Here is a 56,299-nt window from a genome sequence, read left to right on the forward strand (position 1 = left end):
GGCGGGCTGGCGGGGGTATTTGATCGGGGTGGGGTGGGGGGGGGGAATAGCGCTCCGACAACGACAGTTCAGGGCATGGGAGAGAAGGCGGGCGCCTACCCCTCCTCCTCCCGATAGCCCGGCAATCCCAACCCGCGCCAGATCGCCATGGCGCGCAGCCCAAAGCCCAGCGTCGCGGCGATCATCCCCGCGACCGGCACCTCCAGTCCGATCCAGCGCAGCGCCACGAACAGGCCCGAAGCAAAGGCCGCCACGGTCACATAGAGTTCGGGCCGCAACAGGATGGATGGTTCCCCCGCCAGCAGATCGCGCATGATGCCGCCCACGCATCCGGTGACGACGCCCATGATCGCGGCGGAAAAGGGCGGCACGCCGAAACTCATCGCCTTGGCCGCGCCGAACACGGCAAAGGACGCCAGCGCAAAGGCGTCCAGCCATGCCAGCGCCCGGTCGCTCCACCAGCGGCGCGGCGTGATCCACACCAGCACCGCCCCGCTGATGCAGGCGATGGCCGGGGTCGCATCCACCACCCAGAATACCGGCGCGCCGATCAGCAGGTCACGCACCGTCCCCCCGCCCACACCCGTCACCAGCGCAAAGAAACTGAAGGTCACGATCGTCTGCTGCAACCGCGCCGCCGCCAGCGCGCCCGATGCCGCCGCAAGGAAAGTCGCCGCGATGGCGAGGCTTTCCAGCACCGGGCCGATGGACGTCGCGAATGTGGGCGTGGGTGGCAGCATCATTCACCCATAACCGTTCGGGCTGAGCCTGTCGAAGCCCTGAACTGATCGAAACGAACGCTTTTCGCTTCGATCAGCCTGAACAGGCGCAGGGTGACCCGAGGACGGTTGCGTCCCCCCGTTCGCACCTATTTCCGTCCCTTTTCGCCTGCCAGACGGCTCATCAAGATGGCCGCGCGCTTGGCCTGACGCTTCATGGTGGACAGGTCCGCTTTTTCCGCCGGGCTGTGATCGCCGCTGGACGCGAGGCCAAGGCCCACATAGCCGTCCGTATCCGCCGCGACAAAGGCGATGTCGCCTGCCCCGCGCTTCAGCGGATCGAGCGCAGGCATTTCGGGCAGGCCCAGATCCCTGTTGATGATGTTCAGCCTGTCCAGCAGCGCCCTGTTGCCCGGCGTCGGCGCCATCGACGGGTAGCCAAGGTCGAAATCGATTTTCGCCGACGTGCCGTTCAGATGGCCGTTGTCCACGATCTGCTGCATCTTCCCCTGCACGCGCCTGGTCTGGTCCTCGCTCAGCGTGCGGAAATCGCCCTTCGCCACCGCGATCGGCGCGATGATGTTGGTCTTGCCGGTGGACGCGATGCGCACGCCGTCCTTGTCCACATCCGCGCTCTGCCCGCCGCCGATCAGCCCGACGTTGAAGGTCAGATTGGGTTCGGGCAATTCCTTGCGGAACGCGGTGATGATCCGCGCCAGTTCGTAAATGGCGCCATCGCCGGCCGCCGCGGAAAATATGCCCGAACTATGCCCCGACTTGCCCGTCGCCGTCAGCGTCCAGCTGTTGGAGGATCGCCGCGCTATCGACCCCATATCCCTGCCATTTTCCTGCGACAGGCCCTCGAAATCCAGCGCCACATCGGCCCGCTTGCCCGCCTGGATGAGGTCGGCGCGCGCTACGGACACCGGGTCGCCCGCATCCTCCTCGTCCCCCGTCAGCACGACTTCGATATTCGCGCCCTTCAGCGTACCCGCAGCCTGCATGGCCTTCAATGCCAGCAGCATCGTAGCCACCCCGCCCTTGTCGTCCGACACGCCGGGGCCGCTGGCCCAGTCGCCATCCCGCCTGAAGGTCTGAAACGGCGAATCGGGTTCGAACACGGTGTCGAGATGACCGATCAGCAGCATCTTCGTGGCTCCGGCCTTGCCCTTATGCACCGCGATCAGGTGCCCGGCGCGCTTGGCGGCAACCATCGGCTTCCATGTCACGGTAAAGCCCAGCGCCTCGAACTGCGGGCGCAGCATGTCGGCCACCGCCTTCACGCCCGCGAAATTCATCGACCCGCTATTCTGGTTCACCAGTTTTTCCAGCAGCGCGACGGACGGTTCATATCCCGCCTCCACCGTCGCTCCGATCGTCTTTTCCGCCGGGCTGAGCGCCGCATGGGCGATGGGCGACATGCCCGTCATCAGGGCGGCAGCGATGAAGACGCGCCCGATCATAGCGTCAGGCCCGTTCCGGCCGCACCGGCCATATGCTGAATACCGGCCATATGCTGAATGAAGCGCATGTCTCTTTCCCCTTGCTTTATGGCATGACCCGATTGGACTGAATCGGATGATCCCACAAATGTCTTTTGTTTACCGGATTTTGCGATCCGTCGTCCGTCCCTGATGGCGTCAGGATGCTTCCCGTCACTTGGGACCAGACCCTGACATCAAATCGCCGCGCCGAACAGATGCCCTGCGCCCGCCGTCACCGCCATGGCGAGCGCCCCCCAGAACAGCGTGCGGATGACCGACTTCCACGGCCGCGCCCCGCCCAGCACCGCTCCGGCCCCGCCCAGCAGGGCCAGACACAACAGGCTGATGCCGACGATGACCGTCATCGCATGGTCGGGCGGCACCATCGCCGCCGCCAGCACCGGCGGCGCCGCCCCCACGGCAAAGCTGGCGGCGGACGCCAATCCTGCCTGCACCGGGCGCGCGGTGGCCACATCCGATATGCCCAATTCATCGCGGGCATGGGCGCCCAACGGATCGGTCGCCATCAACTGATCGGCCACCTGCCCTGCCAGATCCAGCGTCAATCCGCGTTCGACATAGATGTCGCGCAATTCGATCCATTCGGCATGGGGCTGGGTCAACAGCGCCTTTTCTTCCTTGGCCAGATCCGCGCGCTCGGTGTCGGACTGGGCGCTGACGGACACATATTCGCCCGCCGCCATCGACATCGCGCCCGCCACCAGCGCCGCGACGCCCGACAGCAGGATCGATTCCGCACCCGCCCCCGATGCGGCAATGCCGGTCATCAGGCTGGCGGTGGACACGATCCCGTCATTGGCCCCCAGCACCGCCGCGCGCAGCCATCCGATGCGGTTGACATAATGGACCGCATGGTGGGGTTGGGGCGTTGCCGGCATGTCCATCCTGTTTCCTTCTGTCGCGCCGCATCCTGCCGTCCGCTCCGGGCGAAGCCTGTCCTCAACCGGCCTGACGGGGGCTGGAAAGGATGTAAGGAACGGCCTTCAACATACTCAACCCAAACGAAGGTAGAAGCCTATCCCCCCAATCCTTCCGCCTTTTCCGCCAGCTCCAGCCAGCGTTCTTCGGCGGCATCCTTTTCGGCCCGCGCCTTTTCGATCGCGCCCGTCAGCGCGGCGAACTTTTTGGGATCGCGGGTGTAAAGCGCCGGGTCGGCCAGCGCCTCCTCATCCTTCGCGATCGCCGCTTCCAGTTCTTCGATCCGCTTGGGCAGCAGGTCCAGATCGCGCTGGTCCTTATATGTCAACTTCGCTGATACGGGCTTGGGCGGCGGCGGCGCGGCGGCCGCCTTCTTTTCGGCCCTGGGCGCTTTTCGGGGATCGCGCTTCTCGATCCAGTCGGCATAGCCGCCCACGATCACATCGACCGTCCCGGTGCCGTCCAGCCCCAGCGTCACCGTCACCGTGCGGTCCAGAAAATCGCGATCATGGCTGACGATCAGCACCGTGCCGTCATAATCGGCGATCACTTCCTGCAACAGGTCCAGCGTTTCGAGGTCGAGGTCGTTGGTCGGTTCGTCCAGCACCAGCAGGTTCGATTCGCGGGCGAACTCCCGCGCGAACAACAGCCGCGAACGTTCGCCACCCGACAATGTGCCCACCTTCGCCTCCGCCAGCGACGGGTCGAACAGAAAGTCCTTCAGATAACCATGGACATGCTTGCGCACGCCGCGCACGTCGATCCAGTCGCCCCCTTCGGCCAGCACGTCGCGGACCGACTTGTCGCCCTGCATCAGGCTGCGCTGCTGGTCGATGAAGATCATGTCCAGCGTCTTGGCTTGGCTGACCTCCCCGCTGTCGGGCGCCAGTTCGCCGGTCAGCAGCTTCAGCAGCGTCGATTTGCCCGCGCCATTGCCGCCGACGATGCCGATCCGGTCGCCACGCTGCACGCGCAGGGAAAAATCGTTGATGATCGTGCGGTCCCCGAACATCTTGGTGACATGCTCGGCCTTGATGACGCTCTTGGTCTTGCTGTCGTCGGCCGCCACCGCGATCTTCGCGGTCCCCTGCGGTCCCTGCATCGCCGCACGTTGCGCCCGCATGTCCCACAACTTGGCCAGCCGTCCCTGATTGCGCTTGCGCCGCGCGGTGACGCCGCGTTCCAGCCAGTGCGCCTCGATCTTCAGCTTCGCGTCCAGCTTCTCGGCAGCCCGCGCCTCCTCGGCATAGACCGCTTCCATCCATTGTTCGAAACCGCCAAAGCCGATTTCATTGCGGCGCATCTGCCCCCGGTCCAGCCACAAAGTCTGACGGGTCAGCCGGGTCAGGAACGCGCGGTCGTGGCTGATCACGATGAAGGCGCCATTATAGCGCGCCATCCAGCTTTCGATCCAGTCGATAGCGGCAATGTCCAGATGGTTGGTCGGTTCGTCCAGCAGCAGCAGGTCAGGCTCGCTCGCCAGCGCGCGGGCGATGGCGGCGCGGCGGCGCTCGCCCCCGCTGGCGGTCTTGGCTTCACGGGACCGGTCGCTGCCCAGCTGGTCGGCGATCGCCTCCACCTCATGCGCGGGCGGCGCAAATTCGCCCGCCAGCGCGAAATCATGCAGCGTTTTGAACGGCGTCACGTCGGGGTCTTGCTCCAGCGTGATGACCCGCGCGCCCGGCTGCACCGAACGAATGCCCTCATCCGGTTCGATCTGCCCGCCGATCAGTTTCAGAAGAGTGGTCTTGCCCGCGCCGTTGCGCCCGATCAGCGCCAGCCGGTCGCGCTGCCCCACATGAATGTCGATGCCGCGAAACAGCCAGTTCGCCCCCTGTGAGAGGCCCAGATTTTCGAACGAGAGAATAGGTGCTGCCATGGCCGTGCAGCTAAGGCCTATGGCGCATTGTAGCAAGAGCGGAACCCCCAAAGCTGTCGGGCGGCTTTCAACGCATGTCAGCGTCCATTCATCGCACCCCGGCCAAATGGGGGGCAGGACTTACAGAGGAGACATGTCCATGAAATCCGCTCTCGCCCTGATGGCGCTTGGCGCCGCCGCGCTGCCGGTCGCGGCCGTTGCCCAGACCAGCGTCACCATCGCCGAGACTGCGCCGGTGGTTACGCTCAACGTCACCGAAAGCGTGGAAGCCGCACCCGATGTCGCAACCGTCGGCACCGGCGTCCAGACCCGTGCCCAGACGGCGCAGGCCGCCATGCAGGACAATGCCGCACAGACGCAAAAACTGATCGCCGCGCTTACAAAGGCAGGCATTGCCAGGAAAGACATCCAGACCAGCGGCATCAACCTGTCCGCCCAATATGATTACAGCAACCGCGATGGTCAGCCTGGCGGCCCGCGCTTCATCGGTTATGAAGCGTCGAACCAGCTGACCGTGAAGCTGCGCGACATCAAGCGGGTCGGCGCGTTGCTCGACGCCATGGTCGCGGCGGGCGCGACCAACATCAACGGCCCGACCTTCAGCATCGACGATCCCTCGCCACTGATCGTTCAGGCCCGCGGCGCCGCACTCAAGAGTGCAAAGGCGCAGGCGGATTATTATGCACAGGCGGCGGGCTATCGTGCCGCGCGCCTCGTATCGATCAGCGAAAGCAACAGCGGGGGCCAGCCCCCGATGCCGATGATGGCCCGCGCCAGTTTCAAGGCCGACGCCGCGCCCGTAACCCCCGTGGAACCGGGTCAGGTCAGCGCATCAATCACCCTGACCGTGCAATATGCGCTGGATAAATAAGCCGCACTTTGCCTGATCGGAAGGGCAACGATGCCTCGCCATCGTTGCCCTTTTTGTTCATCTTTGCGCCATTCACCACCTGTTCAATGCCTTTCGCCTATGCCATGCCGATGAATATGAAGTGGAACAGCCTGCCGACTGCCCTTTGTGCGATCATCGCTCTGGCGGTGACGATGCCGACCGCCGATGCGGGCGGCCGACGCGATGAGCAGGATGCCGCGCGCCGGGCGATGCTCGATGGGCAGGTCATGCCCTTTTCCATGATCAAGCGCCGGGTCGATGCCGCCATGGGCGGCGCATCCTATGTCGGCAGCGAATTCAACCCTTCGGCCAACCGCTATCGCCTGAAATATGTGAAGGACGGCAAGGTCATGTGGGTTGATGCGGACGGCCGGACCGGCGATATTATCGGCATGGCGCGCTGATCCGCGCCCGGCTACAGATTTTCCCATAACAGAAACGGATTGATTCCCATGCGCCTGCTGATCGTCGAGGATGAACCTAGTCTGGGCCAGCAGCTCAGGAACACGCTGGAAGGCGCGGGCTATGCCGTGGACCTCGCCACCGATGGGGAGGACGGTCATTTCCTCGGCTCCACCGAAAGCTATGACGCGGTGGTGCTCGACCTTGGCCTGCCGACGATCGACGGGCTGACCGTGCTCGACCGCTGGCGCAAGGAGGGGAAAAGCTTCCCCGTGCTCGTCCTCACCGCGCGCGACAGCTGGTCGGACAAGGTGGCCGGCCTCGATGCGGGCGCCGACGATTATCTGGCGAAGCCCTTCCAGAGCGAGGAACTGATCGCCCGGCTGCGCGCGCTCATCCGCCGCGCATCGGGCAATGCGTCGAGCGAACTGATCGCGGGCGACGTGCGACTCGACACCCGTTCGGGCAAGGTCACGCTGAAGGGCGATCCGGTCAAACTCACCGCGCAGGAATATAAGCTGCTGTCCTATCTGCTCCATCACAAGGGCAAGGTGGTCAGCCGCACCGAATTGATCGAACATATTTACGATCAGGATTTCGACCGCGATTCCAATACGATCGAAGTGTTCGTGACGCGCATCCGCAAAAAACTGGGCGCCGACGTCATCACCACCATCCGCGGCCTTGGCTACAGCCTGGACGAACCGGGGCGGTAAGGACCATACACCGTTCGTGCTGAGTAGGGATTGAGCGAAGTCGAAATCCCGTATCGAAGCATCTCGCACGAACCCTTCGATACGCCACTTCGACTTCGCTCAGTGGCTACTCAGGGCGAACGGCCTTTTAGTGACTGACGCAGTAAGCCCTCCCCCCGTCCGCTCCACCGGCTCCATCAGCCGGCGGATGATCGGCATCGCGGCGTTGTGGATCAGCCTGTTGCTGATCGGCGGCGGCGTGGCGCTGGATCGGGTGCTGGCGGATGCGATCACGCGCAATTTCGACGACGGCATGAATTATGTGCTGACCGCGATGATCGCGGCGTCGGAAATCGGGCCGGACGGCGAAGTCCTCTTCAACCGCGAACTGGCCGATCAGCGTTTTCTGGAACCCAATAGCGGCCTTTATTACCAGATCAGCGCAAAAGGGCGCGAAGACTGGCGCTCGCGCTCGCTATGGGATCGCGCGCTGAAAGTGCCGCCCGAACATCATGACCGCCATTTCCATACCTATGACAGCAAGCAGTTCCCCGACGAAGACCTGCGTATCATGGAACGCGCCGTCATCCTGCCCGGATCGAACACGCACTGGATATTCATGGTGGCGCAGGCGCGCGAGGGGCTGGATGGGCAGATCAGGACGCTGCGCTCCACCCTGTTCAAAAGCTTCGCGCTGCTCGCGCTCGGCCTCTTCGTGCTGGTGACGCTCCAGACGCTCTATGGCCTGCGCCCGCTGCGCAAGGTCCGGCTGGAAATCGTGCGGATGCGCGGGGGCGAAAAGAACCGCGTGACCGAACCCATGCCCGCCGAAGTGCTGCCCATGGTCGAGGAACTGAACGCCCTGCTCGCCCATAATGAGCGGCAGGCCGAAGAAGCGCGCACCCATGCGGGCAACCTTGCCCATGCGCTCAAGACGCCGCTGACCGTGATCATGAACGCCGCCACCGCGCAGGCGCCCGACCTTGGCGAAAGCGTGATCCGCGAAGCCACCACCATGCGGCGGCAGGTCGACCATCATCTCGCCCGCGCCCGTGCCGTCGGTCGGCGCGGCGCGGCGCAAAGCCGGGCGGAGGTCTGGGCCAGCCTGACCGCCGTCGAACGCGCCGTGCAGCGCCTCTATCCCGACGCCCGCGTCGACATGGACGGCGACAAGGAAGCCGCCGTCCGCGTCGAGCGGCAGGATCTCGATGAAATGCTCGGAAACCTCGTCGAAAACGCAGCCAAATATGGCGGCGGCAGCGTTTTCGCCACGGTCGGCCGGGCGGCGGGCATGATCGAAATATTGGTCGAGGATGACGGAATGGGCATCCCGGAAACCGAGCGCGTGCGCATTTTCGACCGGGGCGTGCGCCTTGATTCGGGAAAGCCCGGCACCGGCCTTGGCCTCGCCATCGTGCGCGACGTCGCGGAAATCTATGGCGGATCGGTCGCGCTGGAAGAAAGCGAGGATCTGGGCGGGCTTTTGGTCAGGTTGCGACTGCCCGCCGCGTAGAAGGACAGATTCCGCATCATCGACATCCGTTCGCAGCCCGAACGGTTATACATTCATTCTTATCTGCAGAGACGTCCCATGCGCGCCATCCATCACATCGCCCTCATCTGTTCCGATTATGACCGGTCACGGGCCTTCTACCGCGACATTTTGGGCCTGCCCGTCATCCGCGAAGTCTATCGTGAAGAACGCCAGTCATGGAAATGCGATCTCGACGCGGGCAATGCGCAGATCGAACTCTTCTCCTTTCCCGCGCCCCCGCCGCGCCCCTCCCGCCCGGAGGCATGCGGCCTGCGCCACCTCGCCTTCATCGTCGACGACATCGATGCCGAAGTGGCACGCCTCGCCGCCGCAGGGGTGACGTGCGAGCCCGTCCGCGTGGACGAATATACGGTTCAGCGCTTCACCTTCTTCGCCGACCCGGACGGCCTGCCGCTCGAACTGTACGAACAGCCGGTTACTTCACGAAACGCTTGAAGAAGCTGTCGCCATTCCACACCGGCCGCGCGGGCGCATTGGCGACGCGCAGCGTGACTGCGGTGACATAGGCGTTCAGCTTCGCGCTTTCGGCCGGCATCACCGGCTGGTTCAGATCGTCGAAGGGCGAATGATAGATATTGGCCCGCCACGCCTTTTCCGTCGCGGCTTCGGGCGTCCCGGCCTTGAACCCATATTTGAAGAACAGCGCGGGAATGCCTTCGCGGATGAAGCTATACTGGTCCGACCGGATGAACACGTTGCGATCCGGGAAGGGATCGGGCGTGATCGGCAGCTTCATCTGCGCGCTCACCGCTTCGACATCCTTGCCCAGAGAGCTTTGGTCATAGCCGATCGGCGTCACGCTGGTCAGCGGAAAGATCGGCAGCGCCATGTCGAAATTCAGGTCCGCGACGATGCTCGCCTGCGGCACCGTGGGCCGCCGCGCGAAATAGCGTGACCCCAGCAGCCCCTTTTCCTCCGCCGTGACGATGGTGAACAGGATCGACCGCTTCGGCTTCACTTTGCTGTTCTTGATCGCCTTGGCAATTTCCAGCAGGCTGGCAACGCCCGACGCATTGTCGAACGCGCCATTATAGATGGCGTCGCCCTTGATCGCGGTGCCGATGCCATATCCGTCCAGATGCGCCGACAGCACGACATGCTGCGCCTTCAATTTGGGGTCCGTGCCCGGCATCACCGCGACCAGATTGGGCGACGACAGGTCGCGCCGCTTCGCCACCACCTTCGCCTTCAGGCGCAGCGCCAGCGGAAAACTGGCCACCGGTGCGGATGCATCCGCTGCCTTTGCAATGGCGTCGAAATCCTTGCCGGTACCCGCAAAGAACATCGCCGATTTGGCCGGGTCGAACTGCGCCCCCAGGAACGGCGTCTGCGTGTCGCGCATCGCCGTGTCGGCATAATAAAGCGCGGGCGCGCTCGCCAATGCCACGCGCCGCACCCATGGGATTTCCACCTGCCCCGGCGTCACCAGCGTGATCATGCCCAGCGCGCCCTGCTGCGCCAGCCAGTGCGCCCGTTCCGATCGCGCATGCGATTTGAGCGCGCCCGAAATATTCGCAGGCCCGCCAGACAGCACGACGACGATCTTGCCCTTCAGGTCCAGCCCCGCAAAATCGTCATGCCCCGCTTCGGGCAGGTGCAGGCCATAGCCCGCAAACACCATCGGCGCGTCGATGCTGTCGGGCACCGGCCCGCCGCCACCCGAAAAGATCAGATCGCCCGGCACCGCCAGCGCCTTTTCCCCGTCCGGCCCGATCAGCGCCGCGCTGCTCTGGTCCGACTGGATCACCTGTTCGACAAAGGCGACCGGCTGTTTGTACCCATCCACGCCTGCCGGTTTCAGCCCCAGCGCCCTGAACTGGGCGATGACATAGTCGGCGGCGCGATCATAGCCAGGCGTGCCCGTGCCGCGCCCTTCCATCCCGTCATTGGCGATGGCCTGCACATGCGCCCACCATGCGGCCCCCGCATCCTGCGCGGGCGCGGCCTGTGCGCTGGCCTGTGCGCTGGTCTGCGCGCTGGCGGCGATCATGGACAATAAGGGCAGCGCGATCAGGGAAAGACGCATCGATATGGGACTCCGTATTTTCAATGGGCTATCATGCCTTACCCTGCCCGACGAACAAGGGGCTTGGAACCGCCACCCGCATGTGTATTATAAACACAACACACATTCAGGAGATAGCGATGTCCCGTCCCCTTCCCTTCGTCGCGCTGATGCTGGCCGGCATGGCGCTGTCGACCACGGCCTGTTCCCGCACGAAAGAAACCCCCGCCGCAGACGAAATCGCGCAACAGGTTCAGGATTGGAACAAGACCGGGCAGTTCGACGCGATCGAATCCACCGGTCCCGACAATGTGGTCGTGACCATCGGCGACCGGATCAGCATCAAGGCGGATGGCGATCCAAAGGCGGTGGCGGACCTCGACATCCGGACGAAAGGCCAAACGCTGATCATCAGCCGCAAGTCGAGCAGCGGCAGCTGGATCGATCATGACAAGGGCGCAACCGTCCGCATCACCATGCCCGCCATCAGGTCGGCGCAGCTGACCGGCGCGGGCGATTTCGACCTCGACCGGGCGGAAGGCGACAGCCTGACTCTGTCGCTGACGGGCGCTGGCGATTTCCGCATCGGCATGGTGAAAGTGAAATCGCTCACCACCGACATTACCGGCGCGGGATCGATGAAGATTGCGGGCGCGGCGGACAGCGCCAAATTCTCCATCACCGGCGCGGGCGACATCGATGCGGGAGCGCTCAAGGTCGGCGGGGCGGACGTATCCGTGCTGGGCGCGGGCGACATCGCCTTTGCCTCCGACGGGAAGGTCGCTATCAGCATCATGGGGCCAGGTGATGTGACGGTGAAAGGCAAGGCGCAATGCACGACCAGCGGAATGGGACCGGGCGAAGCGCGCTGCGCACCCTGATCGCGACCGGCGGCGCGGCGCTGCTGCTGGGTGCGGCGCCCGCCGGGGCCGCCACGCGCGGCTATACGATCACCAGTTTCGACGCGATCCGGGTGGACGCGCCGGTGACGGTCATCCTGACCACCGGCACGGGCGCGTCCGCGCGGGCGGATGGCGACATCGCCCTGCTCGACCGGCTGAAACTCGACGTATCGGGCCGGGTCATGACCATATCGATGGACGCACCGCGCAACGGCGAAAAAAGCCGGGGCGCGGCCACGCTGCGCCTGTCCACCGGCACGATCGAACGGGTGATCCTCAGCGGCGGCGGTTCGATCGCCATCGACCGGATCAAGGGATTGCAGGGGCAGATGGTGCTGGGCGGCAATGGCGACATCAGCGTCGCCAATATCGACCTGGATCAGATGGACCTGATGCTGGCAGGCGGCGGGCGGATGACGCTGGCGGGGCGGACGGGCATCGCCAACATCCGGGTAACCGGTGCGGGCACCCTCGCCGCCGAACCGCTCCGCGCGCGTCAGGCGACCGTCAGCAACGAAGGACCGGGCAGCATCAGCCTGACGGCGGACGTCACCGCCGACATTCGCGCATCGGGATCGGGCACCGTCACGCTGACGGGCAAGGCCGTCTGCACCGTCGACAATCGCGGCACCGGTCAGATCAGCTGCGGCGGCGAAACATATTGACCGAAACAGGTGGCACGGCGGTTCTGTTTTCGTCAGCTGGGCACCGACCGGTCGGAACGCTCCCCGCACCAGTCGCTATCCCGCGCCTTCCACATCGTCGGTCCAGCAGGACGCCAGTTGCTTCAGCGCCCCGTCCACCCGTTTGGCCAGCGGCGATCCCACATTCGATGTGATCGTGATGTCACCCATCGGCCAGTTGGTCGGGCTTTTCAGATGATAGCTTGCACTGTCCACGACCATCACCCGTGATGCATCCGGGCTCCCCGACGGCTCAGGAAAGGGCATGGTCACATTAAGCATGTCATGAACCACCGTCTGAACCGCCGGACACCAGCTGGAATCGGCCCATTTCATACCGACAACCTCGTTCCCGTCCTTGATGGTCAGCCGCAACCGATAGTGAAATGCCGTCCCCCGGCGCTTGCCGCCGGTGGCGATCTCCACCAGTTCGCTTTGGCGGCTCAGCGCGCCGGACCGGCCAAATTCTCCCCATATGTGCGGCATGTGGGGCTGCGCCGTTGCAGCCGCCGCCAGAGCCATCAGGATGATAGCCCATCCCTCTCCAGCGCATTGTGACATCATCCGTCCCAGATGACGGCTCGCAAACTGCTATCACCAAAGGACGATCGAACCATGATCCGATTTCATCCCATCGGATCATGGCCCGATCATGCACCGGGCGCGTGGATGCCATGGCCTCTATACCGCAACAAGCAGCCTCTCCCGTCGACAGCGCCTTCTCCAAACAGAAAAAGGCCCCCGCGATACGGAGGCCCCTTCCTTTGTCTTCGCACGCCTGAACAGGCGGGAAGCGAACCGATCACATATGGATCGGCTTGCCGGTGACGGCCATCGCCGCTTCCTTGATCGCTTCGCTATGCGTCGGGTGCGCGTGGCAGGTATAGGCGATGTCTTCGCTCGACGCGCCGAATTCCATGGCCTGCGCCGCCTGCGCGATCATCGTGCCGGCAACGGTGGCGATGATCCACACGCCCAGCACCTTGTCGGTTTCCGCGTCGGCAATGATCTTCACAAAACCGTCCGGCTCGTGATTGGTCTTCGCGCGGCTGTTCGCCATCATCGGGAACTTGCCGACCTTGATCGCGCCCTTTTCCCCACCTGCCTTCTCAATCGCCGCTTCTTCGGTCAGGCCAACGCCCGCGATTTCCGGCTTGGTATAGACGACCGACGGGATCACGTCATGGTTCACGATGCCGGTCAGGCCCGCGATGTTCTCAGCAACCGCAATGCCTTCGTCTTCGGCCTTGTGCGCCAGCATCGGGCCGGGGATGACGTCGCCGATCGCCCAGACGCCCGGAACCTTGGTCGCGAAGTCATGATCGGTTTCGATCTGACTGCGCGCGTTCAATTCCAGACCGATCTTGTCGAGGCCCAGACCTTCCGTATTGGGACGGCGGCCGATCGACACGAGGACGACATCGGCCTCGATCTTTTCAGCGTCGCCACCGGCGGCCGGTTCGACGGTCAGGGTCACGCCCTTCTTGCCGACTTCGGCGCCCGTCACCTTGGTGCCGAGCTTATATTCAAAGCCCTGCTTCTTGAAGATCTTGTTGGCTTCCTTGCGGACTTCGCCGTCCATGCCCGGCAGGATCTGGTCGAGATATTCGACCACGGTGACCTTGGCGCCCAGACGCTTCCACACGCTGCCCAGTTCCAGACCGATGACGCCGCCGCCAACGACGACCAGATGCCCCGGAACCTTGTCCAGTTCCAGCGCGCCGGTGGAATCCACGATCTTGCCGCCAGCATTATCGACCGCCACGCCCGGAAGCGGCGCGACCGAAGAGCCGGTGGCGATGACGATATTCTTCGCCGTCACCTTTTCACCGTTCACTTCGACGGTGTTGGCGCCGGTGAAGGTCGCCAGCCCCTTAAGCCAGGTCACCTTGTTCTTCTTGAACAGATATTCGATGCCGCCGGTCAGGCCCTTGATCGCCTCGACGCGCTGGCCCTGCATGGTGGGCAGGTCGAGCGACATCTTGTCGATCTTGACGCCCAGCTTGGCGAGCGCCCCGTTGGCGGCTTCGTCATAAAGTTCGGACGCGTGCAGCAGCGCCTTGGACGGGATGCAGCCCACATTGAGGCAGGTGCCGCCCAGCGTTTCGCGGCTTTCGGCGCAGGCTGTCTTGAGGCCAAGCTGCGCCGCGCGGATCGCGGCGACATAGCCACCGGGGCCAGCGCCGATTACCAGGACGTCATAATCGAAATCGGACATGGGGTTTTCCCTTCTCCAGTCATGCCAGCGGAAACTGGCACCTCCCTGCCCTTTTTCCAAGAGGCGGGGACGCCCCGGCGCGTGGCCGGGGCGATATTCATGCGGTGATGCTTACAGGTCGATCAACAGGCGGGTCGGATCTTCGATCGCGTTCTTGACCGCGACGAGGAAGGTGACCGCTTCGCGACCGTCGATCAGGCGGTGATCGTAGCTGAGCGCCAGATACATCATCGGACGGATCACGATTTCGCCGTTGCGCACGACCGGGCGTTCCTCGATGCGGTGCAGTCCGAGAACCGCCGACTGGGGCGGGTTGATGATCGGGCTGGACAGCAGCGATCCGAACACGCCGCCGTTGGAGATGGTGAAGGTGCCGCCCTTCATATCTTCCATCGTCAGCTTGCCTTCCTTGGCCTTCTTGCCAAAGCCGCCGATGGTCTTTTCGATGTCGGCGACGCTCAGGCTTTCCGCGTTGCGGATGACCGGAACGACGAGGCCCGTCGGGGCCGAAACGGCGACCGAGATGTCGGCGAAGTCGTTATAGACGATTTCGTCGCCTTCGATCTGCGCATTGACGCCCGGAATGTCGCGCAGCGCCATGCAGACGGCCTTCGTGAAGAAGCCCATGAAGCCCAGACGGACGCCATGCTTCTTCTCGAACAGATCCTTATACTTGGCGCGCGCCTCGATGACGTTGGTCATGTCGACGTCGTTATAGGTCGTGAGCAGCGCGGCGTTGTTCTGCGCTTCCTTCAGACGCTTGGCGACGGTCTGGCGCAGGCGGGTCATCTTGACCCGCTCCTGCTTGCGGCTGGGACCAGCGGCCGGGGCATCGGCGGCGGGCGCAGCGGCGGCAGCGCCACCGGCCGCAGCCTTGGCCGTGCCAGCGGCGGCGGCGGCGGTGACGTCGTCCTTGGTCAGGCGGCCATCCTTGCCGGTGCCCTTGATCTTGCTGGGGTCAAGGCCATGTTCCAGCACCAGGCGGCGCACGGCGGGCGACAGGGTCAGGTTGCCGCCTTCTTCGTCGTCCGAAGCGGCCGGGGCCGATGCGGCAGGCGCCGGGGCAGCGGCTTCCGCCTTGGCGGCGGGGGCAGCAGCAGCGGCGGGCGCTGCAGCAGCGGGCGCAGGCGACGACGCGGCAGCGCCGCCTTCGGTCACATAGGCCAGCAGCGCGCCGACTTCGACCGTGTCGCCTTCCTTGGCGACCAGATCGCCCATGACACCGGCGACGGGCGACGGCACGTCGACCGCGACCTTGTCGGTTTCCAGGCTGACGATGGGCTCGTCGGCCTTGACGGCTTCGCCGGGCTTCTTGAGCCACTGGCCCACGGTTGCTTCGGTAACGGATTCGCCCAGCGTGGGGACTTTGACTTCGGTTGCCATGAGCTGTCTCAGCCTTTCTTCTGGCGGCGGATTTCTTCACGAACGCTGTGACCCAGCGCATCGGCGACGAGGGCACCCTGTTCGGACACATGGCGCGACGCCAGACCCGTAGCGGGCGAGGCGGACGCCTTGCGACCGGCATAGCGGGCGCGCATCGGCGCCTTGCCAGCCTTTGCGAGGGCTTCTTCGATATAGGGTTCGACGAAGAACCATGCACCATTGTTGCGCGGTTCTTCCTGACACCAGACGACTTCGTCCAGATTTGTCATGCGCTCGATGCGCTTGGCCAGCGCGTCGGTCGCGAAAGGATAGATCTGTTCCATGCGGACGATCTGGACATCCTTGTCGCCAGCGGCATCGCGGGCGTCGGACAGATCATAGAAGACCTTGCCCGAACACAGGACCAGACGCTTGGTATCCTTGTCGGCCGATCCATTGGGGTCGGACAGGATGCGCTTGAACTGGGTGTCGCCCTGGAAATCCTCGGCCTTGCTGACCGCACCCTTGTGACGCAGCAGCGACTTGGGCGCCATGATGATCAGCGGCTTGCGGAACGGCCGCAGCATCTGACGACGCAGCGCATGGAAATAATTGGCCGGGGTCGTGATGTTCGCGACCTGGATATTTCCTTCGGCGCACAGCTGGAGATAACGCTCCAGACGGGCCGAGCTATGTTCCGGCCCCTGCCCTTCATAGCCGTGCGGCAACAGGCAGACGAGGCCGTTGGAACGCAGCCACTTGGTTTCCGACGACGCGATATACTGGTCGAAGATGATCTGCGCGCCGTTGGCGAAATCGCCGAACTGCGCTTCCCAGATCACCAGCGCCTTGGGATCAGCCAGAGCATAGCCATATTCGAAGCCCAGCACGCCATATTCGGACAGCGGGCTGTCCAGCACTTCGAACCGGCCATGCGGCACGGTCGACAGCGGGATATATTTCGCTTCGCTGTCCTGATCGGTCCAGACCGCGTGCCGCTGGCTGAATGTGCCGCGACCCGAATCCTGACCCGACAGACGCACGCCATAGCCTTCCGACAACAGCGAACCAAAGGCCAGCGCCTCACCCGTCGCCCAGTCGAAATTCTCGCCCGACTTGAACATTTCGGCCTTGGCATCCAGCACGCGCTTCAGCGTCTTGTGGACATTATGGCCTTCGGGAACGGTGGTCAGCGTCTTGCCCAGACTGTCGAACAGCTTGGGCGTGATCGCCGATTCCACGCTCTGCCGCGCGGTTTCCGCGTCGGCGGGCTTGTGCAGGCCCGACCAGCGACCGGCAAACCAGTCCGCCTTGTTCGACTTGTAGCTCTTGGCCGCTTCGAACTCGTCTTCCAGATGGTTGACGAATTCGTCGGTAGCCCCGGCGACGAACGCATCGTCCACCACGCCTTCCGACTTCAGGCGCGCGGCATAAATGTCGCTGACCGGCGGATGCTGGCGGATTTCCTTGTACATCAGCGGCTGGGTGAAGCCCGGCTCGTCGCCTTCATTGTGGCCGAAGCGGCGATAGCACCACATGTCGATCACGATGTCGCGGTGGAAGGTCTGACGATATTCCATCGCCAGCTTGCACACGAAGGTCACGGCTTCGGGATCGTCACCGTTGACGTGCAGGATCGGCGCCTGAACCCCCTTCGCCACGTCCGACGGATAGGGCGACCCGCGCGAGAATTGCGGGCTGGTGGTGAAGCCGATCTGGTTGTTGATGATGAAGTGGACGCAGCCGCCGGTGTTGTAACCCGACACGCCGGAAAAGCCGAGGCATTCCCACACGATGCCCTGACCCGCAAAGGCGGCGTCGCCATGGATCAGCACGGGCAGAACCTGATCATGCTTGCCCAGATCGTCGCGGAAGGTCTGCTGCGCACGGACCTTGCCCAGCACTACCGGGTCGACGGTTTCCAGGTGCGACGGGTTGGGGACCAGCGACATGTGAACCTTGACGCCGTCGAACTCGCGGTCGGTCGAGGTGCCAAGGTGGTATTTCACGTCGCCCGAACCGCCGACATCTTCGGGATTGGCGGTGCCGCCCGAAAATTCGTGGAAAATGACGCGGAAGCCCTTGCCCATGACATTGGCCAGTACGTTCAGACGGCCACGGTGGGCCATGCCGAACACGATTTCACGCACGCCCGACTGGCCGCCATATTTGATGACGGCTTCGAGCGCGGGGATCATGGATTCGCCGCCGTCGAGGCCAAAGCGCTTGGTGCCGACATATTTGCGGCCCAGGAACTTTTCATACTGTTCGCCCTGGATGACCTTGGCCAGGATCGCCTTCTTGCCTTCCGGCGTGAAGATGATTTCCTTGTCCTTGCCTTCCAGACGTTCCTGAAGGAAGCGGCGTTCCTCCACATCGGCGATGTGCATATATTCAAGGCCGACGCTGCCGCAGTAATTGGCACGCAGGATCGCGACGATTTCCGCCACGGTCGCATATTGCAGACCCAGCGAACCGCCCAGATAGACCTTCTTATTCAGGTCCGTCAGGCCGTGATATTCGGGGGTGAGGTCAGCCGGCAGGTCACGCTTGGCCAGGCCCAGCGGATCGAGATTGGCGGCAAGGTGACCACGCACGCGATAGGTGCGGATCAGCATCTGCGCGCGGATGGCGTCGTCGGCGGCGGCCACGGCGTCGGTGTCCGACACGGGCTTGCCAGCGGCCTTGGCGGCGGCCTTCACGGCAACCTGCATCTGCGTGGGGTCCATCGCCCCGGTCAGATCGTCGGTGTCGCTCAGCGGCCAGTTATCGCGTTGCCAGCTTGGCCCGCGTTCAATCTCCCCAGCCGCGTCAAAAACTTCCTGGTTCTCGTAACCCATCACTCTGTCCCATCCCAGCCGCGTGCAGTCGCGAAGCGGGAAAATAGCGGCCGGGGTGCAGCCCGGCCGCCGATTATATAGTGGCTGTTTAGCCCTTCAGTACCTCTACCAAGGTCGAGCCGAGTTCAGACGGGCTGGCGGCAACCTTGATACCGGCTGCTTCCATGGCCGCGATCTTGCTTTCAGCATCGCCCTTGCCGCCCGACACGATCGCGCCGGCGTGGCCCATGCGGCGGCCCGGAGGCGCCGTACGACCTGCGATGAAGCCGGCCATCGGCTTCTTGCGGCCGCGCTTGGCTTCGTCGATCAGGAACTGTGCGGCCTGTTCTTCCGCGTCGCCGCCGATTTCACCGATCATGATGATCGATTCGGTGGCGTCGTCGGCCAGGAACAGTTCCAGCACGTCGATGAAGTTGGTGCCGTTGACCGGATCGCCGCCGATGCCGACTGCGGTGGTCTGGCCCAGGCCCGCGTTGGTGGTCTGGAACACGGCTTCATAGGTCAGCGTGCCCGAACGCGACACGACGCCGACGCTGCCCTTGGAGAAGATGGAGCCGGGCATGATGCCGATCTTGCACTCGTTCGGCGTCAGGACGCCGGGGCAGTTCGGGCCGATCAGGCGCGACTTGGAACCCGACAGCGCGCGCTTCACGCGGACCATGTCGAGCACGGGGATGCCTTCGGTGATGCAGACGATCAGCGGGATTTCCGCGTCGATCGCTTCCAGGATCGAATCGGCTGCGAATGGCGGCGGCACATAGATGACCGACGCATCGGCACCGGTCTTGGACTTGGCTTCCGCAACGGTGTCGAAAATGGGCAGGCCGATGTGGCTGGTGCCACCCTTGCCCGGCGTCACGCCACCAACCATCTGGGTGCCGTAGGCCAGCGCCTGTTCCGTGTGGAAGGTGCCGGTGGCACCGGTCATGCCTTGCGTGATGACCTTGGTGTTCTTGTTCACCAGAATGGACATATGTGTCCCTTTTTTTCTGTTGGAAGTGGCACTTGGGTCTGAAGCGCCCCGCCCCCGGCTGCGCACTTACCTGGGGCGGGACGATGGAGACTGGGTAGGATCAGGCCAGCGAGGGATCGATGCCCTTGCAGGCTTCCAGCAGTTCCTTGACGGCATCGACCGAAACCTGAAGATTCGCCTTGGCTTCGTCGTTCAGTTCGATTTCGATGATCTGTTCGACGCCGCCCGCGCCGATGATCACCGGAACGCCGACATACAGATTGTCAACGCCATACTGGCCGGTCAGGTTCGCGGCGCAGGGCAGCAGGCGCTTCTTGTCGCCCAGATAGGCTTCAGCCATGGCGATCGCGCTGGTGGCGGGCGCATAGAAGGCCGATCCGGTCTTGAGCAGGGCGACGATTTCGCCGCCGCCCGAACGGGTGCGCTTCACGATGGCGTCGATGCGTTCCTGCGTCGAACGACCCTGCTTGATGAGGTCGGGGACAGGGATGCCCGCAACGGTCGAATATTCGATGACCGGAACCATCGTGTCGCCGTGGCCGCCCAGAACGAAGCTGGTGACGTCCTTGGCCGACACGTTGAATTCTTCGGCCAGGAAGTGGTTGAAGCGCGAGCTGTCCAGAACGCCGGCCATGCCGACGACCTTGTTCGCGGGCAGGCCCGAAAATTCGCGCAGCGCCCACACCATCGCGTCGAGCGGGTTGGTGATGCAGATGACGAAAGCGTCAGGTGCGTTGGCGGCGATGCCTTCGCCCACGGCCTTCATGACCTTGAGGTTGATGCCGAGCAGGTCGTCGCGGCTCATGCCGGGCTTGCGTGCGACACCGGCGGTGACGATGATGACGTCCGCGCCTGCGATGTCGGCATAATCGTTGGACCCGGTGATCTTCGCGTCGAAGCCTTCAACCGAGCCGCACTGCGACAGGTCGAGAGCCTTGCCCTGCGGCACACCTTCAACCACGTCGAACAGGACGATGTCGCCCAGTTCCTTGAGCGCAGCCAAATGCGCCAACGTGCCGCCGATATTGCCAGCGCCGATCAGCGCGATCTTCTTACGGGCCATGTGCAATCATCCTCCAAGTCTTGACTACTGGAATTGCTGGTCCGCCTACGCCCTTCCAACAGGGGTTTCAACCGCCGAAATCCTTGAAGTGCAAATTATCTTTGCAATTCATTCGCAATTGCATTAGAAGGAATTCACACCCTGTCGCTCCGGGCTTCTACCCTGGTCCGCGAGCCTTCCCTGCAGAGGTATCCTGTCGGGTGTCGCCATAAACGACGACACCCGACCTGTTTCCCCTTGAAAGATTTCGTCTTCATGAACGACGCGCACGACATCGGGCGGGCCGATTCCTGTCGGCGATGAATCGTTTGATGCGTGGAATTCCGGCGGCGGCAGGCCCGCCGGGATCATTTCGGGCCGTGACCCAGTGCCAGATAATCGTCCGACTGCATTTCCATCAGCCGCGACACGGTGCGCTCGAATTCGAAGGCCCCGTCCCCTTCAGGATAGAGTCGCATGGGTTCGGCATCGGCGGACGCCAGCAGTTTCACCTTATATTCGTACAGCGAGTCGATCAGCGTCACGAAGCGCGCCGCCTCATTGCGCTTTTCCGGCCCCAGTACCGGAATGCCGACGATGATGACGGTATGATATTTGCGCGCGATCGCCAGATAATCCGGCGCGCCCCGCGCTTCGACGCACAGGCGCTTGAAGGAAAAGACCGCCACGCCCTTCAGGCTTTTGGGCACATGCATGGTGCGCCCGCCCTGCACCACGATGTCTTCCGACGGCACCTTGGCCCGGTCCTCGACCGAAAAGTCGGTCAGGCGGAAAAAGGCGTCGGACAAGGCCCTGGTCGCCTCCGGACCATTGGGCACATGCCACAGTTTCGAGTCGCCCAGCCGGTCCCGGCGATAATCGACCGGCCCGTTCAGCGTCATGACGTCCAGCTTCGCCTTGATCAGGTCGATGAAGGGCAGGAACAGCTGGCGGTTGAGGCCATTTTTGTACAGCTCGTCCGGTTCGCGGTTCGACGTGGTGACGATCGTCACCCGCTTTTCCAGCAGGCCGGTAAACAGGCGCGACATGATCGCGGCGTCGGCCATATTGTTCACGACCATCTCGTCGAAACAGAGCAGCCGCGCTTCGTCGGCGAGCGACTCGACCACGGGCGGGATGGGGTCGCCGCTTTCCGACTTGCGCGCCTCGGCCAGCCGGGCATGCACATCCAGCATGAATTCATGGAAATGCGCGCGCTTCTTGCGCTGGACATGCACCGTGTCGAAAAACAGGTCCATCAGCATGGATTTGCCGCGCCCTACCCCGCCCCACATATAGAGGCCACGGGGCGGCTCCGGCGCCTTGCGCAGCAATTTCCACAGTGTCGATCCGCGCGCAGGCGCGGCCTCCAGCTCCTGCTGCAATCGATCGAGTCGTTCCGCCGCCGCACGCTGATCCGGGTCGGGTCGCAATTCGCCCGCCTGCACCAGCGCGTCGTAACGGGCGATGACGCTGGTCATCTGGCCGCTGGCGCCTTGCGCACGGTGGCCGATGATGCCGCGACCGGCTCCCCTTCCTGCGTGATCAACATGCGCAGGAACATCAGGCGCCCGGTTTCGCGCAGCAGCTCGACCTCGGCCAGCAGGTCGGGACCAACCCGGCCGACGCCCAGATATTGCATGTTCAGGTCGATGGTGACGCCGCCGATCTGCGCCTTGTGCCCCATGGCCCACAGCGCGCCGAAATAGGCATGGTCGGCAAAGGCGGCCAGAAACCCGCCATGCAGCGTATCGAGTCGGTTGCGGTGACTGGGCCGGGTTTCCAGCGCGACCTGCGCGCTCGTGGGGCCAACGCCGCGCATATAGCCCCGGCCGATCGCCTGCAGGAATGTGTCGGGATGCGGGTCGGACCATCCGGCCCAGCCCGCCCATTTCCCATCGGTCAGCGGTTCCCCGCCGGCAACGCCGTCGCTGTTCAACTTACAGCTGCCGTTCGACCATCATCTTCTTGGTTTCGGCGATCGCCTTTGCGGGGCTAAGGCCCTTGGGGCAAACATTCGCGCAGTTCATGATGGTGTGGCAACGGTAGAGAGTGAACGGATCTTCCAGTTCGTCCAGACGCTCGCCGGTATGTTCGTCACGACTATCCGCCAGCCAGCGATAGGCCTGAAGCAGGATCGCCGGGCCAAGGAACTTGTCGCTGTTCCACCAATAGCTGGGGCAGCTGGTCGAACAGCAGGCGCAAAGGATGCATTCGTACAGGCCGTCCAGCTTCTCGCGGTCGGCGGGCGACTGGAGTCGTTCCTTGCCGCTGGGCGCGGGGCTGACGGTTTGCAGCCAGGGCTTGATGCTGTTGTACTGCGCATAGAAATGCGTGAAGTCGGGCACCAGATCCTTGATGACGTCCATGTGCGGCAACGGCGTGATGCGCACTTCCTTGCCCGCGCATTCGTCGATGGCGGTGGTGCAGGCCAGACCATTGCGGCCGTTCATGTTCATCGAACAGGAACCGCAGATCCCTTCGCGACACGACCGGCGGAACGTCAGCGTCGGATCATATTCATTCTTGATCTTCAGCAACGCGTCCAGAACCATCGGCCCGCAATTGTCGAGGTCGATTTCATAGGTGTCGTAACGCGGATTTTCGCCCGAGTCCGGATCGTAGCGATATACCTTGAAATTGCGGACGTTCGTCGCGCCTGCGGGTGCGGGGTGGGTTACACCCTTGCCGTTGATCTTGCTGTTCTTGGGCAAAGCAAATTCGGCCATCGCTGATCCAGCCTTTTCGTCGATGTCTGTCTGTTGGGGGTCCGCATAGCGAAAATTACGCAAAGGTCCAGCACCTAGACCTAGGTTTATGCCCTTAAGCCCTTGTTGCAAATCGATTGCAAAAACCGGGACGGATCGACGCACCCGGCTTGCTTGCGCCGCCAGCATCGTTAGAGCATCGGAATCTGTGGGGAATATGGATTTGCCGGTCGACATCGCCTTTCTTGCCATTGCCGAAGCGCAGCAGCTCTATCACTGGCTGCCCGCCGCGCTGGAACTGTCGCGGCGTCCCGATGTGCGGGTCAGCATATTGTCGCCGTCGGACCAGATACTGGCGCTGGTGCGCAGCTACGATCCCGACGCGCGGCTGAACTTCGTTCGCCTGCGCTGCGCCCTGCCCATGCCCGACTCGCTGTTCCGGCAACCCTCGCGGCTGGTGACGCTGTTGCTGAACCACCGGACCATCGCCGAATTTCCGATATTGGTGACCACTGAAATCAGCAGCGCCTGGCTGCGCCGCCTGCCCGGTTTCCGGTCGCGCCTGATCCTGATCAAACATGGCGCGGGCGACCGGGAGGGCGGGTACAAGAAACGCCATGCCGATTTCGACCTGACGTTGGTGGCGGGGGAAAAGGACCGGTGCCGCATGATCACGCGCGGCCTGTGCGCGCCCGATGCCGTCGCCATCGGCGGCTATGCCAAATTCGAACTCAGGGCCGATCGTCAGCGCTTCTTTGCCGACGACAAGCCGGTGCTGCTCTATAACCCGCATTTCGATCCGGCCCTGTCGTCATGGATCAATCATGGCCCGGCGGTGATGGCCGCGCTGGAATCGCTGACCGGCTGGAACGTCATCGTCGCGCCGCATACGAAGCTGGCGCGCAAGGTGCCGCCGATCACCAGCGCCGCTCCCCATATCCGAATCGACATGGGCAGCCGCCATTCGATCGATATGAGCTACACCGTCAGCGCCGACGCCTATCTGGGCGACGTGTCGAGCCAGGTCTATGAATTTCTGATCGAACAGCGCCCCTGCATCTTCCTGAACCTCGACCATGTGGACGGGACCGGCGACGCATTCGCGCACTGGCGATTGGGTCAGGTCATCGACCGGGCCGACGCCCTGCCCGCCGCACTTGCGCAGGCGAACGACTTGCAACCATCCTATGTTGCTGCGCAAAAGGCGGCGATGCAGCAATCCATCGACCTGTCCCCGATCCCCGCGTCCCGGCGTCAGGCCGACCTTATCCTGAATTTTGCGAAGGCCCACCGATGAGCCAGACGATTTCCACCACCCTTGGCCCTGTCCGCATGATCGGCGACAACGCAACGCCGATCTGGGGCATGTCCAACGCCGAACGCAATCGCCGCATGGCGGAAAGCGCGGCCAAAAATGGCAGCACGCTGGCGGACGGGCATGAACTGGTCTTCAACCTCCTTTACGCATTCGACCCGCTGCTGCTGCGGCTGGCGCTGGAAACGCCGGGCACGCTGTTCAGCTGGGGCGAGACGCCGATCGTGGGTCAGGTGGCGCAGGGCATCGACCCGATGCGCGCGCCCCATGTGATCGATCTGTCGGACGGGCGCAGGCTCTACAACCGGCAATTGCGCAAGCTGGAACAGCCCATGGTCCGCGTGCTGGAACCTTCGTCTAGGCGCGAGATCGAACGGCGCAGCTATTTCGGCGCCTATAAGGGCGTGACCGACATCCTGACCAAATATCTGTGGCCGCAATTGGCGCTGGTCCTTACCCGCATCGCCGCGCAGCTGAAGATGACGCCCAACATGGTGTCGGTCATCGGCGTCACCCTGTGCCTGATCGCGACATGGATGTTCGCGCAGGGCATGTTCTGGACCGGATTCCTGTGCGGCTTCATCTTCATGGTGCTGGACACGGTCGACGGGAAACTGGCCCGCTGCACCATCACATCGTCCAAATGGGGCAATGTGATCGACCATGGCGTCGATCTGGTCCACCCGCCCTTCTGGTGGTATTTCTGGGGCACCGGCCTTGTCTATTGGGGCCTGCCGCTGTCGGGCGCCACCTTCACCTTCATCATGACGGCCGTCATCGCGGGCTATATCGTTCAGCGCCTGATCGAAGGGATGTTCCTGAAAGACTTCAAGATGGACATCCATGTCTGGCGCCCCTTCGACAGCCAGTTCCGCCTCATCACCGCGCGGCGCAATCCCAACATGGTGATCCTGCTGGTCGCGCTGATCGCCGGGCGGCCCGACATCGGCCTCATCGCGCTGGCATGGTGGACGATCATCTCGCTCGTCGTCCATGCCGTGCGACTGGCTCAGGCCTATGCCGTCAGCCGTTCGGGCCGCCCCATCGTCAGCTGGATGGATGAGGCGGAGGCCGGGGCGCAGGTTCAGGGCGCATGAACGCCACCATCGAAAAATTCGGCTGGCCCGCAACGCTGATCGCGACGTTCGATCATTGGGTCGTGCTGCTGCGCCCGGCCCAGCCGACGCTGGGATCGCTGGTGCTCGCGGCGAAAAGCGATGCGACCGCCTTTGGCGACCTGCCGGGCGAGGCGCATGCCGAACTCAAGATCGTGACCGCAACCATGGAAGCTGCGCTTCGCAAGGCGGTGAACTATGCGAAGATCAACTATCTGATGCTGATGATGGTCGACCCGCATGTGCATTTCCACGTCATCCCCCGCTATGACGGGGAACGCAGCGCCACGGGCCTGACGATCGCGGATACAGGCTGGCCGGGGCAACCCGACCTCGGTTCGGCCATCAAGCTGAACAGCGAAGTGGACAGTTTGCGGGATTGGCTCAAGAGCCATTTCCCGGCCTGAGCCATCCCTCCTCTGCCGTAGCCTTGGGGCACAGGCCGGGGCCTCAGGCCATGACGCGCCAGACGACCCGGATACTGCCTATTCCCAACAGGCAGGACGGATGAGAGCAGCCTCTCTCCTACACCCCGCCCATCTGCTATACTGGCCACCGCCGCGCAACAATAAATCCCGAACCGGACATTTCATGTCCGATTCAGCGGGAAATGTGCGAAGTTAGAGCGATTTCCAAGCGATCGGGATTGATCGCTGATTAAGAAATCGCGGCAAACAAAGAACTTGGAGCGGCGATCTGATCCAATCAGATCGAAAGCCGCTCTCAACCCGCGACATCCTATCGGGCGTAGCGGCCTTCTTCGGTCCATTTCGCGGTCAGCGCCTTGGCCGCTTCCACGTCCTGCGGAAAATCGACTTCCTGCCATTCCAGCCCCTCGATGGACACGGTGCCCACGCGATTGCCCTTGGCGATGATGTCGATGGCCCGCAGGTACCAGCGCTCTACCCCTTCGGGCGTCCGCATCATCTGGTCGATCTGGTTGCGGAAAATCGCCGGACCTTCTCCGGTGAAGGCCAGCATGCCGATCGATTCGGCATTGGTGTCGGGCGGCAACAGGCGCTTGCCGATGGCATGCAGGCGGCCGGTCGCATCCCGGTTCACCTTCATGTCATCATCGTCATATTCGCCGTCCGGCTTGACGTCGACGGTCACGGTGATCGCGTCCTGCGCCCCGTTCACAAGGCGACCGACGATCTCGTCCGACACGATGGTGTCGCCGTTCAGGATGATGAAGTCGCGGTCCATTTCCTCCCGCACGATCCAGCATGTGCCAAGATTGTCGGCAACCTGGAAAAAGGGGTTGAACACGGTGCGGATGCGCGCGCCGGTGTCGCGATAAAGTTGCAGCGCATGGTCCTCCACCCGTTCGGTGCGGAAACCGGTGACGACGACGATGTCGGTCACGCCATTGGCGACCAGCGCCGCGATCTGCCAGCTGATGAGCGTGCGCCCGTTGAAATCGATCATGCATTTGGGCACGTCGCGGGTCAGCGGCAAAAGGCGCGAGCCTTGCCCGGCGGATAGGATGATGGCTTTGCTGATCGTCATGGCCGTCCCTGTAAAACGCAAATTGGCCGAAAAAAAGGCGACTTCAAACAAGCGGTCACAATGCCTAGATAGGCCCGCGCCGAAGGACCGGCTTTGTTTGTGGAAAGGCCAACAGGGGACGTGATGCTGAAGCGCGGATCAGGCGCGGCGGGGGATGGATTCGCGCGAATCCTGGCCAATACCGGCTGGCTGCTGGGCGGAAAGGGCGTGGGCGCGATATTGAGCCTGGCCTATCTGGCCATCGTCACGCGCACGCTGGGGGTCGAAGATTTCGGCCGTTTCGCGCTGGTGCTGAGCGCGGCCAACGTCATCAAGGCGCTGGTCAGTTTCGACAGCTGGCAGATCGTCGTGCGTTACGGCCAGCCGCATCTGGCGCGGGATGACAAGGCGGCGGGCGGCGACGCGCTGAACCGCGTCCTGCGCTTCTGCATCCTGATCGACCTTGGCTCCGCCGTTGCGGGCGGGCTGATCGCCGCGGCGATCATCCTGCTGATGGGCGACATGCTGGGCATCGGGCCGGGCATGGGATGGCAGGTGTGGCTGTTCTGCATGGTGATGATGATCACCATCCGGTCCAGCCCCACGGGCATATTGCGCCTGTTCGACCGGTTCGATTCGGCCGCCGTCGCCGAAACCATGATCCCCGTCGGCCGCATGATCGGCGCGGGGCTGGTGCTGGCGATACGGCCCGACATGACCGGCTTCCTGATCGCATGGGCCTTTGCCGAACTGCTGTGCGCCGCCAGCTACTGGTGGCTGGCGTTCAGGGTCGGGCGCGGACGCATCGGCAGCTGGCGCGCGGGGCGCGCGCTGGACGCGCGACGGGAAAATCCCGGCATCGTCGGCTTCCTGACCGCCACCAACCTGCAAACCAGCCTGTCCTCCATCGGGCAGCAGGTCGCGGTGCTGATCGTGGGCGCCTTTGTCGGGCCGACCGGCGCGGGTCTCTATCGCCTCGCCAATCAGCTCGCCAATTCGCTGACCAAGATTTCCAGCCTGCTGTCGCGCAGCATCTTCGTCGAACTGTCGCGCACCAGCAGCCACGGCCGGGACGCGCTGGGCGCCCTGTTCCAGCGCACCAACAGGCTGGCGCTGGCTGCGGGCGGGGTCATCATCGTGCTGATCGTCACCATCGGCCATCCGCTGCTGGGGCTGATCGCCGGGCGGGAATTCCTGCCCGCCTATCCGTTGCTGCTGATGCTGGGCGTGGCGGCATGCATCGACCTGATCGGCGTCAGCTACCGCCCGCTGCTGATGGCGACCGACCGGGCCGGGCTGTCGCTGCGCATCACCTTCGTGACGACGCTGCTGCTGCTGGGCCTGCAATCGGCGCTATTGCCGCTGTACAGTACGAAGGGCGCGGCCATGGCCAATATCGCCGCATCGCTCGCTGGCTTTGCCATGATGGGGCTGGCCAGCCGCCGCGCCATGCGCGCCTGAAACGCCAGTCTTGATCGTCGGTTCAGCGGAACCGCGCCGGGGAATAGACAGCCGTGTCGATGCCAGCAACGGCGGCGGGCGGCGCTTCGCCCCGGATCAGCGCCGCGGCCAGCAGGGCGGCGGCCGGTGCGGTCTGGATGCCAAAACCGCCCTGCCCCGCATACCAGAAAAATCCCGGCATCCCCGGTTCGAACCCGTAAACCGGCGCGCGGTCAGGCGCGAAACTGCGCAGCCCCGCCCATTTGCGTTCGACCGCTTCGATCGGCCAGTCCACCGTTTCCTGAAACCGGGCGATCGCCTGCGCCACCGCCATTTCTTCCGGCGCGGCATCGCAGGGGGGCGACGGCTCCTCATCATGCGGGGTCAGCCACAGCCGCCCCTGCCCCTCCGGCTTGAAATAGAAACGTCCCGAAAGGTCCATTACCAATGGCAGATCGGGCGATGGCATGGACGGCACCCGCAACTGGACAACGGTGCGGCGCAATGGCGCGATCCCCACCGGCGCGACGCCGCACCGGCGCGCAACATCGTCCGCCCACGCCCCGGCGGCGTTGATCATCAGGCCGCAATGCACCGCGCCATGGCTGGTTTCGATGCGCCAGCCATCCCCATCCGGACGCGCGGCGATCAATGCCGTCGCCAACAGCACCTCGCCCCCCCTTTGGCGGAACTGGCGCAGACAGGCCTGATGCAGCGCGCCGACATCGATGTCGCGGCAGCTATCCTCCAATATGCCCAGCGTCCATTCGGGGCGCAGCCCCGGCACCAACGTCGCGGGATCGACGGGGCGCAGCTCCACCTTGCCCGCAAATTGCGCCAGCAACGCGTCGCGGCGCGCCTCATCCCCCGCCCGGCCGATATGCAGCGTGCGGCGCGGGGACAGGAAACTGCCGTCGTGAAAATCGGGGTCGGGATCGGCCAGCATCGGGCCGGATGCGGTGGTCAGCGGCTGGACGACAGGGCCGCCATAGGTTTCTTCCCAAAAGGCGACCGACCGGCCGGTGGCATGGTATCCCGGCTGATCCTCCATCTCCAATATCAGGATGCGAGCCTGCCCCGCCAGTTGCGCGCCCAGACTGGCGCCCGCCATGCCGCCGCCCACGATAACGATGTCAGCATGGGTCAACGGGCATTCTCATCCAGAAAAGCGTCGATCCGCGCCAGTGCGTCGATCCGGACCGGGTCCAGCTCCCGCAAGATTTCATGCGCGGCTTCCCGCCCATAGACATGCAGGCGCGCGCCTGCAATGCGCGCCGCGATCGCCCGGATCGCGGGTGTGGACACCAGCTTGTCGGTGCTGGCCGCCAGTATCAGCATCGGCACGGCGATCCGGGTGACGGCGTCCCCCTGCGCCATCGCCCGCGTCGATTGCAGCGCCTGCACCACCCAGTTCCAGCTGGGCGGCCCCAGCGCAATGTCCCGGCTATGGTCGCGCCACCAGATTTCGTCGGCATAGCGATCCGGATCATGCGTCAGCCGTTTCTGCCGCATCCTGCACTGCCGTTCCGACCCTTCCTTTTGGGTCCAGGCCATCTGTTCGCCGCGCCCGCTCCACAGCATATAGCGGGCGATGGCGACCGCCAGCCAGCGCGGGAACGGCGCGCTGTGCACGCCCAGCATCGGCGCGGTCATCGCGACCGCATCGGGCGGCGGCATCCCTTCGGCCAGCGCGCGCACCAGCATATGGCCGCCCATGCTGTGCGCCACCATCGCGGTCGGGCCGTCGCCATCCGCGCGCCAGTCCGCCGCCAGCGCATTCAGGTCCGCGATCCAGTCCGCAAAATCGCCGATATGGCCACATAGCGGATCGGCGGTCAGGCGGCCCGAACCACCCTGCCCCCGCCAGTCGAAACTGGTGACGGCCCATCCGCGCATCGCCCAGTGGTGGATGACCTCCAGATATTTTTCGATCATGTCGCCCCGGCCGCCCAGCACCAGCATGCGACCACGGGCGCCCGACCCCAGACGATAGCGGCGGATCGGCCAGCCATCGGGCGCATGCCAGTAATCCAGCCGCCCGCCCATGGGCCAGGCGCGCCGGTCAAAGGCGGCAACAGGGAAGTCGGGTGAATCCATCTGACCCATGGTAAAGCATTTGGTAAGCCATATGGTCTAGGGCCTAAGCCCCATGACGGGGGAATTTTTCCGACTGGTGCTGATGGGCCTTCTGTGCGCGCTGCTGATTGTGGCGACGATCACGGATTTGCGGTCGCGCATCATTTCCAACCGGCTGAACCTGACGGTCGCGGGACTGGCGCCACTATGGTGGATCGCCAGCGGCGTGGAGCTGTGGCCCGGCGTCGCGGTGCAGCTGCTGGTGGGCGCGGTCGTCTTTGCGCTGTTCGCCGGTCTGTTCGCGATCGGCATGATGGGCGGCGGCGACGTCAAACTGCTGGGCGCGCTGGCGCTGTGGTTCCCGTGGCAGGTCATGCTGGCGCTGCTGGTGCTGATGGCGATCCTGGGCGGCGTGGTCACCATCGCCACCGTTATCCACCATCGGATGACCAGAAAAGCGGGGCAACCCGAAGTCCCCTATGGGGTCGCCATTTCACTCGCGGCCCTTTGGCTGCTTGGCGAACGATATTTTAACCATTTTGCGTGATGAGTGGGGCGCTGGGTGCGGTGTGCCCATTTGAGGGAGGCGAATTTCGTCATGGATGCTAAGAAGATCGTGCTGCTGGTGGGGGCGCTAATCATAGCGGTCACTACAGCCTTGCTTGCGCGCAGCATGTTGAGTTCGTCCGGATCGCCGCAGGTCAACGCCGCCAACATGCCGGTCGAAGCCGATCAGCCCCATGTGCTGGTCGCGACGAAGGCCCTGCCGGTCGGCACCATCCTGGATGCGGAAAGCTTCCGTTTTCAGCCCTGGCCCAAGGATCTGATCGAACAGGCCTATTATCTGCGCGGTCAATATGATCCCGCAAAGCTGGCGGGCAGCGTCGTGCGCACCGCCATCACCGCGGGTCAGCCCGTGACGCAGGGCGCCGTCGTCAAGCCCGGCGATCGCGGCTTCCTGGCCGCCGCCCTTGGCCCCGGCATGCGCGCCGTGACCGTTCCGGTATCGGCACAAAGCTCCGTCGCGGGCTTCGTCTTTCCCGGCGACCGCATCGACCTCGTCCTGACGCAGAGCGTTGCGGGCGGCGGCGACGGCGATCCGCTCAAGGTATCCGAAACCATCCTGCGCAACCTGCGCGTGCTGGCCACCGATCAGCGCATGGACGCCATGGGCGCCGATGGTAAGCCCGAAGTACGCACCTTTTCCAACGTGACGCTGGAAGTGACGCCCAAGATCGCCGAAAAGATCGCCGTGTCGCAGACCATCGGATCGCTTTCCATGTCGCTGCGATCCATCGCCGACAATGCGTCCGATCTGGACGCCGCGATTGCGGGCACCGACGTCGACCTGCCCGGCAACGCCAATCCGAACGCTGAAAAAGCGATCATCGCCAAACTGGCCGCCCGCCCGGTCGACCGTGGCTCCACCTATTCGACCGGTGCGGACGTGTCGCGTTACCAGCGCAGTTCCGTGCCTGCAAAGGCGGATATGGTGTCGCCGGCGATGGCGCCGAATGGCGCGCCGGTGGGCACCGTCGCGTTCAAGGGACCGACGATCCGCGTGGCCCGCGGCACCGAAGTGACCGAAGTTCCGGTCGGGGGGAAGTAAGATGAAGACGCTGCATAACCGCACCAGGCGCCTTGCCGCTCCGGCGGTTGCGCTGGGGCTGGCCGTCGCGGCTATCGCGGCACCGGCCACGGCGCTCAACGCTGCCCCATCCGATATGCAGGACAATGCGATCCTGATGTCGGCAGGCGGCAGCCGGGTGGTCAATCTGGGCGCCAAGATGTCCGACGTCGTCATCGGCAATCCCGAAATCGTCGACGTCCATGTCCGCTCGCAGAATCAGCTGTACCTGATCGCCAAGAAGCCCGGCGAAACCACCGTGTTCGCCACCGCGGCGAACGGCAAGGTGCTGTTTTCCGGCACGGTGCGGGTGGGCAACAACCTGACCAGCATCGATGACATGCTGCGTCTGGCGATGCCCGACGCGCAGATCGCGGTGAACAAGATGAACGGCATGGTCCTGCTGACCGGCACGATCAAGGCGCCCGAAGACGCGGCGGAAGCCGAACGGCTGACGCAGGCTTTCGTGGGCAAGGAAACGACCGTGGTCAGCCGCCTGCGCATGGCGACCCCGCTTCAGGTGATGTTGCAGGTCAAGTTCGCCGAAGTCAGCAAGGATCTGGGCCACAAGATCGGCACCAATTTTTCGAGCGTCGACCGCAGCGGTGGCAAAGTCCTCGGCAGCGTCGGCGGTGGAACCCGCAATTTCGTGGATTATGACCGTGAAAACGGCTGGTGGTCCTTCACCAATCCGACCGATGGCAGCTACAGCATCGGCGGCGTCGCCCGTTTGCTGGGCATGGACGTCGCAGGCGTGCTGGACCTCGCCGAATCGAGCGGCCTGTCCACCACGCTGGCGCAGCCCAACCTGACGGCGCTGTCGGGCGAAACCGCCAGCTTCCTGGCGGGCGGCGAATATCCCTATACCGTCAATAACGGTCCGGCGTCGGGCAACAGCATCCAGTTCAAGCAATATGGCGTGCAGCTGGCCTTCACGCCCACGGTCCTGTCCGACGGTCGCATTTCGCTGCGCGTCCGCCCGACCGTGTCCAGCCTCGACTTCACGGTCAATTCCGATGTGCCTGCGCTGCGCAGCCGGACGGCGGAAACCACGGTCGAACTGGGTTCGGGACAGGCGTTCATGATCGCGGGCCTGCTGAACAACGACACGAGCAATACGGTCAACAAGGTGCCGGGCCTTGGCGACATTCCCATCCTTGGCAGCCTGTTCAAATCGCGCCAGTTCCAGCGCGCGGAAACCGAACTGGTGATCGTCGTGACGCCATATCTGGTGCGTCCGATGAACGCGTCGGACGTGCGCCTGCCCACGGATGGCTTCCGCAACGCGACCGAAGCACAGGGCCTGTTGCTGCAACAGGGCACCGATGGCGTCAGCGGCAAACAGGGGCACAAGCCCCAGCGCGCGCCCGGATCGACCCCGGTCGTCCCCAGCCCGCAGGCGTCGGCCGCATCGCCGCGCCGGTCGGATAAATCCAGCGCCGTCGCCCCCGGCTTCAGCTTCTGACGGAAGGACCAAGATATGCCCACCCCTCTGTCGATCAAGACCATCGCACTCATCGCCGCCATCGCCATGCCGATGGCCGCCCATGCCCTGCCAAAGGCCAATCGCAGCGTCGATTCGGTCCATCAGCCCGTCGTCAGCCAGACGTCCTACATATTCGATGTGCAGGCCGGATCGGGCGGTGGCCTGACGCCCAACGAAGCCATTCGCCTGAACGACTGGTTCGTCACCATCGGCCTTGGCTATGGCGACAATATTGCGGTCGTGACCAATAATGGCTATTACAGCCCCGCGCTGCGCGACGATGTCGCCGACGTGGTGGCGCGCCATGGCCTGCTGGTATCCGAAGACAGTTCGGCGCAGGCCGGGGATGCACCCGCAGGCACCATGCGCCTGATCGTGCGCCGATCGGTCGCCAGCGTGCCGGGCTGCCCCAACTGGACCGCCAATCAGGAAACCGGCGGAAACCTCGCCGCTTCGTCCAATTTCGGTTGCGGCGTGAACAGCAATCTGGCCGCCATGGTCGCCAATCCCGAAGACCTCGTCCGTGGTCAGGGTGATGACAGCGACCTGCGCACCGCAACGTCGAACCGCGCCATTTCCACCTATCGCGAAAAGCCGCTGACCGGGGCTGGCGATCTGAAGGAAATCACCGCAGGTGGGGGGAACCGATAAGATGAACGCACCCTGGAAACCGGGCATGGGCGGCCACCGCGATCCGTTCCACGCCTTCGTCTGCGACGATCACAGTTTCGACATGCTGCGCGCCGTGGCCGCCGAACTGGGCTGGGCGCCGGAAAAGGTGAACAAGGGCGGCATGCGCAATGCGGTGCAGAGCCTGTCGATCACCGCATCCCCGCAAATCCTGTTCGTCGACATGTCCGAAAGCGGCGATCCGCTGAACGACATCAACAGTCTGGCCGAAGTGTGCGAACCCGGCACGGTGGTGATCGCCGCAGGTCAGGTCAACGACGTGCGCCTGTATCGCGATCTGATTGCCAGCGGTATTCAGGATTATCTGCTGAAACCCTTTGGCGCGGATCAGCTGCGCGACGCACTGGCGCAGGCGCAGGCCGTGTTCATGGCCCCGCGCGACGCTGCACCCGAACGGCCGCACAGCACCATGGCCGTCATCGGCACGCGCGGCGGCGTGGGTGCTTCCAGCATCGCGACATCGCTTGCCTGGCTCCTGTCGGACAAGAAGAAGCGCCCCACGGCGCTGCTCGACCTCGACGTCCATTTCGGCACCAATGCGCTGGCGATGGATCTTGAACCGGGCCGCGGCCTGACCGACGCGATCGAAAATCCCAGCCGCATCGACGGCCTGTTCATCGAACGCGCCATGGTGCGAGCCAGCGACACGCTGGCCATCCTGTCGGCCGAAGCGCCGATCAGCCAGCCCATGATGACCGATGGCGGCGCCTTCTATCAGTTGCTGGAAGAATTCCGGCTGGCCTTCGAATGCAGCATCATCGACCTGCCGCGCAACATGCTGATCCAGCATCCCCATCTGATGGGCGATGTGAACGTCGTGCTGGTGGTGACGGAACTGACGCTGGCGTCCGCGCGCGACAGCATCCGCATCCTTTCCTGGATCAAGAGCAATGCGCCGCAGGCCCGCGTGATCGTGATCGGCAACCGGGTTCATCCCGGCGCGCCGGAAATCAGCCGCAAGGATTTCGAACAGTCGATCGAACGCAAGGTCGACGTGGTCATCCCGTTCGACCTGCGCATCGCGTCGCAGGCGGCAAAACTCGGCAAGACGCTGGCCGAAACGGCCAAGGGCAGCAAGGTCGGCGCAGCCTGCACCGAAATGCTGGATCAGGTGCTGGGCGCGGTGGACGCGGACGGTTTTGCAGCGTCCAAGCCTGCGCCCAAGAAGGGCGATTCCCTGCTGGGCAAGATCGGTGACCTCAAATCGATGCTTCCTTCCCGGCGCAAGGACAAGGCGACGCTGGACAATTGATCGCGTCGCCGCCCGACAGGGGCGGCGATGTCTTTCCACGATACGGGCGACAAGATGGACGGCAATTTCATCCTGATTACGGTGCTGATCGCGACCATGCTGGGGCTGGTCGTCATCGCCTTTGCCGGTCCATCCCCGGACAAGGCGCGCAATCGCCGCGTCGCGATGATCCGTGGCCGTCACAGCGAATCCGCCGAAGCATTGCTGGAAGCGCGGATGCGTCGCGCCATTTCCAATCGGACGCCCGGCACCGAAGCCAAGATGCTGGTGTCGCTGATCCCCAATCCGGAAAACCTGACCAAAAGGTTGCGGATGACCGGCAGGAAGTGGACGCTCAATCAATATATGACGACCTGCGCCATCATGTTCCTGGTGATCGCCGCGCTGTTGATGCTGCGCGGATTTCCGTTCCTGTTCGCGCTGATGTTCGGCCTCGCCGCCGGGCTGGGCCTGCCCCACTGGTGGGTGGGGCGCCTGATCGGCAAGCGTGTCGCGCAATTCACCGCGAAATTCCCCGATGCGCTGGAACTGCTGACCCGCGGTCTGCGATCGGGCCTGCCCATCACCGAAACGCTGGGCGTCGTGTCCGCGGAAATTCCGGGGCCGGTGGGCGAAGAATTCAAGCTGATCACCGAACGCATCAAGATCGGCCGCACCATGGAGCAGGCGCTTCAGGAAACCGCCGACCGTCTGGGCACGCCGGAATTTCAGTTCTTCGTCATCACGCTGGCGATCCAGCGCGAAACGGGCGGCAATCTGGCCGAAACCCTGTCCAACCTTGCCACCGTGCTGCGTCAGCGCGCGCAGATGAAGCTGAAGATCCGCGCCATGTCGTCGGAATCAAAGGCGTCCGCCTATATCATCGGCGTGCTGCCGTTCCTGGTGTTTGGCCTCATCTGCTACATCAACTTCAACTATATGAGCCCGTTCTTCACGCCCGATCCGGAAGGGATTTTCGGGCTGGGCACGATGCAGGTCGTGGGCATCGGCGGCGCATGCTGGATGGCGATCGGCGCCTTCATCATGGCCCAGATGGTCAATTTCGAGATTTAAGGCAGGGAGGGAGAAAGACGATATGGACGCCCCTACCCCCGCCGGTACGCTGTTCGGCCTGACCGCGACCGATTTCGGCACGCTGCTGGCCGCGCTGGCGACGCTGGCCGTGCTGTTCGCGCTCTACGCGGTGATGACCGTGCGCGATCCCATGGCAAAGCGCGTCAAGGCGCTGAACGACCGGCGCGAACAGTTGAAGGCGGGCATCACCGCATCCACCGCCAAACGCCGCGCCAAGCTGGTCAAGAAGAACCAGACGACCGATCAGATGCGGTCTTTCCTGTCCAGCCTGAAGGTGTTGCAGGACGACCAGCTGAAGGATGCGCAGATCCGTCTGGCGCAGGCGGGTATCCGGTCGAAGGACTGGGCCGTCGCCATCATCTTTGGCCGCATGGTCCTGCCGATCCTGATCGGCGGCACCGCCGCCATCCTGCTCTACGGCGTGGGCATCGAACCCGAATGGGGTCCGGTGAAGCGCTTCTTCGTCTTCGCCGGCGCGCTGCTCCTGTCCTACAAGGCGCCCGACATCTTCATCGACAACAAGGTTGCGAAACGGTCGGCCGCCATCCGCAAGGGGCTGCCCGATGCGCTCGACCTGCTGGTCATCTGCGCCGAAGCGGGCCTGACCGTCGACGCCGCCTTCAACCGGGTGGCGCGCGAACTGGGCAAGGCCTATCCCGAACTGGGGGACGAATTTCAGCTGACCGCCATCGAACTCAGCTTCCTGACCGAACGGCGCATGGCGTTCGAAAATCTGGCGAGCCGCGTAAAGCTGGACGCGGTGAAGGGCGTGGTCACCACCATGATCCAGACCGAAAAATATGGCACGCCGCTCGCTTCGGCGCTGCGCGTGCTGTCGGCGGAGTTTCGCCATGAACGCATGATGCGCGCCGAAGAAAAGGCCGCGCGTCTGCCCGCCATCATGACCGTGCCGTTGATCCTGTTCATCCTGCCGACGCTGTTCGTCGTCATTCTGGGTCCGGCGGCCTGTTCGATCAGCCAGGCCTTCTAAAAAGATAGGAGAGCGGGTCGGCGCTGCCGTAGCGTCGCCCGAAAAAGCCGCCCGCCCCGCCAAAAAAGGCGGTGGCGGGCGGGCTTCATCATGATTATCTGATCGCCAAACAAAAGGAGTGGATCGCATGAAACCGACCCTTATCGCCGCCGCCGCGATCGGCACGCTCGTCATCGCCCTGTCGCCTGCGCAGGCCGCACAGCCGGTCACCGGCCGCTGGGCCACGGTGGATGGCAAGGCGATCGTTCAGATCGCGCCATGCGGCAAACATCTGTGCGGCAAAATCGAAAAGATCGTGAAGCCGACCCCTGGACGTCCCCAGACCGACATCAAAAATCCCGATCCGGCGCTGCGTTCCAAACCGCTTGTCGGCCTCGCTCTCCTGTCCGGGTTCGAGGATGACGGCGAATTGTGGAAGGGCACGATCTACGACCCGGAAAGCGGCAAAAGCTACACGTCGAAGGTCAGCCGCAACGCCAACGGCACGTTGAAGGTGCAGGGATGCATCGCCTTCTTCTGCAAGACGCAGACATGGACGCCGGTTCGGTAACAGCCGTCATGGCTTTGCGGGCGCACAAGCGGACATGAGCGGATCGCGATAATGTGCGATCTGCGCCTGTCCGCCCCGCGCCACGATACCGGTCATGTTTGCGACGGCGAAAGAGACACCATAGAGGTTCCTGCGCTGCGGCACGCCGGGGATCGGCCGGGGATGGCCGGACGCCGCATATCGGCCGTCCCGCATCGCATGGCCATCGCGCGGGCAATCCCAGTCCAGCGACACGCCCAGAACCTGCGGCTGCGCGCCGGGATAACAAAGCGCACCATCCGTTTCATAAGCCGCGACGATCAGAATGCCCGCCGACAATGCACGCTCCGCCGCCGCCGCGAACAGATCGCGATGCGCCGGATTGGTGGTGCCAAGGCTGAGGTTGATCATATCCACCTGCGCCGCGACGGCCCGGTCGATCGCCGTCGCCAGCGCGCGCGCGGTGGTGCGCAACCCGTCATGGAAAACACGGATCGGCAGGCATAGGGCTGTGGGCGCCTGATCCTGAATGGCGGCGGCGACGGCGGTGCCATGACCCATCGCGTCGATACTGTCTCCTTCGCTGATCGCTCCGTCCCTCGCCACCGCATATCCTGGTAACAGCCGCGCGGCGTCGATATGCGGGTGACCGGGATGCACCCCGCTGTCGATGATGGCGATCCGGACAGGGTCAGGCATCGATCATCCGCCCCTGCGCAGTCATAGTTGCCCGGCCATTGTCCAGCCGGATGACATGATCCGCCATGTCGGCCAGTGCAGGCTTGTGGGTGATGACGATGATGGTCGCGTCCGGCAGGGCGGCGCGCAGGCGACCGGCGACCAGTTGTTCGGTATCGCTGTCCAGCGCGGACGTCGGTTCGTCCAGGATCAGGATGCCGGGCCGTCGCAACAGGGCGCGGGCCAGCACGATCCGTTGCCGCTCCCCCGCCGACAAGGCCGCACCCCGTTCGCCCGCGTGCGTTTCATAACCATCGGGTAATCTACCGATGAAGGTGTCCAGCCCGGCCGCATGGGCGGCGGCTTCCATCGCGGCGCGCGTCATGTCCGGCAGGGCGAAGCCGATATTGGCGGCGATTGTGTCGTTGAACAGATAGGGCGCCTGATCGACCAGAATGATTTCGCGCCGCAGATCGTCCAGCCGACAGTCGCGCAGGTCGCGCCCGTTGATCAGGATGCGGCCGCTGTCGGGATCGAGATAGCGGACCATCAGGTCGGCCATGGTCGATTTACCCGCGCCGCTGGGGCCAAGGATGGCGCACAGGCTGCCCGCCGGTATCGTCAGGTCGATTTCGTTCAGCACCGCATGACGGTCGTAACGCATCGCCACCCGGTCGAACCGCAATTCCCCGGCGCCGGTCAACGGCGCTGCGTCCGCGCGCTCCACCACGTCGGGCCGCGTATCGAACAGTTCAAAAATGCGGCCCAGCGACACCCGCGCCGAAGCCAGCCCCGACGTCAGCCCCATCAATGTCTGGATCGGCGACAGCAACCGCATATGATAGGTCATGAAGGCGACCAGCGTCCCGATGCTCATGCCGCCTTCGATGATGCGCCAGCCGCCATAGAGGATCACCGCCGACGTCGCCGCCGTCATCAACGTACCGGGCAGCGCGCCGGTCATGAAGGACACCACCTGCATTTTCAGCATTGCGCCGATAAAGGCGTCGTTCTTTGCCTTGAAGCGCGCGATTTCATGTTCTCCCGCGCGCAGCGATGCGACGACCCGCATCCCCATCACCGTGTCGACCAGCAGGCTGCCAAGGTCCGCCCCCCGTTCCCGCATGTCGCGGGTCAGTGCGGTCAGGCGTCGCTGATAATGGGAAAAGGTGGCGATGCTGGCGGGGACGAGGATGACGCTGACCAGAAACAGCCGCCAGTCGAGCCACAGCATCATGGCGACGCAGCCGGTGAAGAAGAGCAGATTGCTGACCACCGACAACAGCGTGTCGGACGCGATGCGTTGCACGTCGCTGACGTCGCTGTTCATGCGGGACACAAGGTCGCCAAGGCGGAAGCTGCCGTAAAAGCGCGGCGACAGTTTCTGGAGGTGACGCAGCAACGCGGCCCGAATATCGTACAGCATCGCGGCGGACAGCGCGACATAACGGTAGCTGGCAAGGATGTTGACGGCAAAGCCCGCGATGGTGACGCCGATCATGACGGCGGCGATTTCAACCAGCGCGCCCATGTCCCGCTTCAGCAGCGCCTGATCGATCATCAGTTTCGACAGATAGGGCTGGGCAAGGCCCAGCGCCGTCGACAGCAGGCTGATCCCCAGCACGACCAGCAACGCACCGCGATAGGGCCTGATGAACGGCGCCAGCCGCCGATAGCTGCGCCAGTCGGCGACGGGCGGGGGAACAGGCGCGGTCATGCGGCGGCCTGTCGCGGGATCAGGCGCAGCCCGTCCAGCACGAAACGCGGTTCGGGCAGCTTCGCCAGCAACGCGGTGCACCATCGATGCCCGTCCATCAACGCATCATGCTGCGCGCGCCACCAGTCCCCCTGCCCGCCGCTGGCATAAAATTGCGCGCACAGCAGCAGGTGCCGCCGCATCGCCGCGATCAGCATCGATTGATAATGGGTGAGCAAGGCGGCCCGGTCGCCGCCTTCGGCAATGGCGGCGATGACGGCGGACGCCAGTATCGCTTCGCGCACCGACTGCGCGGTGCCATCGCCGCAGATCGGATCGAAACCCAGCGCCGCCGTGCCGCAGCCGATCCATTCGCCCGCGCCGTCATCACGCCCGTAAAGCGGCAGGTGCAGGCGCGGCGCGGCGGTAAAGGGCGTGGATACCGCGCCGACGGCATCCACGCCCGGTGCGATCAACGCGCTTTGCGACAAGAGCGCATCGATCCTGCCCCCCACGGACAGCAGCCAACCCTCCCCCGCTTGCGCAGGCACCAGATAGAGCCAGCCATCGGCCACCGCCTCTATCCGTACATCCTGCGCGCAGGCCGGATCGCGCAGCCTGACCTTCGCGGCCACGGCGTTGCGGTCACCGAATATGCGGATGTCGCCGACAGGGAACGGCGACGCCGCATATGCGGTAAAATCCGGCGTGGTGACGGGCGCGGCGACGGGCATCGGGCCAATCGCCGGCAGCGCGGCCAGCACCTGATCTTCGGACGCCAGCACGGCGCCATGCGGCACGATCACCGGCGGTCCGCCCCAGGCGATCATGCGCCGGGCGACACGCGGATGGTCCGCGAATAAGTCCGGCCGATCGAATATGCTGCGGATCAGACCCAGGGCAGAGTCGCTCAGCATGATCGTCGGCACGGACGGACGGTGATGCTCTTCGATTGCGACCCGAAGACCCGCACCGGCCAATAAATGCGCACATCCCCTGGTGGCTATCCCGCTTCCCCGGATGGCTATGACTGTCATCGACCGATGTGCGCCCGATGGCGGACGGTGTCGACGGCCCGGCGGAAATTAACCTTGTTTTTTCGACTAATGTCGGGCCGGGCGTCCATTTGCCTCATTCCACGGCGACCATGCCCGCGCCGGTGGTGTCGTTGCCCAGATCCCAGGTCGATTCCAGCTTCAGCGTCTTTGCGTCATAGACTTCGATGTCGTAGCTGGCGCCGTAGATATAGAGCTTCGCGCCATCCATCGACATGCCGAAACGGAAACGGGACCGGCATGGAAACTCCGCCTTGTCCACGATGCTGCTGGTCGCCATGTCCATGTGCCAGAATTCGCAGCGCTTGTTGCCCAGCTTTCCGTTGGTGACGACGGTATAGGCCTGCTTCCCGTCCGGCGTCATCTGCAGGCCGGCCATATTGTCCGGCGCGGGGCCGACGGGCGTGAAATCGAACTGGCGGCTGTTGAGGTCGAAACGGGCGATGCCGAACATCTTGTTATGGATATAGGGGTCGGACGCATTGAACAGCGACACGAACTGGCCCGGCGTGCGGATCGTGTCGATCGCCCCGCCGAAACCGACATTTTCAAGGCCCGTGCCTTCGGGTTTGGCCAGGTCGATGCGATCCACCACCTTCAGCGTCGCGGTATCGATGATCACCACCTTTTCCCCGAAGGCGTAAAGGAACCTGCCGTCAGGCGACACCTTGTACGCCGCGCGCCACCCGCCGCCGGACCGTTCATCTTCCCTGTCCAGTTCGGCGCTGCGCACCACCTTCTGCAATTTCAGGTCGATGACCCCCCAGCTTGGCTTGCCGACGATATAACGGTCGGCCGCCTTTTCGAATTTCGTCAGCATCGTGTAGAAATAACGGCCCGCCGGGTCCGCCGCCCCGCCCCAGAAACGGTAACGGGTCGTGCCGTCGTTCAGGCTGAACTTGCTCACCACCCTGCGCGTGGCGGTATCGATCACCTCGATCCCGCTGGTGGTGATGGTGCTGACATAGATGCGCTTGCCATCGTCCGACAGGACCATGGATGTCGGCAGGCCGGTATCCAGTTTCAGCTTGCCGGTGACGGCCGCCTTGCCTTCGTCGAAGATCAGCAGCTGATCGGGATAGCTTCCCATGAAAAGCGTCGCGGCGGCGGCAGGGATCGCGCCGCACGCGGCAAGACCAGCAGCGATGATGGTGCGGAATGTCGGCATGGCGCGCCTCACGGAAATACGAGGTCTAGGTTGCGCCAGTCCTTGGTGGCCGTGGCGCAGTTGCTGGCCCAGTCGGGCGAATAATTGACATGGTCGGGCACCTGCACCGGCCAGAAACAGGTGACGTAACAATCATAGATGTCGCGTTCGACCGGCTGGCACAGGCCCGCCGTGCCGCCGCCCGCATCCACTTCCCATCCGGGCGAGAAGGACAGGGTGCAGCCCATCGGCACATGTGGGCGCGGCTGTTGCTGGAGGGCGACGACATCCTCCTCCATGTCGGCCCCGCCTTCACCGGAAGGCGCTGCCACCGCCGCAGCTTCGACCTGCGTCACCGCCTCGTCGATCGCGCGCGCCTTTTTGTTGATGGCACGAAGATGCTTCATGACAGGCCCTTTCGTTCAGCGAAGCGTTCGAGGAAGCCGGGATTTTTCACCGCCAGTTCGCCGTAGATGCGCAGGCAAGTGTCGGTCCATTGCCGTATCCAGTCGCAATAATGCAGGTTTGCGTGGCCAGTGTCGCCATAGCGCACGAATGCCTCATGATGGCATCCGCCCGCGCAGAGCGGCCGCGCCCAGCAGCTCTGGCAGTCATATTTCGCCTCGACATGCCCCCTGGTCAGGAAGGCGCCCTGCTTCGCGCGGTCGATACCGCTGGACACATGGCCCATCACATGCGTGTCGGCATCGGTGAAGCGATGGCATGGCGACAGGTCGCCCGACGGGCTGACGCCCATCAGGCCCAGCCCCGCGCCACAGGGATGCGATTTGTTGACGCCGGAAATCAGTTCGCTGATCGTTTCGCTGACATTGGTGAACCCATGCACCTCACCCCGCAGGGCATATTCCAGCCATTCGTCCGCCAACGCGCTGAACTGCGCCAGCACATCGTCCATGCCGTTGGCGTCGATCGAATAGGCGCGCTCCTCACCCGTCGTCACCGGCGCAAAGCCGACCTCGTGAAAGCCAAGATCGTCCTTGAGGTGACGGAAAATGCGCACGACGTCGGTAACACCTTGGGTCAGCGTGACGCGGGCGGTGACGGCACGGCTCTTGTGATTGGCGATCAGCGTGCGCAGGCGCGGTTCGATGACCGCATAGCTGCCCTTGCCATTTTTATAGACGCGGTGCCTGTCCTGCACCTCCGGCGGGCCATCCATCGACACGGTGACACCGATGCGGTTGTCCGACAGGAAAGTGACGATTTCGGGGGTCAGCAGCGTGGCGTTGGTGGTCAGGCTGTAGGTAATGCCCTTCCTCACGGCCGCCGTCGCCTTATTGGCATAGTTCACCACATCGCGCAGCAGGCGGAAGTTCATCAGCGTTTCGCCGCCGAAGAAGGTGATATGCACCGCCTTGCGCCCGACCGCCTCGGCGATCAGCAGGTCGACCGACGCTTTCGCCGTGTCCAGCGTCATATATTTGGGCTTGCCTGCGGGCGTCGCGATCTTGTCCGCGCCAAATTCATAGCAATAGGTGCAGGCAAGGTTGCACTGATTGGTGACGTTCAGCACCAGCGCCTGCAACGGGAAATCGGCGGGCGGCGCGGATGGCGCGACCGGGGCGGCCACGCCCTGCTGGATCAGCCGCGCGGCGCGCAGTTCGCGCACCAGTGCTTCGGCCTCTTCCGGGGCGCGGCCATCCTCCACCAGTGCGCGGATCAGCGCGGCGTGGGACAGTTGCTGCCCATCCAGACGGGACAGCACCGCCTGCACATCGTCATCGATTTCGAAGATCGCGCCCGCGCTCACCAGATAGATGAAGTCGCTGCCACCCGCCGAAAAGCCATGATATTCGGCGCGGGCATAAGCGGGCGGGGATTGCATCACGGTCATCGCGACACCTCCGGCTGGTCGAAACGTTGATACATGGGGACGGTGACGACCAGATAGGCCCGCGCGCTCAATGGCTTGCCGAACCTGTCCTTTGCATTTTTCGCGGTGGCGACGGCCCACACCTCGCCATAATTGTTGCGGCCGAAACGGCGGGCGGGGTTTGGCCCTTCTTCCGCCGGGGTGAAGAATGCGGCAGGGCTGAGCGCGCCAACATATCTGGTGTCGTCGTCGGCATAGACCGACATGAATTCCTGCATCGACCAGCTGGCGTCCACGGGGCCAAGCGCCACGTCGTCGCCCGTGTTCGGCTTGCCATCCAGACCATTATCATATCCGATCGCTTCGAACTGCTGATAGCCCTTGCCGAATTTGATGCCGCCCAGACGCGCCAGCGCGGTTTCCGGTGTCGCCTTGATATAATCGATATTGCGATAGACCGGGAAAGCCTGCTCCAGCACCGCTCCGGCGATGGCGACGTCGCGTTGCCCCGCGGCGGCGGCAGGCGCCACATCGGCGGTGACGATCATCTCCGTCGGGGTGGCCGACAGGATTTTCGTCGCGGTGATGCCCAGCCCCAGATCGACGTCACCCGGCGTCAGGGAGCCGGGCAGATTATGGCCATATATGTGAAACTGAACCCCCTTCGCACCCGCCTTCGCCAGCCCCGGCGTTACCGCCAGGATCGCGGGCGCGGCGGTGGCGCGGATCAGCTTCACATCATATCCGAACTCCTGATAATCGCCCCAGAACCAGCGTCCCTGCGCGCTCTGCTGATCGGGCGCGAACCACAATGTTTCGCGGGCGGCGCTGTTCAGATCATCGGGTGCGGCCGCCGCCCCTCCCTTGGACGATCCGCGCCAGCTATAGCCCGCATAGACGATGCCGGTTCCCGCCCGGCGGATCGCGCCGCCATCCGTCAGCGAACGCAGCGTCGCGCTGGTCGTAAATTCATCGGCCGCCTTCCCCGGCGCGACGGTCAGGTCGCCTACGAAACGTCCCTTGCCCGGCACGCTGGCCACCACCAGCCATTCGCCCGTCAGGCGCGGATTGCGTTGCCGTGCGCTCCATGCCGCCCATTGCGGGCTGTGCAGTCCCGCGACCTTGGGCAGATAGGTCAGCGCATATTCCCCGCGCGTCATCTTGTCCTTGGGGTCGCGGCCGACCGGCTGTTCGGCGTCCTCGGCCGGGCGGCGATATTGCGCGTCCGCCTGCGAATAAAGGGCGACGTGCAGATCCTGCAACGTCTTCCATTCCATTTTCGACCGGCGCCAGGACAGGGGCTGCGCATAGGCGTGACAACTGGCGCAGGCGCCGCGCATCGTTTCATTGGGGATCAGCGTTTCGTCGATGATCCGCTTTTCGGGCAGATACATGACCGGGCGCGCCTCTTCGGGGGCCAGGCCATGGGACGACGCCAGAGACTTGACGATCGACCGGCTTTCATTCGGCGTGATGTCGAGGCCATTGAGGCGCACCATGCGCTTGATCGCCTGTGCCCAGCCTTCGGGCGTGGTGCGGACCCAGCTGATGCGGGACAGGTTGCCCTTGTCATCGCCGTTATGACAGCTGCCGCATTTTTCCTTCACCAGCGGATCGGTGACGGGGATGCCCGGCTCCGTCTCCTTCGTCGCACCGGTCGGGCCATCATCCCCCTGCGCGAAAACGACGGATGCGGAAAAAAGCACCAAAAGGCCCAGTTTCGTGACGGGAAGCCGCTTCACCCTATATGTCCCCCTTGACGCCCGGTCTTTTGCCCTGAGCGCATCTGGCAGCTTTTTCGGCACCACCCCCAATATCGTCGGCCGTCCTCGATCTGCGGGTGAACGGCCGGTCCCGGCCACGCCCCAGATCCGTCAGGCCAGCGCTCTTATGACGCTTCCATTTCCATGACGGATGGCCGCAGCCATATCCGCCATGCAAATTTGACGTTCGTCATAATTTATTGCTGCATGACATAATCGGCAACACCGACGCAACCCCCGATTGCGTCGGAGGCCGTCGTCAGGCCAGCATCTCCGTCGTGATCGGCAGGGTGCGGATGCGCTTTCCGGTCGCGGCATGGATCGCGTTCACCAATGCCGGGATGACGGGGTGCAGCGCCGGTTCGCCAAGACCCGTGGGCGGATAGTCGGTCTTCACGAACTCCACGACGATCTGCGGCGCGTCGCTGATGCGCAGGAAGGGATGGGTGTCGAAATTGGCCTGTTCCACCGCGCCGTCGACCTGCGTGATGACCTGCCCGGCCAGCGCCTGCCCCAGTCCTTCGATCACGGAACCCTGCACCTGATGCAGGGCGTTGATCGGGTTGATGATCTGGCTGCCGACATCGCCCGCGACCCAGACGGTCTTCACCTTTGGCATGCCATCGATGATTGCGACCTCCAGCACCTCGGCAAAATAGCCCATATGGCTGTAATAAAAGGCGAATCCCTTGCCCGTCCCCTTGGGCAGCGCCTTGCGGTCGGCCCATCCGCCCATATCGACGACCTTGCGGATGACGCCCTTGGCCCGTTCCGTCACGAAGGACGGCGCGTTGTTGCCGCGCGGCATGTCCTTGGGCTCGCCCAGCAGTTCGATCATCAGCGTCGGCAGATCCTTGCCCGCCGCCTGCGCCACTTCGTCCAGAAACGCCTGATAGACGAAGGCCAGCGCATTGGAGCCGGGCGCGCGCAGCCATCCGGTCGGCATGTTGGTGGAAAGGAAACTCTGTTCCAGCAGCACATTGTCGATCAGGCCGGCGGGCGGTTCATGCGCGGGCAGTTCGGCGGAACGGGCAGGCTTCCCATCCTTGCCAAAAGTGACGAAATGATCGTGGAAGCCGGTCATCCGGCCATTCTTGTCCAGCGCCGCGCGAAAACCATGCCATCCGGCGGGCCGGTAGAAATCGCGCTGCATATCCTGCTGCCGCGTCCACAGCAACTTGACCGGCACGCCAGGCACCTGCGCAGCGATCTGCGCCGCCTGCACCATATAGTCGTTCATCAGCCGTCGGCCAAAGCCGCCGCCGATCCGGGTGAAGTTGATCCGGATCTTCTCCGACGGCAGGTTCAGCGCCTTGGCCACCAGAGCGCGTCCATTTTCCGGATTTTGCGTCGGCGCCCAGATTTCGACGGCGCCATCCCTGAACAGGGCGGTGCAATTTTGCGGCTCCAGCGTGCCGTGCGCGACGAAGGGATAGCTGTAGTTCGCGCTGACGGTTCTGGCCGCCCCGGTAAAGGCGGCGTCGATGTCGCCGGTGCGGACGATGTCGCCGTCCCCCTTGCCCCTGATTCGTTCGGCCGCCTGCGTTGCGTAGGATTGCGTCGAAAAAGTGCTGACGGCGCTGACGTCCCATTCCACCTTCAACGCGTCACGCGCCTGATTGGCGGTCCACCAGCTTCTGGACAGGATGGCCACGCCGTCATGGCCGGATTCGGGGGTGCCGTCGCCCCTGATCACCAGCACATCGGCGATGCCCGGCAATGCCTGCACCACATCCAGATTGGCCGATTTGAAGGTTCCGCCAAAGGCCGGGCAGGTTTCGATCACGGCGTGGAGCATGCCGGGCAGTTTCGTATCGATGCCGTAAAGCGGCTGTCCCGCGACGATGGCAGGCGTGTCGACGCCCACGACCGACCGGCCGATGATGCGGAAATCGGCGGCGTCCTTCAGTTTCAGGGTCGCCGGATCGGGCGCGGGCAGTTTCGCCGCCACCGCCGCGAGCGAGGCATAGGTCGCGGACCTGCCGGATGTGGGATCGGTCACCCGGCCGCTGGCGGTGCGCAGCGTATCGTGCGCGACCTGCCATTGCGCCGCCGCCGCCGCAACCAGCATCGCACGGGCCGCCGCCCCCGCCTGCCGCGTGGGCAACCATTCGCGCGGCGTGGTGCGGCTGCCGCCCGCCGTCTGTCCGCCGAAAATCTTCGCATCGGCATGGGTCTGTTCGATCGTGACCTGCGCCCAGTCGACGTCCAGTTCCTCCGCGATCATCATCGGCAGCATGGTCTTGGCGCCCTGCCCCACCTCCGCATTCTTCGCGCCGATGACGATGCGATTGTCGGGCAGGATGCGGATGAAGGCGCTCAGGATGACGGGCGCGCCGTTCTCCGCGCGGGCGACCGGCATGTTGAGGTCGAATAGCAGACCGCCGCCCGCCAGCAGCGATGCGGAAATGAAGCCCCGGCGTGAAAGGATCGCGGCGCTCATGCCTTCGCCTCCGCCCAGCGCGCTGCGCCCCTACCCGACGCACCCCTGTCCGCTGCGTCTATGTCCGCTGCGTCTATGCCCGCCGCGTCCCTGATCGCCGCGCGAATCCGGATATAGGTGGAACAACGGCACAGATTGCCCATCATCGCCGCGTCGATCTCATCATCGCTGGGCTTTGGCGTGGCCGCCAGCAGTGCGGTGGCGCTCATGATCTGCCCCGCCTGGCAATAGCCGCACTGGGGCACGTCATGCCTGATCCACGCGGCGGCGATCCGCTGCCCCGGATCGCTGGCCTGCACCCCCTCTATCGTCGTGACCGCGAGGCCATTCACATCGGCGACCGGCGTCTGGCACGACCGGATGGCATTGCCGTCCAGATGCACGGTGCACGCCCCGCACAGCCCGGCGCCGCAACCGAATTTGGTGCCGACCATGTCCAGATCTTCGCGCAGCACCCATAAAAGCGGCTTGGACGGGTCGCCATCCACCTGACGCGCCTTGCCATTCACCGTGAAGCTGATCGCCATAACTCTACCCCGCTTTTTATGGCGACAATGAATGCCGATCCGACACGCCCTGTCCAGCGGGATTGAAGACGGCCCGATGCGAAATGGGGCCTCAGCGGCAGGACGGGGTCAATCCTCCACGATGCGCATCAGCTTGCGTTCGACCGGGGCCAGCACGCCCTGCAATTCCTGACCGCGCTTCAATATCTGGCCGCTTTCGCCGACCAGCGCCCACATGCCCTGCCGATGGCGCAGCGCCGGGCGTTTTTCGATGCGATATTCGGGCCGTTCGGCGGACCGGCGGAACGCGCTGAAAATCGCGGCTTCCCGCCCCATGTCCATGGCATAGTCGCGCCAGTGGCCCGCCGACACCATGCGGCCGTACAGGTCCATGATCCGCTGCAATTCCAGCCGGTCGAACCCGACCTGCGCGCCCTGTGCTCCAACGCCCTGATGCGGAAACGGCGTCACATTGTTCATCAGGCCCGGTCACGCTCCCTGAACAGCGGCGTGTCCGTCGCATCATCGGGCAGACGAGAATCGGGCAGGCGAGGGGCGAGCAGACTGGGCGTCTGCCGTTCGGCCATCAGTTCCGACAGCCGCTTCTGAAGCCGCTCGACTTCGCACTGGAGCAGTTCCAGCTTCTGCTTTTCCGGGTCGAAACAGTCGGAACAGGGCGTGCCATAGGGTACGAAGTCGCGCTGATAGGCAGTAACGTCCACCAGCATGGGGCGCGCCGGAATGCCGACCATGGTCGCCCCTTCGGCCACATCCTTCGTCACCACGGCATTGGCGCCCACGCGCGCCCGTGCACCGACATTGACCGGCCCCAGCACCTGCGCGCCCGACCCCACGATCACGCCATCGTTCAGCGTCGGGTGCCGTTTGCCCGCAATGCCATTGGCCGGGTCCGTCCCGCCCAGCGTGACATTCTGATACAGGGTGACGTCATCGCCGATTTCCGCCGTTTCACCGATCACGGTAAAGCCATGGTCGATGAAGAAGCGTTTGCCGATCTTTGCGCCGGGATGAATGTCGTTTCCGGTCAGGAAGCGCGACAGGTGATTGACCACGCGCGCCAGAAAGAACAGCTTCGACCGATAGAGCCGATGGGCCACGCGGTGAAAGGCCAGCGACCAGACGCCGGGGTATAGCAGGATTTCGGCACGCGAACGGGGCGCAGGATCGCGGCTCTTCACCGAATCCAGATAGGCAATGAGGTTGCGCACCATGCGAATGTCCCCGATCAGATCACGCGTTGTTATGAGCAACGCATATAGACCGATAAGGTCGCATTTTCCAGATGGGCGCGCATCCCCAGCTTTTCCGCCGAAAATAGAAACTTGCTTGTCGGCACGGGATATTCCTATCATGAAGGTAGACAATATGAAAAGAGGGTAGCGGATGCTGGATTTTTTCTGGGCCAATTTCGGGGACATCTGGCCCTTCATTCTGGTCGGCTTCGGCGCACAGATCATCGATGGCGCGCTGGGCATGGCCTATGGCGTGATTTCCAGCACCCTGTTGCTGACGATGGGCGTCCCGCCCAGCCGCGCGTCGGCCAGCGTCCATGTCGCCGAAACGTTCACGACGGGCGTGTCGGCGATCAGCCATATCCTGCACCGCAATGTCGACTGGAAACTCTTTTCCAAACTCATCATTCCCGGCGTCATCGGCGGAGTCGCGGGCGCTTACCTGCTGTCCAATATCGATGGCGCGGTGGTGAAGCCGTTCGTCCAGCTCTATCTCGCGTCGATCGGCATCTACCTCATCTGGTGCGGCTTTCACCTGCCGCCCAAGCCGCGCGATCCCAAATGGGTGACGCCGCTGGGTCTGGTCGGCGGCTTCATGGATGCGTCGGGCGGCGGTGGCTGGGGACCGGTGGTGACGTCCAATCTGCTGCTCCAAGGGTCCAGCCCGCGCCACACCATCGGCACGGTCAACACGGTCGAATTCATCCTGACGACGTCGATCAGCCTGACCTTCCTGCTCCACCTTGGCTGGGAAACCTTCACCACCTACACGCTGGGCCTGCTGATCGGCGGGGTGGTCGCCGCACCCTTCGGCGCGATGCTGGCGCGCCATGTCGCGCCGCGCATATTGTTCAGCGCGGTGGGCATCATACTGACGCTGACGTCGCTGTTCGGCGTGGGCAAATGGCTTGGATTTATCGGATAAGGCTATTATATTTCGCCTTCTGATCGAGGAAGACGATAAATGTCCAGCTATCTGCCGACACTCAAACAGCTGCAATATCTGGTGGCGCTGAAGGAACAGGGCCATTTCGGCAAGGCGGCCGACAGCTGTTTCGTCACCCAGTCCACACTGTCGGCGGGCATTCGCGAACTGGAATCGCTGATCGGCGTGACATTGGTGGAGCGCACCCGCCGCGTGGTGCGCTTTACGGCACTGGGCGACCGCATCGTGGAAAAGGCGCATCGCGTGCTGCGCGAAGCGGAGGAACTGGCCGCCATCGCGCAGGCTTCGGGCAAGCCCTTGAGCGGCGAACTGCGCATGAGCGTGATCCCGACCATCGCCCCCTTCCTGCTGCCCCGCCTGCTGCCCCGCCTGCGGGCGGAGCGGCCCGAACTCAAACTCTATCTGCGCGAGGAAACCAGTCAGGCCGCGATCGAATCGCTGCGCCATGGCAATGTCGATTGCGTGCTGCTGGCGCTGCCCTTTCCCATGGGCGAAATGGACAGCGAAATCCTGTTCCACGACCGGCTCTATGTCGCCTTCCCGCAGGATGAGCCGATCAACCCGCCCGACTGGATCGATCCGGCGATGATCGACGAAAGCCGCCTGCTGCTGCTGGAGGACGGCCATTGCCTGAAGAACCATGCGCTCGCCGCCTGCAACCGCCCGGATCTGCGCGCCAGCACGACGATGATGGGCACGTCGCTGCACACGCTCATTCAGATGGTGGACAACGGGCTGGGCGTGACGATGATCCCCGAAATGGCGATTGCCGGGGGCATATTGGAACATACGAAGATTACCGCGCGGCCGCTGGAATCGGATCGATCGTCGCGCGACATCGCGCTCATCTGGCGGCGCAACAGTCCGCGGGAAAAGGAATTTCGCCTGCTCGCCGGAATATTGCGCGACGCGGCGGCCACCAGTTGCCGCCTGCCCGAAGCGGCCTGAACAGACCGGCTGAACTCAGCCGTTCCAGCCCTTCGCCTTCGCTTCATCCTCCGCCCGCGCCTCGACCCAACGGGTCGCGCCGTCGCCCCAATGCTCCTTCTTCCAGAAGGGCGCATGGGATTTCAGCCAGTCGATCAGGAAGGCGCAGCTTTCCAGCGCCGCGGTGCGATGGCGCGACGCGGTGCCCACGAACACGATCCGTGCGCCCGGCTCCAGCCGTCCGAAACGATGGATCACGCTCACCCCCAGCAATGGCCAGCGGGCCAGCGCGTCGTCCACGATGCGGTCGACCTGCGCCTGCGTCATGGCGGGATAATGTTCCAGCTCCAGCGCGATCAGCCCGCCTTCGCCCCGCACCACGCCGGTAAAGCTGGCCACGCCCCCGCCGCCCAGCGACTCCAGCGCCGCCAGCTCGGCCGCGACGTCGAAATCCGCCGTCTGTATCGCGACCCGCTTCACCCGCCGGTGACCGGGGGAAAGATCGCCACTTCGCGGGCGTCGCCGATCACGCTGTCGATCGGCACGAAATGCTGGTCGATCGCCGCGCGCAATTTTTCGGAATGGCCCAGCGCCTGCGCATAACCGCCGCCCCGCGCCGCCAGCATCGCGATCAGATCGGCAACGCGCGCGCCGGGGGCAGGCCGTTCCACCTGCTCCTCGTCCAGCCCGATGGCTTCACGCACCCAGGCGAAATAGACGATGCTCAGCATGGCGCCCGGCATGGATCAGTCCATATGCCGGATGCCGACGCGCAGATAATCCCATCCGGTGATCAGCGTCAGGATCGCGGCCGCCCACAACGTCACGATGCCCACCAGCTGAACGAAGGGAAATTGCGGCACGGCCCCGGCCAGGATCAGCGCGCCCAGCGCGATGATCTGGCACGTCGTCTTCCATTTGGCGAGGCGGGACACCGGCACCGACACCTGCAACCCCGCCAGAAATTCGCGCAGGCCCGACACCGCGATTTCGCGCAGCAGGATGATCATCGCGGCGGCTATGTGGATGCCGCGAATATCGCGGGTCGCCGCCAGCATCAGGATGACCGCGCCGACCATGATCTTGTCCGCGATCGGATCGAGAAACACGCCCAGCTTCGACACGGTGCCCTGCGCGCGGGCAAGGTATCCGTCGAAATAATCGGTAATGCCCATCAGGCAGTATAGCGCAAAGGCCAGAGCATAGCCGGTCGTCCATCGCGCACCCAGCCCCACCCCCGCCACTTCTTCGGGCCAGAGCAATGCCACCAGCAGCGGCACGGTGATGATGCGCGAAAGCGTCAGCAAATTGGGCAGCGTCAGCATGGGCGCGAAGTGCCACAGACCGGGACAGTGCACAAGCATGTGCGTATATCAATGTAACGCCATTGGACATGCGCTTCGCCAGACGCTAGACCCCGGCCCGGTCGCTAACGGGAAAGAAGACCCCCTATTCCATGCAAGCCTCTCTCAGGCTCCTGAACAAGCGCCGTTTTCTGCCGCTTTTCATCACCCAGCTGCTGGGCGCGTTCAACGATAACCTGTTCAAGAACGCCATGGTGCTGTTCGTCGTCTATCAGGTCTATAATGACGAAAAGTCGGAAACCTGGTTCAGCGCGCTGGCGACGGGCCTGTTCATCCTGCCCTTCTTCCTGCTGTCCGCTTTGTCGGGCCAGCTGGCGGACCAGCGGGACAAGGCCGTCATCATCCGCTGGGTAAAGGCCGCCGAAATCTTCATCATGGGCGTTGGCGCACTGGGCCTCGGCCTTATCTGGAGCGGCATCGCGGTCCATACGCTGGCCATTCCGCTGCTGCTCGCCGCCCTGTTCGCGATGGGCATCCATTCGACCTTCTTTGGCCCCATCAAATATGCGATCCTGCCCCAGCATCTGCATGACGACGAAGTGCTGGGCGGCACCGGCCTCGTCGAAGCGGGCACCTATATCGCGATTCTGGCGGGCACGATCCTCGCGGGTATCATCCCGGTGGAGGCCGCCGCCGTGGGCATCATCGTCACCGCGCTGATCGGCTATGTCGCCGGGCGAAAGGTGCCGTCCGCCCCGTCGCTGCTGGAAACGCAGCCGATCGATTTTCACATCATCCGATCGTCGGTCGCGCTGGTGCGCGGCACGATGCACATCCGCCGCCTGTTCCTGGCCATCATGTCGATCAGCCTGTTCTGGGCCGTCGGCTCCATCCTGTTCATCCAGTTTCCACCGCTGGTGAAGAATGTGCTGACCGCCGACAAGCCGGTCGCCAGCCTGTTCCTCGCGATCTTTTCAATCGGCATCGCCATCGGATCGGTCGCGATCAACCGGCTGCTACAGGGGCATGTGTCGGCGAAATATGCGCCCGCATCCGTCATCGGCATGGGGCTGTGCATCGTCGCCTTCCATATCGTGTGCGATCTGTGGACGCCTGCTGCGGACGGGCAGATGCTGTCGCTGACGGGATTTCTGGCGCATCCGCTGGCCATTCCGCTGTCGGCCTGCCTGCTGGGCGTCGCGACGTTCGGCGGCATGTTCGTCGTGCCGCTCTATGCCTTCCTGACGACCACGGTCGAAAAATGCGAAGCGGCGCGGACGGTGGCGGCGAACAATATCGTCAATTCGGGGGCGATGGTGGTCGGTTCGCTATGCGCCATCGGCCTCAGCATCGCGGGCGTTTCGGTGGTGATGCAGCTGCTGCTGGTCGCGTTCCTGACGCTGCCCTGCGCGGCGATGGCGCTGAAACTGCACCGGGCCTGCGACGGCCCCAATTGCAGCTGACCTGACGCTTCGGGCCCCTTTAGAAAATGAAGCTGTAAAAGGCCGTGAAGAATGCGGCAAAGCTCAACCCGAACAATTTCCAGTCGGCATCGTCGTCGCGCAGGCGGCGGGTGCGCGCGGGGCCATCCTCGACTACGCGCAGCACATGGACGGGGATCCGCTGGCGAAAGGGATGGCGGGCGGACTCGGTGGTCAGGACGAGGGGTCTGTTTCGCATGGCAGGTGGTTAACGAAATATTTACCATTAAGGCCAGTCGATTTTGTGATTAATTCCGGCCTGTCCCGGCGCGGGACAGACTTGACTGTATGATGTGAACAATACAGCATGGACGAAGAAATGAACGACTCCGCCCCTGCCGATCCTGCGGCGCTGCCCCCACGCGCATTCGGCGCCGGGCCGCCCAGCGCCTTTGCCCCGCCCACTCCATGGCGTCGCCGCTTGCAGATCGGCGGATGGGTCGCGGCGGCGGGTCTTGCCGTGCTGATGATCCTGATTGGCTGGCTGGCGGTCACGGCGCCGCTGTCCCGGTCGCTGAAACCCATCGCCCCGCCTGCAATCAGCCTGATGTCGGCGGACGGCCACCTGATCGCACGGCGCGGCGCGGTGATCGACAAACCGGTCACCATGGCGGATTTGCCCGCCCATGTGCCCCAGGCGTTCATGGCGATCGAGGATCGCCGGTTCCAGAGTCACTGGGGCGTCGACCCGCGCGGCATAGCGCGCGCAATGTGGCACAATATCTGGTCGGACGGATCGTCGCAGGGCGGCAGCACCATCACGCAACAGCTGGCCAAGGGCGTGTTCCTGTCCAGCGACCGCACCTTCGGCCGCAAGGCGCGCGAAGCGCTGATCGCGATCTGGCTGGAAGCATGGCTGACCAAGGACCAGATCATGGAGAGATA

55 protein-coding genes (1 of these 55 cut by a window edge) are annotated in these 56,299 nt (G+C 64.0%); 23 read left to right on the forward strand and 32 right to left on the reverse strand.

Going from position 1 to position 56,299, the window contains the following annotated elements; translation table 11 throughout:
* Nucleotides 1-95: 95 nt before the first annotated feature.
* From ACOJSJ_RS03225 to ACOJSJ_RS03240, 4 genes are all read right to left on the reverse strand, one after another.
* Nucleotides 96-740 carry a trimeric intracellular cation channel family protein gene (locus ACOJSJ_RS03225; protein WP_420143613.1) on the reverse strand — a complete coding sequence of 215 codons (645 nt, stop codon included), beginning with the start codon at nt 738-740 and terminating at the stop codon, nt 96-98.
* 128 nt (nt 741-868) lie between these two features.
* Nucleotides 869-2,182 carry a M20/M25/M40 family metallo-hydrolase gene (locus ACOJSJ_RS03230; protein ID WP_420143548.1) on the reverse strand — a complete coding sequence of 438 codons (1,314 nt, stop codon included), beginning with the start codon at nt 2,180-2,182 and terminating at the stop codon, nt 869-871.
* A gap of 215 nt (nt 2,183-2,397) precedes the next feature.
* Nucleotides 2,398-3,102 (reverse strand): VIT1/CCC1 transporter family protein, encoded by a 705-nt coding sequence (locus ACOJSJ_RS03235; RefSeq protein WP_420143549.1) that lies wholly within the window; start codon nt 3,100-3,102, stop codon nt 2,398-2,400.
* Nucleotides 3,103-3,239: 137 nt separating this feature from the next.
* Nucleotides 3,240-5,021, reverse strand: coding sequence for an ABC-F family ATP-binding cassette domain-containing protein (locus ACOJSJ_RS03240; protein WP_420143550.1), 1,782 nt, complete (start codon nt 5,019-5,021; stop codon nt 3,240-3,242).
* Nucleotides 5,022-5,160: 139 nt separating this feature from the next.
* On the opposite strand from ACOJSJ_RS03240, the gene ACOJSJ_RS03245 reads away from it, so the two are divergent.
* The 5 genes from ACOJSJ_RS03245 to ACOJSJ_RS03265 all read left to right on the forward strand — a co-directional run bounded on the left by ACOJSJ_RS03245 (nt 5,161) and on the right by ACOJSJ_RS03265 (nt 9,000).
* Nucleotides 5,161-5,892 carry an SIMPL domain-containing protein gene (locus ACOJSJ_RS03245; protein WP_420143551.1) on the forward strand — a complete coding sequence of 244 codons (732 nt, stop codon included), beginning with the start codon at nt 5,161-5,163 and terminating at the stop codon, nt 5,890-5,892.
* Nucleotides 5,893-5,978: 86 nt separating this feature from the next.
* Nucleotides 5,979-6,317 (forward strand): hypothetical protein, encoded by a 339-nt coding sequence (locus ACOJSJ_RS03250; RefSeq protein ID WP_420143614.1) that lies wholly within the window; start codon nt 5,979-5,981, stop codon nt 6,315-6,317.
* Between the two features lie 48 nt (nt 6,318-6,365).
* Complete coding sequence (locus ACOJSJ_RS03255) at nt 6,366-7,031, forward strand: response regulator transcription factor (RefSeq protein WP_420143552.1); 666 nt, start codon at nt 6,366-6,368, stop codon at nt 7,029-7,031.
* Between the two features lie 187 nt (nt 7,032-7,218).
* A complete protein-coding gene (locus tag ACOJSJ_RS03260; RefSeq protein WP_420143615.1) occupies nt 7,219-8,523 on the forward strand; it encodes a sensor histidine kinase in 1,305 nt (434 codons plus the stop codon).
* A gap of 78 nt (nt 8,524-8,601) precedes the next feature.
* Entirely contained in the window at nt 8,602-9,000 is a 399-nt protein-coding gene (locus ACOJSJ_RS03265) for a VOC family protein (protein ID WP_420143553.1), read from the forward strand.
* Here ACOJSJ_RS03265 and ACOJSJ_RS03270 read toward each other — a convergent pair.
* A complete protein-coding gene (locus ACOJSJ_RS03270; RefSeq protein WP_420143554.1) occupies nt 8,981-10,591 on the reverse strand; it encodes a M28 family metallopeptidase in 1,611 nt (536 codons plus the stop codon). The two genes, ACOJSJ_RS03265 and ACOJSJ_RS03270, sit on opposite strands and share 20 nt — an antisense overlap.
* A 119-nt stretch (nt 10,592-10,710) precedes the next feature.
* On the opposite strand from ACOJSJ_RS03270, the gene ACOJSJ_RS03275 reads away from it, so the two are divergent.
* The gene (locus tag ACOJSJ_RS03275) at nt 10,711-11,451 is read left to right on the forward strand and encodes a head GIN domain-containing protein (RefSeq protein WP_420143555.1); all 741 of its coding nucleotides are present in this window, start codon (nt 10,711-10,713) and stop codon (nt 11,449-11,451) included.
* On the forward strand, nt 11,403-12,137 hold the full coding sequence (locus tag ACOJSJ_RS03280; RefSeq protein WP_420143556.1) for a GIN domain-containing protein: 735 nt from the start codon (nt 11,403-11,405) through the stop codon (nt 12,135-12,137). The genes ACOJSJ_RS03275 and ACOJSJ_RS03280 overlap by 49 nt, the downstream gene beginning before the upstream one ends.
* A gap of 75 nt (nt 12,138-12,212) precedes the next feature.
* Here the strand turns inward: ACOJSJ_RS03280 and ACOJSJ_RS03285 are convergent, their stop codons facing one another.
* The 9 genes from ACOJSJ_RS03285 to ACOJSJ_RS03325 all read right to left on the reverse strand — a co-directional run bounded on the left by ACOJSJ_RS03285 (nt 12,213) and on the right by ACOJSJ_RS03325 (nt 23,319).
* Nucleotides 12,213-12,677: a hypothetical protein gene (locus ACOJSJ_RS03285; RefSeq protein ID WP_420143557.1), complete on the reverse strand. Its 465-nt coding sequence runs from the start codon at nt 12,675-12,677 to the stop codon at nt 12,213-12,215.
* A 280-nt stretch (nt 12,678-12,957) separates the two neighbouring features.
* Entirely contained in the window at nt 12,958-14,373 is a 1,416-nt protein-coding gene (gene lpdA, locus ACOJSJ_RS03290; protein WP_420143558.1) for a dihydrolipoyl dehydrogenase, read from the reverse strand.
* Nucleotides 14,374-14,484: 111 nt separating this feature from the next.
* A complete protein-coding gene (gene odhB, locus ACOJSJ_RS03295) occupies nt 14,485-15,756 on the reverse strand; it encodes a 2-oxoglutarate dehydrogenase complex dihydrolipoyllysine-residue succinyltransferase (RefSeq protein WP_420143559.1) in 1,272 nt (423 codons plus the stop codon).
* Nucleotides 15,757-15,764: 8 nt separating this feature from the next.
* The gene (locus tag ACOJSJ_RS03300; RefSeq protein ID WP_420143560.1) at nt 15,765-18,575 is read right to left on the reverse strand and encodes a 2-oxoglutarate dehydrogenase E1 component; all 2,811 of its coding nucleotides are present in this window, start codon (nt 18,573-18,575) and stop codon (nt 15,765-15,767) included.
* 88 nt (nt 18,576-18,663) lie between these two features.
* Nucleotides 18,664-19,548, reverse strand: a complete 885-nt coding sequence (gene sucD, locus ACOJSJ_RS03305; RefSeq protein WP_420143561.1) for a succinate--CoA ligase subunit alpha — start codon at nt 19,546-19,548, stop codon at nt 18,664-18,666.
* Between the two features lie 100 nt (nt 19,549-19,648).
* Nucleotides 19,649-20,611: a malate dehydrogenase gene (gene mdh, locus ACOJSJ_RS03310; protein ID WP_420143562.1), complete on the reverse strand. Its 963-nt coding sequence runs from the start codon at nt 20,609-20,611 to the stop codon at nt 19,649-19,651.
* Between the two features lie 347 nt (nt 20,612-20,958).
* Complete coding sequence (gene zapE, locus ACOJSJ_RS03315; RefSeq protein WP_420143563.1) at nt 20,959-22,071, reverse strand: cell division protein ZapE; 1,113 nt, start codon at nt 22,069-22,071, stop codon at nt 20,959-20,961.
* A complete protein-coding gene (locus ACOJSJ_RS03320; protein ID WP_420143564.1) occupies nt 22,068-22,529 on the reverse strand; it encodes a PaaI family thioesterase in 462 nt (153 codons plus the stop codon). Before ACOJSJ_RS03320 ends, zapE begins: the two co-directional genes overlap by 4 nt.
* A 1-nt stretch (nt 22,530) precedes the next feature.
* Entirely contained in the window at nt 22,531-23,319 is a 789-nt protein-coding gene (locus ACOJSJ_RS03325) for a succinate dehydrogenase iron-sulfur subunit (RefSeq protein WP_420143565.1), read from the reverse strand.
* A 202-nt stretch (nt 23,320-23,521) separates the two neighbouring features.
* Here ACOJSJ_RS03325 and ACOJSJ_RS03330 point away from each other — a divergent pair, with 202 nt between their 5' ends.
* From ACOJSJ_RS03330 to ACOJSJ_RS03340, 3 genes are read left to right on the forward strand one after another with little or no spacing between them, the layout of a single operon-like run.
* Complete coding sequence (locus tag ACOJSJ_RS03330; RefSeq protein WP_420143616.1) at nt 23,522-24,595, forward strand: glycosyl transferase; 1,074 nt, start codon at nt 23,522-23,524, stop codon at nt 24,593-24,595.
* Nucleotides 24,592-25,710 carry a CDP-alcohol phosphatidyltransferase family protein gene (locus tag ACOJSJ_RS03335; protein WP_420143566.1) on the forward strand — a complete coding sequence of 373 codons (1,119 nt, stop codon included), beginning with the start codon at nt 24,592-24,594 and terminating at the stop codon, nt 25,708-25,710. Before ACOJSJ_RS03330 ends, ACOJSJ_RS03335 begins: the two co-directional genes overlap by 4 nt.
* On the forward strand, nt 25,707-26,135 hold the full coding sequence (locus tag ACOJSJ_RS03340; RefSeq protein ID WP_420143567.1) for an HIT family protein: 429 nt from the start codon (nt 25,707-25,709) through the stop codon (nt 26,133-26,135). Before ACOJSJ_RS03335 ends, ACOJSJ_RS03340 begins: the two co-directional genes overlap by 4 nt.
* A 331-nt stretch (nt 26,136-26,466) precedes the next feature.
* Here ACOJSJ_RS03340 and ACOJSJ_RS03345 read toward each other — a convergent pair whose 3' ends face one another.
* Complete coding sequence (locus tag ACOJSJ_RS03345; protein WP_420143568.1) at nt 26,467-27,237, reverse strand: sugar phosphate nucleotidyltransferase; 771 nt, start codon at nt 27,235-27,237, stop codon at nt 26,467-26,469.
* A gap of 120 nt (nt 27,238-27,357) precedes the next feature.
* On the opposite strand from ACOJSJ_RS03345, the gene ACOJSJ_RS03350 reads away from it, so the two are divergent.
* Entirely contained in the window at nt 27,358-28,677 is a 1,320-nt protein-coding gene (locus tag ACOJSJ_RS03350; protein ID WP_420143569.1) for a lipopolysaccharide biosynthesis protein, read from the forward strand.
* A gap of 22 nt (nt 28,678-28,699) precedes the next feature.
* Here ACOJSJ_RS03350 and ACOJSJ_RS03355 read toward each other — a convergent pair whose 3' ends face one another.
* Nucleotides 28,700-29,803: an NAD(P)/FAD-dependent oxidoreductase gene (locus ACOJSJ_RS03355; RefSeq protein WP_420143570.1), complete on the reverse strand. Its 1,104-nt coding sequence runs from the start codon at nt 29,801-29,803 to the stop codon at nt 28,700-28,702.
* Nucleotides 29,800-30,762, reverse strand: coding sequence for an alpha/beta hydrolase (locus ACOJSJ_RS03360; RefSeq protein WP_420143571.1), 963 nt, complete (start codon nt 30,760-30,762; stop codon nt 29,800-29,802). The genes ACOJSJ_RS03355 and ACOJSJ_RS03360 overlap by 4 nt, the downstream gene beginning before the upstream one ends.
* 43 nt (nt 30,763-30,805) lie before the next feature.
* Between ACOJSJ_RS03360 and ACOJSJ_RS03365 the strand changes: the two genes are divergently transcribed.
* From ACOJSJ_RS03365 to ACOJSJ_RS03400, 8 genes are all read left to right on the forward strand, one after another.
* On the forward strand, nt 30,806-31,279 hold the full coding sequence (locus ACOJSJ_RS03365; protein ID WP_420143572.1) for an A24 family peptidase: 474 nt from the start codon (nt 30,806-30,808) through the stop codon (nt 31,277-31,279).
* Between the two features lie 51 nt (nt 31,280-31,330).
* Nucleotides 31,331-32,341 (forward strand): Flp pilus assembly protein CpaB, encoded by a 1,011-nt coding sequence (gene cpaB / locus ACOJSJ_RS03370; protein ID WP_420143573.1) that lies wholly within the window; start codon nt 31,331-31,333, stop codon nt 32,339-32,341.
* A gap of 1 nt (nt 32,342) precedes the next feature.
* A complete protein-coding gene (locus tag ACOJSJ_RS03375; RefSeq protein WP_420143574.1) occupies nt 32,343-33,824 on the forward strand; it encodes a type II and III secretion system protein family protein in 1,482 nt (493 codons plus the stop codon).
* Between the two features lie 15 nt (nt 33,825-33,839).
* The gene (locus ACOJSJ_RS03380; protein WP_420143575.1) at nt 33,840-34,496 is read left to right on the forward strand and encodes a CpaD family pilus assembly protein; all 657 of its coding nucleotides are present in this window, start codon (nt 33,840-33,842) and stop codon (nt 34,494-34,496) included.
* A gap of 1 nt (nt 34,497) precedes the next feature.
* Nucleotides 34,498-35,787, forward strand: coding sequence for a pilus assembly protein CpaE (locus ACOJSJ_RS03385; RefSeq protein ID WP_420143617.1), 1,290 nt, complete (start codon nt 34,498-34,500; stop codon nt 35,785-35,787).
* Between the two features lie 54 nt (nt 35,788-35,841).
* Nucleotides 35,842-36,840 carry a type II secretion system F family protein gene (locus ACOJSJ_RS03390; RefSeq protein ID WP_420143618.1) on the forward strand — a complete coding sequence of 333 codons (999 nt, stop codon included), beginning with the start codon at nt 35,842-35,844 and terminating at the stop codon, nt 36,838-36,840.
* Nucleotides 36,841-36,862: 22 nt separating this feature from the next.
* Nucleotides 36,863-37,852, forward strand: a complete 990-nt coding sequence (locus tag ACOJSJ_RS03395; RefSeq protein ID WP_420143576.1) for a type II secretion system F family protein — start codon at nt 36,863-36,865, stop codon at nt 37,850-37,852.
* A 127-nt stretch (nt 37,853-37,979) separates the two neighbouring features.
* The gene (locus ACOJSJ_RS03400) at nt 37,980-38,402 is read left to right on the forward strand and encodes a DUF2147 domain-containing protein (RefSeq protein WP_420143577.1); all 423 of its coding nucleotides are present in this window, start codon (nt 37,980-37,982) and stop codon (nt 38,400-38,402) included.
* Nucleotides 38,403-38,408: 6 nt separating this feature from the next.
* Here ACOJSJ_RS03400 and ACOJSJ_RS03405 read toward each other — a convergent pair whose 3' ends face one another.
* The 11 genes from ACOJSJ_RS03405 to epsC all read right to left on the reverse strand — a co-directional run bounded on the left by ACOJSJ_RS03405 (nt 38,409) and on the right by epsC (nt 50,735).
* Complete coding sequence (locus tag ACOJSJ_RS03405; protein ID WP_420143578.1) at nt 38,409-39,080, reverse strand: S8 family serine peptidase; 672 nt, start codon at nt 39,078-39,080, stop codon at nt 38,409-38,411.
* Nucleotides 39,073-40,776, reverse strand: coding sequence for an ABC transporter ATP-binding protein (locus ACOJSJ_RS03410; protein ID WP_420143579.1), 1,704 nt, complete (start codon nt 40,774-40,776; stop codon nt 39,073-39,075). The genes ACOJSJ_RS03405 and ACOJSJ_RS03410 overlap by 8 nt, the downstream gene beginning before the upstream one ends.
* On the reverse strand, nt 40,773-41,735 hold the full coding sequence (locus ACOJSJ_RS03415; RefSeq protein WP_420143580.1) for a hypothetical protein: 963 nt from the start codon (nt 41,733-41,735) through the stop codon (nt 40,773-40,775). The genes ACOJSJ_RS03410 and ACOJSJ_RS03415 overlap by 4 nt, the downstream gene beginning before the upstream one ends.
* Nucleotides 41,736-41,886: 151 nt before the next feature.
* Entirely contained in the window at nt 41,887-42,978 is a 1,092-nt protein-coding gene (locus ACOJSJ_RS03420) for a YncE family protein (RefSeq protein WP_420143581.1), read from the reverse strand.
* An 8-nt stretch (nt 42,979-42,986) separates the two neighbouring features.
* On the reverse strand, nt 42,987-43,364 hold the full coding sequence (gene qhpC, locus ACOJSJ_RS03425) for a quinohemoprotein amine dehydrogenase subunit gamma (protein ID WP_420143582.1): 378 nt from the start codon (nt 43,362-43,364) through the stop codon (nt 42,987-42,989).
* A complete protein-coding gene (peaB, locus tag ACOJSJ_RS03430; protein ID WP_420143583.1) occupies nt 43,361-44,812 on the reverse strand; it encodes a quinohemoprotein amine dehydrogenase maturation protein in 1,452 nt (483 codons plus the stop codon). The genes qhpC and peaB overlap by 4 nt, the downstream gene beginning before the upstream one ends.
* Nucleotides 44,809-46,533: a quinohemoprotein amine dehydrogenase subunit alpha gene (peaA, locus tag ACOJSJ_RS03435; protein WP_420143584.1), complete on the reverse strand. Its 1,725-nt coding sequence runs from the start codon at nt 46,531-46,533 to the stop codon at nt 44,809-44,811. The genes peaB and peaA overlap by 4 nt, the downstream gene beginning before the upstream one ends.
* A gap of 280 nt (nt 46,534-46,813) precedes the next feature.
* Nucleotides 46,814-48,997 carry a molybdopterin cofactor-binding domain-containing protein gene (locus tag ACOJSJ_RS03440; protein WP_420143585.1) on the reverse strand — a complete coding sequence of 728 codons (2,184 nt, stop codon included), beginning with the start codon at nt 48,995-48,997 and terminating at the stop codon, nt 46,814-46,816.
* A complete protein-coding gene (locus tag ACOJSJ_RS03445) occupies nt 48,994-49,524 on the reverse strand; it encodes a (2Fe-2S)-binding protein (protein ID WP_420143586.1) in 531 nt (176 codons plus the stop codon). The genes ACOJSJ_RS03440 and ACOJSJ_RS03445 overlap by 4 nt, the downstream gene beginning before the upstream one ends.
* Before the next feature lie 108 nt (nt 49,525-49,632).
* Nucleotides 49,633-49,983 carry a DUF2794 domain-containing protein gene (locus tag ACOJSJ_RS03450; RefSeq protein ID WP_420143587.1) on the reverse strand — a complete coding sequence of 117 codons (351 nt, stop codon included), beginning with the start codon at nt 49,981-49,983 and terminating at the stop codon, nt 49,633-49,635.
* Complete coding sequence (gene epsC / locus ACOJSJ_RS03455) at nt 49,983-50,735, reverse strand: serine O-acetyltransferase EpsC (protein WP_420143588.1); 753 nt, start codon at nt 50,733-50,735, stop codon at nt 49,983-49,985. The genes ACOJSJ_RS03450 and epsC overlap by 1 nt, the downstream gene beginning before the upstream one ends.
* Nucleotides 50,736-50,907: 172 nt before the next feature.
* Between epsC and ACOJSJ_RS03460 the strand changes: the two genes are divergently transcribed.
* On the forward strand, nt 50,908-51,681 hold the full coding sequence (locus ACOJSJ_RS03460) for a sulfite exporter TauE/SafE family protein (protein WP_420143589.1): 774 nt from the start codon (nt 50,908-50,910) through the stop codon (nt 51,679-51,681).
* A gap of 39 nt (nt 51,682-51,720) precedes the next feature.
* Complete coding sequence (locus ACOJSJ_RS03465; protein ID WP_420143590.1) at nt 51,721-52,650, forward strand: hydrogen peroxide-inducible genes activator; 930 nt, start codon at nt 51,721-51,723, stop codon at nt 52,648-52,650.
* A 15-nt stretch (nt 52,651-52,665) separates the two neighbouring features.
* On the opposite strand, the gene ACOJSJ_RS03470 is transcribed toward ACOJSJ_RS03465, so the two are convergent.
* The 3 genes from ACOJSJ_RS03470 to pgsA are packed head-to-tail and all read right to left on the reverse strand — an operon-like array spanning nt 52,666 to nt 53,954.
* Nucleotides 52,666-53,109, reverse strand: coding sequence for a molybdenum cofactor biosynthesis protein MoaE (locus ACOJSJ_RS03470; protein WP_420143591.1), 444 nt, complete (start codon nt 53,107-53,109; stop codon nt 52,666-52,668).
* A complete protein-coding gene (gene moaD, locus ACOJSJ_RS03475; RefSeq protein ID WP_420143619.1) occupies nt 53,106-53,360 on the reverse strand; it encodes a molybdopterin converting factor subunit 1 in 255 nt (84 codons plus the stop codon). Before moaD ends, ACOJSJ_RS03470 begins: the two co-directional genes overlap by 4 nt.
* 15 nt (nt 53,361-53,375) lie before the next feature.
* Complete coding sequence (gene pgsA, locus ACOJSJ_RS03480; RefSeq protein WP_420143620.1) at nt 53,376-53,954, reverse strand: CDP-diacylglycerol--glycerol-3-phosphate 3-phosphatidyltransferase; 579 nt, start codon at nt 53,952-53,954, stop codon at nt 53,376-53,378.
* Between the two features lie 131 nt (nt 53,955-54,085).
* On the opposite strand from pgsA, the gene ACOJSJ_RS03485 reads away from it, so the two are divergent.
* Nucleotides 54,086-55,396 carry an MFS transporter gene (locus tag ACOJSJ_RS03485; RefSeq protein ID WP_420143592.1) on the forward strand — a complete coding sequence of 437 codons (1,311 nt, stop codon included), beginning with the start codon at nt 54,086-54,088 and terminating at the stop codon, nt 55,394-55,396.
* Between the two features lie 19 nt (nt 55,397-55,415).
* On the opposite strand, the gene ACOJSJ_RS03490 is transcribed toward ACOJSJ_RS03485, so the two are convergent.
* Entirely contained in the window at nt 55,416-55,613 is a 198-nt protein-coding gene (locus ACOJSJ_RS03490) for a hypothetical protein (RefSeq protein ID WP_420143593.1), read from the reverse strand.
* Between the two features lie 108 nt (nt 55,614-55,721).
* On the opposite strand from ACOJSJ_RS03490, the gene ACOJSJ_RS03495 reads away from it, so the two are divergent.
* Nucleotides 55,722-56,299, forward strand: the beginning of a protein-coding gene (locus tag ACOJSJ_RS03495) for a transglycosylase domain-containing protein (RefSeq protein WP_420143594.1). The gene runs 1,489 nt beyond the window's last position; 578 of the gene's 2,067 nt are visible here — the first part of the coding sequence; the start codon lies at nt 55,722-55,724; its stop codon lies beyond the right edge, outside the window.

Origin of the sequence: Sphingobium sp. (genome assembly GCF_048594625.1) — a bacterium.
Lineage (GTDB): Bacteria > Pseudomonadota > Alphaproteobacteria > Sphingomonadales > Sphingomonadaceae > Sphingobium.

Bases quoted from the DNA above. Each gene is read 5' to 3' on its own strand.
- ACOJSJ_RS03225 (WP_420143613.1), bottom strand. From the start codon at position 740: ATGCTGCCACCCACGCCCACATTCGCGACGTCCATCGGCCCGGTGCTG.
- ACOJSJ_RS03230 (WP_420143548.1), bottom strand. From the start codon at position 2,182: ATGATCGGGCGCGTCTTCATCGCTGCCGCCCTGATGACGGGCATGTCG.
- ACOJSJ_RS03235 (WP_420143549.1), bottom strand. From the start codon at position 3,102: ATGCCGGCAACGCCCCAACCCCACCATGCGGTCCATTATGTCAACCGC.
- ACOJSJ_RS03240 (WP_420143550.1), bottom strand. From the start codon at position 5,021: ATGGCAGCACCTATTCTCTCGTTCGAAAATCTGGGCCTCTCACAGGGG.
- ACOJSJ_RS03245 (WP_420143551.1), top strand. From the start codon at position 5,161: ATGAAATCCGCTCTCGCCCTGATGGCGCTTGGCGCCGCCGCGCTGCCG.
- ACOJSJ_RS03250 (WP_420143614.1), top strand. From the start codon at position 5,979: ATGCCTTTCGCCTATGCCATGCCGATGAATATGAAGTGGAACAGCCTG.
- ACOJSJ_RS03255 (WP_420143552.1), top strand. From the start codon at position 6,366: ATGCGCCTGCTGATCGTCGAGGATGAACCTAGTCTGGGCCAGCAGCTC.
- ACOJSJ_RS03260 (WP_420143615.1), top strand. From the start codon at position 7,219: ATGATCGGCATCGCGGCGTTGTGGATCAGCCTGTTGCTGATCGGCGGC.
- ACOJSJ_RS03265 (WP_420143553.1), top strand. From the start codon at position 8,602: ATGCGCGCCATCCATCACATCGCCCTCATCTGTTCCGATTATGACCGG.
- ACOJSJ_RS03270 (WP_420143554.1), bottom strand. From the start codon at position 10,591: ATGCGTCTTTCCCTGATCGCGCTGCCCTTATTGTCCATGATCGCCGCC.
- ACOJSJ_RS03275 (WP_420143555.1), top strand. From the start codon at position 10,711: ATGTCCCGTCCCCTTCCCTTCGTCGCGCTGATGCTGGCCGGCATGGCG.
- ACOJSJ_RS03280 (WP_420143556.1), top strand. From the start codon at position 11,403: ATGCACGACCAGCGGAATGGGACCGGGCGAAGCGCGCTGCGCACCCTG.
- ACOJSJ_RS03285 (WP_420143557.1), bottom strand. From the start codon at position 12,677: ATGGCTCTGGCGGCGGCTGCAACGGCGCAGCCCCACATGCCGCACATA.
- lpdA (WP_420143558.1), bottom strand. From the start codon at position 14,373: ATGTCCGATTTCGATTATGACGTCCTGGTAATCGGCGCTGGCCCCGGT.
- odhB (WP_420143559.1), bottom strand. From the start codon at position 15,756: ATGGCAACCGAAGTCAAAGTCCCCACGCTGGGCGAATCCGTTACCGAA.
- ACOJSJ_RS03300 (WP_420143560.1), bottom strand. From the start codon at position 18,575: ATGGGTTACGAGAACCAGGAAGTTTTTGACGCGGCTGGGGAGATTGAA.
- sucD (WP_420143561.1), bottom strand. From the start codon at position 19,548: ATGTCCATTCTGGTGAACAAGAACACCAAGGTCATCACGCAAGGCATG.
- mdh (WP_420143562.1), bottom strand. From the start codon at position 20,611: ATGGCCCGTAAGAAGATCGCGCTGATCGGCGCTGGCAATATCGGCGGC.
- zapE (WP_420143563.1), bottom strand. From the start codon at position 22,071: ATGACCAGCGTCATCGCCCGTTACGACGCGCTGGTGCAGGCGGGCGAA.
- ACOJSJ_RS03325 (WP_420143565.1), bottom strand. From the start codon at position 23,319: ATGGCCGAATTTGCTTTGCCCAAGAACAGCAAGATCAACGGCAAGGGT.
- ACOJSJ_RS03335 (WP_420143566.1), top strand. From the start codon at position 24,592: ATGAGCCAGACGATTTCCACCACCCTTGGCCCTGTCCGCATGATCGGC.
- ACOJSJ_RS03340 (WP_420143567.1), top strand. From the start codon at position 25,707: ATGAACGCCACCATCGAAAAATTCGGCTGGCCCGCAACGCTGATCGCG.
- ACOJSJ_RS03345 (WP_420143568.1), bottom strand. From the start codon at position 27,237: ATGACGATCAGCAAAGCCATCATCCTATCCGCCGGGCAAGGCTCGCGC.
- ACOJSJ_RS03360 (WP_420143571.1), bottom strand. From the start codon at position 30,762: ATGGGTCAGATGGATTCACCCGACTTCCCTGTTGCCGCCTTTGACCGG.
- ACOJSJ_RS03365 (WP_420143572.1), top strand. From the start codon at position 30,806: ATGACGGGGGAATTTTTCCGACTGGTGCTGATGGGCCTTCTGTGCGCG.
- cpaB (WP_420143573.1), top strand. From the start codon at position 31,331: ATGGATGCTAAGAAGATCGTGCTGCTGGTGGGGGCGCTAATCATAGCG.
- ACOJSJ_RS03375 (WP_420143574.1), top strand. From the start codon at position 32,343: ATGAAGACGCTGCATAACCGCACCAGGCGCCTTGCCGCTCCGGCGGTT.
- ACOJSJ_RS03380 (WP_420143575.1), top strand. From the start codon at position 33,840: ATGCCCACCCCTCTGTCGATCAAGACCATCGCACTCATCGCCGCCATC.
- ACOJSJ_RS03385 (WP_420143617.1), top strand. From the start codon at position 34,498: ATGAACGCACCCTGGAAACCGGGCATGGGCGGCCACCGCGATCCGTTC.
- ACOJSJ_RS03390 (WP_420143618.1), top strand. From the start codon at position 35,842: ATGGACGGCAATTTCATCCTGATTACGGTGCTGATCGCGACCATGCTG.
- ACOJSJ_RS03395 (WP_420143576.1), top strand. From the start codon at position 36,863: ATGGACGCCCCTACCCCCGCCGGTACGCTGTTCGGCCTGACCGCGACC.
- ACOJSJ_RS03400 (WP_420143577.1), top strand. From the start codon at position 37,980: ATGAAACCGACCCTTATCGCCGCCGCCGCGATCGGCACGCTCGTCATC.
- ACOJSJ_RS03405 (WP_420143578.1), bottom strand. From the start codon at position 39,080: ATGCCTGACCCTGTCCGGATCGCCATCATCGACAGCGGGGTGCATCCC.
- ACOJSJ_RS03410 (WP_420143579.1), bottom strand. From the start codon at position 40,776: ATGACCGCGCCTGTTCCCCCGCCCGTCGCCGACTGGCGCAGCTATCGG.
- ACOJSJ_RS03420 (WP_420143581.1), bottom strand. From the start codon at position 42,978: ATGCCGACATTCCGCACCATCATCGCTGCTGGTCTTGCCGCGTGCGGC.
- qhpC (WP_420143582.1), bottom strand. From the start codon at position 43,364: ATGAAGCATCTTCGTGCCATCAACAAAAAGGCGCGCGCGATCGACGAG.
- peaB (WP_420143583.1), bottom strand. From the start codon at position 44,812: ATGACCGTGATGCAATCCCCGCCCGCTTATGCCCGCGCCGAATATCAT.
- ACOJSJ_RS03440 (WP_420143585.1), bottom strand. From the start codon at position 48,997: ATGAGCGCCGCGATCCTTTCACGCCGGGGCTTCATTTCCGCATCGCTG.
- ACOJSJ_RS03445 (WP_420143586.1), bottom strand. From the start codon at position 49,524: ATGGCGATCAGCTTCACGGTGAATGGCAAGGCGCGTCAGGTGGATGGC.
- ACOJSJ_RS03450 (WP_420143587.1), bottom strand. From the start codon at position 49,983: ATGAACAATGTGACGCCGTTTCCGCATCAGGGCGTTGGAGCACAGGGC.
- epsC (WP_420143588.1), bottom strand. From the start codon at position 50,735: ATGGTGCGCAACCTCATTGCCTATCTGGATTCGGTGAAGAGCCGCGAT.
- ACOJSJ_RS03460 (WP_420143589.1), top strand. From the start codon at position 50,908: ATGCTGGATTTTTTCTGGGCCAATTTCGGGGACATCTGGCCCTTCATT.
- ACOJSJ_RS03465 (WP_420143590.1), top strand. From the start codon at position 51,721: ATGTCCAGCTATCTGCCGACACTCAAACAGCTGCAATATCTGGTGGCG.
- moaD (WP_420143619.1), bottom strand. From the start codon at position 53,360: ATGCTGAGCATCGTCTATTTCGCCTGGGTGCGTGAAGCCATCGGGCTG.
- pgsA (WP_420143620.1), bottom strand. From the start codon at position 53,954: ATGCTGACGCTGCCCAATTTGCTGACGCTTTCGCGCATCATCACCGTG.
- ACOJSJ_RS03485 (WP_420143592.1), top strand. From the start codon at position 54,086: ATGCAAGCCTCTCTCAGGCTCCTGAACAAGCGCCGTTTTCTGCCGCTT.
- ACOJSJ_RS03490 (WP_420143593.1), bottom strand. From the start codon at position 55,613: ATGCGAAACAGACCCCTCGTCCTGACCACCGAGTCCGCCCGCCATCCC.